The sequence below is a fragment of the Flagellimonas marina genome (assembly GCF_042651185.1).
Classification (GTDB): Bacteria; Bacteroidota; Bacteroidia; order Flavobacteriales; family Flavobacteriaceae; genus Flagellimonas; species Flagellimonas marina.
On sequence record NZ_JBHSCL010000007.1, the window covers coordinates 287985 to 345655 of the forward strand.

Genomic DNA, 57671 nt, shown 5'->3' on the forward strand with positions numbered 1-57671 from the left:
AATAGCTTCTGGGGTTTTTGGCCTAGAGGTTATTCTGTGGGACTTGAAAAACTCAATGGGCAGGAAGGGGATTTCTGAAGAATGGGTCACATGGGATGGCGATTTTTTCAAATGGTCGCAATAGCTTTTGTAAACCCTATTGTTGTGGTATTGAAACCTGAAAACTTCTAAGGTTACTGTCTCAAATTCCTGCGTATTTGAAATGGAGAAAATCTGTTGAATATCCATGTTGCCCATTGGGGCATAAAAGTACCCAAAAATAAAAGCCCTTCTGCAGAAGGGCTTTTAAAACAGCATGGTTATTATTTAACGACCAGTTTTCGGGTCATGGTTTTCTTTTTCTCGGTTACTTGGAGCACATAAACCCCAGGTACCAATCGAGATATATCCAACGTATTGGTGGCAATCCTGTCAGTTAGAACAATTTCTCCAAAGACATCAAAAATTTTAATCTCTTTATTGCCATTGGTTTCTGTAGTGATATAGATTTCCTCGCCATAGGCGGGGTTAGGGTACATTTTAAAACCCTTTAGCTCTTGTACTGGCTCAGTGTTGACACTGACCAACTCTTGACCGTAGGAAATTATAGGTAAAGCCATAATAAGAATAAAGTAGATTTTCTTCATACAAGCTGATTTGGGATCATGTGCAATGTAAAAATAGGTGAACCTGAGCTCTACTGCCATAAATTGTTGTGAAACAGAAAAATATGTAGGTAAAAGTGTAAAATGTGTGGTTTAGCGCAGGGAAGAAAGTCCTAAAAAGGGCAAACTACTTGACAATAAGCTTTCTAGTGGCCATTTTGTTGCCCTCAAATACCCGCAGGATATACACCCCTTTATTGAGTTTTGAAAGATTGAGTTCTTTCCCTAGAATTGTGGTTTGAAGGACTTGGGTGCCCAATACATCAAAAATTAGGATTTGCTTAGGGGCATTTTCCGAGGTTTCGATAAATACCTTGCCTTGCGTAACGGGATTGGGATACAGCTTAAACCCGTCAATATCTGAACTCGAGGTACTTTCTTGTGAAAAACCAAGGGCACAGACAAAAAAGAAAATGACAAGGTAAAAGTGCTTCATAGAGTATTGATTACAAAGGCTATGCCACAAAGATATAAAAATATAAAAGTGGTGGTGTGCAGTTTGACGAAAAGGTAGTTTGAATTGATGAATAACAAAAAAAGCCCCCAATAATTTGGGGGCTTTTGTTATTTCAAGGGTAGTATCAAGATATTATTCGATACCAACGGTCCAATCTGCGGCCCAATCTGGTTGCGCAGCACCGGCACCGGCACCATCATTATCCCCAACTGTGAAGAAGTCCAAATTGGCTCCAGCATAGTTGGTATTCAAGAAGCCCATTGCAGTGGCATCGAACTGAATTGGGTTGATGGACAAGGCATCAGCTTCGATACGAGCGGCAGCTTCAGCATCTGTGCCAGTTACGTTGATACCTAAATCAACACCGCTTGTATAGAAGTTTGTGATCGTAAAGTTACCACCTCCCTCTTTGAAGAAAAGAGCACCTTCAGTAACAGGACCTACTACAGTGATGTTGCTCAAGGTAGTGGTGGTCACAGGAGTGGCATCTCCATCATCTCCGTTGTTTGAACCTTCAATACCAGCTTTAGCTCCACCAGCAATATACCAGAAGCTTCCATTACCGGCCCATCCATCAGCAAAGTCGATGGAATCATCACCACTTCCAATGGATACTAGGTAATTTCCATTTACGGTTCCTCCGAAGAACTCAATACCGTCATCACCTCCGTTGTAAGACTGAACATACTCGAAAGTGGTTCCGGAACCAACACCGAACAAGGAAACCCCGTTGAATTCTTTGTCGTTGGAGAAGGTAGCACCTGTGTACTCAACACGTAGGTAAGTGATGGAACCAGAATCATCATCGGCTGTGTTTCCACCGTAGGTAAGCTCACCTACTTCTGTGGTCACATCAACACCTTTATTGGTTGGCGCATCACCAGCGATTACCAATCCGCCCCAGTCACCTTGAGCAGGAGTTTCACTAGAAGAAGTCATAACAACCGGAGCAGCGGCTGTACCGTTGATAAAGATTTGAGCACCTCTTTCAACACCGATAAAAGCAGCCGTTCCACCAGAAGCTTTTATAGTTGTACCGGCAGGGATGGTCAAGGAACCTCCTTCTCTAACAATGAAAGCACCGGTAAGGAAATATTCTACGGAAGCATCCAATTCAACATCACCAGTTACTTCACCAGCCAAGTTTTCTTGGGTAGAACCACTATTATCAAGACCTATGGTCCAGCCAGAGGCCCAATCAGGAGAAGCGGCACCGTTTCCAGCACCAGTGGCAACACCTTCAGTATAGAAAGATTGGTTTGCACCTGTGTAACTTGTGGCAAGGAATCCTTCTGGAGTATCAGCAAATTGAATATTTGTAATGGCTAAATCACCTGCCTCTATACGAGTTGCAGCTTGTGCATCAGTTTCGGTCATGTTGATGCCTACTACGGCATTGCTAACGTAAAAGTTGTCAATGGTAAAGTTACCTCCTCCTTCTTTGAAGAAAAGAGCACCTTCATCACTGGTTGGGCCTACCACAGTAATATTGCTCAAAGTAGTGGTGGTCACAGGAGTGGCATCACCGTTGTCTCCATTGTTGGAACCTTCAATACCAGCTTTTGCACCATTGGCAATATACCAGTTGCTACCAGAACCAGTCCACCCATCGGCAAAGTCTATGGAGTCATCACCACTTCCAATGGATACCAAGTAGTTACCATCTACAGTACCACCGAAAAATTCGATACCGTCATCACCTCCGTTGTAAGACTGAACATACTCGAAGGTAGTTCCAGAACCAACACCGAACAAGGAAACCCCGTTGAATTCTTTGTCGTTAGAGAAGGTAGCACCAGTATACTCAACACGAAGGTAAGTGATAGAACCAGAATTGTCATCGGCTGTGCTACCACCGTAGGTAAGCTCACCTACTTCTGTGGTTACATCAACACCCTTGTTGGTTGGTGCATCACCTGCGATGACCAAACCACCCCAGTCACCTTGGGCAGGAGAAGCAGCATCTGAAGTCATAACAACAGGCGCAGCAGCTGTACCATTAATAAAGATTTGTGCACCTCTTTCAACACCGATAAACGCAGCGGTTCCACCGGAAGCTTTGATAACGGTTCCAGCAGGAATGGTCAAAGAAGCACCAGCTCTAACAATGTAGGCACCTGTTAGGGTATAATCGTTTGAAGCATCCAACTCCGTGTCTTCGGTAACGTCACCAGAAAGTTCAACAGGAGGTTCAGGACATGCGTTGCAAGATCCACCACAATCCACACCGGTTTCATCACCGTTTTGGATGTTATCGGAACATGTAGCTACTGGGTCATCATCATCTGGCGTAGGGCCATTATCGTCGCTTGTACAGGAGACTATAAAAGCCATTGCAGCAAAGCTCAGTAAAAATTTGAAAAGTGATTTTTTCATAATTATAGTTTTAGATTTAAAAGATTCAGATTAATATTCACTTTGATTAGTAGTATTCGTTATTAAAATTTGTAGGTCAATGACAAACTAAAGTCAACTCCCTTTTTTAAAGAGAGGGCCGTGACGGGTCCGTCTTCCAAAAATCCAGGAATAGCAGGGTTTTCTGTATCCAAATCGCCTTCAGCATTCTCGTTCACACGCTCTATAGTTGGGTTTAGAAGGTTTCTCATGTTCAGTCCTATACCAAAATGGTCTCCAAGTTCTACTGCGGTAATCCAATCAAGGGTGACAAAACCTTTATCAACCAAATGGCCCCTACCGGTGCTTCCCAAGGCGTAGATACGGTCTGAAAAGTAATTTGCGGCAAGGGTTGTCCTTAGGTTTTTATTCTCAGAAAATTCCGTGTAATAGCTCGCATCAGCATTGAAAATAAAGTCAGATGCTCCTTGCAATGGTGCTTTTGTATTGGTGAAAGCAGCGGCGAAGATAGTTTCATCCGAAACCTTTTGGAAATCCAAATCTTGACTGGTGTTCAAGTAGGAAACATTACCACCTATGGACAGTCTGTCGACAAGAAAACTTTCAGCGGTTTCCCTTTCATTTTCAATAACGTCCAATTTCACTTCCAACTCGGCACCAAAAGCTCTGGCGTTGTCACCTGTGTTCGCATAGCTTAAGTTGTTCGCTGCTGATACAACCAAAAATGAGTTGATAGGATTTTCAATAAACTTCCCAAACACGGCCAAGGATACCAACTCGCTGGATGTTGGGAACAGTTCCCATCTTAGGTCAAAATTGTAGTTGGTAGAATTTTGTAAAGCTGGGTTACCCTGGGTATCTTGGTTGATTTCCTCTTGAAAAAGAAAGGGGGCTCTTTCCTTAAATTGAGGTAAAGTATATGTTTTACTGGCCGCAAACCGTAGATTTTGCTTTTCGTTCAACTCGTATTTTAGAGCTAGCGAAGGTAAAAACTCAAAGGTATCCAACTCATTACTGTCATCCCCTTGAATTACAGTACTCCATTCTATAGTTTGATTGATTTGCTCCCCTCTAGCTCCTGCGAACAGGGTAAACTTGGGAGTAAACTTGTATTCCAAGGTGATGTACCCAGCGTTAATTTGCTGTTCACCACCATAGGTTTGTGGATCTAAAGAACCTTCGGTTGATGCTGTTCCCCTAAAGGTACGTATCTGCCAAAGGCCAGAATCTGGGCCATTTTCTTCAAAATAAGCATCAATATTATAGGGGTCAACAAAAGGCTGATTGGCAACATTCAAAATTTGATAGTTGAACTGTGTTGCTTCAAAATCAACGTTTTTAAAACGTCCGTTGTAACCAATGGTAAATTTTCCATCAAAACCATCATCTTCATTCTTCTTGAACTTGAATGCAGTGGACAAATTCGCCGAAATCTCTTCTTCTTCCAATTCTTGGAAAAACCTATGGTTTGCTGAAGCAGCTGAAACCAGCCTAAATGATTTTGGCCCTTCTGGTTCATTATTGGTGAAGGGAAGCAACGTATTTTGACGACGGTCTGGTATTAAGTTTTGAACAAAGTTGTAGCCCAGACCCCAGTTTACCTCAAATTTGTCGGTAACATCATGACTCCCCAAAAGTTGGTGGACAATCAGTAAGGTCTTGTCAAAAGTATGGCGCTGTATAAAACCACCTCCATTGGGAGCATCATCTTCCCTGTCCAAGATACCATTGAATTCTTCATGCTTTTGTTCACTGTTGTTGAGCAACAAAAAGTTGTACTTGAAGTCATTTGCGTTACCCAATCGTAATCCAACATTACCCATTAAGGTTGTGGCGGTTTGATAGCTGTATTTCTGATAATCAAAATCTGAGTTGGGCAATCCGGTTCCCAAGTTGGGAGCACCTCTGTTGACCCCTTCTCTGTATGAATTTCCATTGTTGAATGAACCCACTGCAAAGAAGTTCAACCTTGAGTTTTCACCCAAGTTAAATGAGTCTCCTCCTTTAAGAGATATATTGGAATTTATGGGAGTGCTTCGGGTTTCGCGGTCCCAGCTTGTATCAAAACTGTTATTGAAAGCTCCATTTGGAATGGATTTGTCGTAAAAACCGGAAAAATTCGGTCCATCAAATAGATAAAATTGGTCAACACCAATAGCTTCCGTATTCACTCCAGAACCCACACCAAGCTCCAAAAAACCTGAACCAGTGTAGTTACGGGACACAATGTTGATGTTGGCACCACCAAAATCACCGTAGTTTTGTGCATTATACGTTTTGTCTATTCCAATGGATTCAATAATACTTGTTCCGAATAGGCTTAGATCAATATTCTTTTTGGCCGTATTGTTGGAGGGTAATGGAAGTCCGTTCAGGGTGGTAATGTTGAAACGGTCACCCAAACCACGCACATATACGTTGTTGGAACCTTCTTCACGAGAAATCCCCGTGACTTTGGTTACAGCGGCTGCGGCGTCACTTGCACCTTTTCTTGCCAATTCTTGTGCACCAATTGAAGTTTCTAGGGTAATGGCTTTCTTTTGGTCCAAAAGCAAAGCAATTTCGGAGTCTTTTCTGGAAACAGTAGTCACTACCACTTCATCCAAAGCCAATCCAGATGATGCACTCATTGGTGCATTTACACTGGTTACTTTACCCGCTACCACTTCCACATTCGGAATTTCAACGGTTTCGTACCCTAAATAACTAAAGCTCAACGTGTACACTCCAGGTTCTACATTTGGAATTTCATACAACCCATCAAAATCTGAGGTTGTTCCTTTGGTTGTTCCTTTTATAAGAACATTTGCAAAGGCTAGAGGCTCATCATTAAGCTCTCTATCAGTCAGTTTTCCAACGATGCTTCCCGTGGAATCCTGCGCTACCGCTTGCATTGTTACTGCAAGGGTCATAATCACTAAAAAATATTTCATTATCAGGTAAGTATTTGGCGCAAAGAACGCCACAGGCTGTAAAAGCGATGTTAGCTGTGTGTTAAGTGTTTATTTGAGAACCGTTACAATAATGTTATGAGATTAAATGAATGTTAAGCATTTATCCCGTTATAGTATTATCTTTACATTTGGGCGTTTAACTTAGAAATACCATCCCATGAAAACCAAGGACATTAAGATTTTACTTGTTGACGATGAACCTGATATTCTGGAGATTGTAAGCTATAATCTGTCTGCAGAAGGGTATGAGGTCTTTACCGCCAAAAATGGCGCCGAAGGCGTGGCAAAGGCCAAGAAAAAAACACCTCACTTGATCATCCTTGATGTAATGATGCCCGAAATGGATGGTATTGAAGCCTGTGAGCAGATTCGCAACACCCCAGGACTTGAAAATACCATCATTACCTTTTTAACGGCTCGTGGGGAGGATTATTCGCAAGTTGCAGGGTTTGATGCTGGTGCAGATGACTACATCACCAAACCCATTAAACCCAAGGTTTTGGTCAGTAAAGTGAAGGCTTTGTTGAGAAGGTTAAAGGAAGAAAAGAAGGAAGTTGAGGATATCGTCAAAGTGGGCAACATTGTGATCAACAGGGAAGAATATAAGATTATTAACGACGGGGAAGAAATTGTACTGCCCCGAAAAGAATTTGAACTCTTGTCGCTTCTTACCTCAAAACCCAGTAAAGTGTTCAAGAGAGAAGTGATTTTGGACAAAGTTTGGGGAAATGAAGTTGTGGTCGGTGGCCGTACCATTGATGTGCATATCAGAAAACTACGCGAAAAAATCGGAGATCATCACTTTAAAACCGTTAAGGGCGTAGGGTATAAGTTTGTTCTGTAATGGCCATTAAGCTAAGGAAATCCTACAAATTTGCCTTAAGGTCCTCCCTTCTCATCACTACGTGTTTAACCGGATTGTTTGTTGCTTTTCTTTTGAACAATGGACCAATGGATTGGCCCTATACCATCTTGTTTTCATTGTTGTGCTTTGTCATTTGCTTTACTATCCTTCAGATTCGGGTAGAGCGGTTTATCTATAGGCGAATCAAAAAAATATATGATGACGTCTCTCTTTTGGAATCATCCACGTTTTCATCCAAACCGGTAACCACCGATATGAAAACCCTTACCGAAGAAATTGAAAAATTTGCTGAGGGAAAGAAAATTGAGATTGATACACTCAAAATCAGGGAAGAATACCGAAAGGACTTTTTGGGAAACGTGTCTCACGAACTCAAGACCCCACTTTTTACCGTACAGGGCTACATTCTAACGCTCTTGGATGGCGCCATGAAAGACAAAAAGCTTAGGGAAAAATATCTGGAGCGTGCCAGTAAAGGTGTGGAACGGTTGATTTATATTGTAAAGGACCTAGATTTAATCACCAAACTTGAAGTAGGGGGGCTTAAACTGGAGCGTACGGATTTTGATGTTATTGAGCTCATTAAAAATGTGTTCGACCTCCTTGAAATGAAGGCCGCGGAGAAGGATATCGCACTAACGTTTGATATGGAATACAACCAGCCCATTTACGTGAACGCAGACCGGGAAAAAATCCAACAGGTGATCAGTAATCTCCTTGTAAACTCCATCAAGTATGGATATCCAAACGGCACCACCGAGGTGAGCGTGGAGAATTTAATCAAAAATAAGGTCATAGTTCGGGTAACCGACAATGGTGAGGGTATCCCAAAACAACACATCCCCCGACTTTTTGAGCGTTTTTACCGCGTAGATCAGAGTGGAAGTCGAAATGAAGGAGGCTCAGGTCTAGGATTGGCCATTGTAAAGCACATTATTGAAGTGCATGGTGAAAAAATCTATGTGGAAAGCGAGGAAGATGTGGGCTCTGAATTTTCATTCACCTTGGAAAAAGCCGTAAACAAATCGGCAAAGTCAACTTCCGAATCAAATTGAGCCAACCCCTTGTATGAATCTATCCGCGACAATTCCGCTAGGGTGAAATCATCCTGATCGCAGTAAGGCACTAGATTTTGCTTTTCCATACGTTTGGCCAAATATTCTTGCTCATATTGCCCTGGCGTTGGGATAAAAAAGGCCTTTTTTTCCAATTTGGCCAAATCCATCACCGTGGTATAACCCGACCGGCATAACACTTTGGCACTTTGGTTCAATGCCGTTTGCAGTTCGTGTGATTGCATAAAATTGATGTGCAATAAAGAACCTTTCTCAGTGGTGATTACCTCCTTGGTCTGGGATGCTTCAATTTTACCGCCCACAAAGAGAATGTTTCCCTGAAACTGTTGAAGCTCACCTAAAAGTTTTTCCTCCAATAAGGTGCGCTGTGGTTCAGGACCCGAGAGTAAAACCATAAGATCATAAATAATGGGGGCATTCATTTTTTCAAACCGGCTCAACGGCCCCAAATATTTTATGTTGAGTTTGGATTTCTTCAAGTGGCCCAACTTTCCTGTTAAATTGGGCTTTCCTTCTACATCGGGCACCCAACACGCGTTGAACTTTTTTATGATTTTTTGATGGGCCTGTGAACTCATCCAAGTAGTATTCCCGGAAAGCACATTAAGCTGGTGGGTGATAAAAACGCAAGGCACTTTTTTGTAATATACCCCAAGTCTGTTGTCCGAAATGATTCCGTCCAATTGATGTTCCTTCACCAACTTTTTTACCGCCTTTTTCTCCTTGGCCATGGCCTTGAGGACCTTGGGGGAATCCCAAATCATTTTAATTTTAAAATTCTTCCCTTTTTCGGCATAGGTGATTTTGTATGAGGGCAATTCAAAAGAAGGTAAATCCGGGAATTCTTTCTGCAAAAGGGCCAAAGCAACCCCATCCGAAGCAATAAAAGGCTGGTGACCGTGTTCCAAGAGCGCATTAATGATGGGAATGCAGCGCGTGGCATGCCCCAGACCCCAATTTAATGGAGCTACCAAAATACGTTTCGAATTTTGCATAACAGCAAAAAAACAAAATCGAAATTGCTTGTAGATTTCCTTAGTTTTGCCAAAACATTAAATTTTTGCGCAAAAACACAGGCGGTGGGAAGTAAGAACAAGCTAAAACGGTTTAAGGAAAACGAAACGTTTGCCAATGTGGTGCAACCCACACGAGAGGAAGTTCTGTCGGGCTTCAAATTGAAGAACAACTGGGCCTCTTTTTTTAAGAACAATAATCCCATTATTTTGGAACTGGGTTGTGGTAAAGGCGAATATACTGTTGGTTTGGCCCAACGCAACCCAGACAAAAATTATATTGGAGTCGATATAAAAGGAGCGCGGTTTTGGCGCGGGGCAAAATCGGCCTTGGAGCAAAATTTGGATAATGTGGGGTTTCTTCGTACCCAAATTGAACTGATTGACCATATATTTGGGGAAAACGAGGTGGATGAAATCTGGATTACCTTTCCCGACCCACAGATTAAATACAAGCGCACCAAACATAGAATGACGAACCCTGTATTTTTGGAGCGATACAAAAAAATTCTAAAGTCCAACGGGATTGTAAATTTAAAAACCGATAGCGAGTTCATGCATGGTTATACCTTAGGGCTTTTGCAGGGACTGGGGTATGAAATTCTATATGCTAATCATGATGTATACAAGAATGAAGGAAGCCCTCCAGAAGTTTTGGAAATTCAGACTTTCTATGAAAATCAGTATCTTGATGCTGGAAAACCAATTACCTACATCCGGTGTAGGATAAACTAACCAATGACCCATATCATCATCCTTTTTTTTGCCACATTTTCGGCAGCATTTATGGCTACCGTACCACCAGGTCTGCTCAATATGAACGCAGCAAAGACCAGCGTGGAAAAAGGCAAACTGAATGGGATTATTTTCAGTTTGGGAGTTTCCTCCATGATAATGGTGCAGGCCTATATTGCCGTTAATATCTCAAAATTTCTGTACCGTAACCCAGAGGTAATAGACCTGTTGCTAAAAATAGCCATTGTGGTTTTTGCCTTTTTTGCCATCTATTTTTTTGTTGTCGCCAAACGAAACCGAGTCAAGAATTTTAAGAAGGTTAATGTCAGCAAAAAAAACAGTTTTTTTAAGGGAGTTTTACTTGCTGCACTCAACCTTTTGACCATTCCATATTATAGTGGTTTAAATGCCATGTGGAACGAGGCTGGGTGGATAAAATTTGAGGCCAAGGATATCATTACTTTTGTGGTAGCCGCCGGCGCTGGAACTTTTTCTGTGCTCTACTTGTATACTTTTTATTTCGATAAATTAGAGACCAAAACCAATCGATTCTCGAAGAATTCCAACTACATTTTGAGTGCCCTGATGCTGGTGCTCTTGGTAATCACCCTTTTCCGAATCTTTTATCGATAACATGGAGGAAGCTAGTTTTTTTGATAAAGTATATGTAGTAGCCAGACAGATTCCTTATGGTAGAGTCACTTCTTACGGAGCCATTGCCAAATATTTAGGCGCCGCCCGAAGCGCAAGAATGATAGGTTGGGCCATGAACAATTCCTCGGCTAAAGATGTGCCAGCCCACCGGGTGGTAAATCGTGTTGGGGTGCTTACAGGAAAGCACCATTTTAGTGGAACCAATTTAATGCAGCAGCTACTTGAAAACGAAGGTGTAAAAGTTGAGGACAACCAAATTGTTGATTTCCAAAAGCATTTTTGGGACCCGGCCAAAGAACTTTAAAACCCAGGTGGATGCAATTCATCAAATGTTGTTTTCTCCTGAAAGGCCTTGGCCAATAGCAAAATACTGGCTTCATCATATAAATTGCCTACAAAGGTCATGCTCGTCGGGTGGTTTTTCTTATTCAATCCCGTAGGGATGGCAATAACAGGATGCCCCGTTAAATTGGTGGCCAAGAGCTGGTCGTTACCAAAACTTGGGGAAATAAGCACATCATAATCCTCCATTAAGTTCTGCATTTTTTCAATCAGCACTTGCCGATGGCGATTGGCCTGTAAGTATTCCACCGCGGGGATGAACCGACTTTGCCTTAACGAATTGGCCCTGGAACGCTGGTCTTGCTCCACCATTAAATCCACTTCCCCAGAGCGTACCAATCTATCAAAAAAGGCACCTGCTTCGGCCCTTAAAATAATATCGAACCCACGGTATGGAATGCCGTCTGGCATTTCTACAGGAGTGGGCTGTATTCCCATTCCTTCCAATGTTTTTATAGCGGTCCGAAGATTATCTCCACTTTCGGTAGTATCTTTTTCAATGTCCTTTTTTAGATAAGCCACCCTAAGTTCTGAAATGTCCTTGTCCCAATTCACGCCAAAAGGTAAATCCACTGTGGTCAGGTCTTTTTTGTCTTTTCCTTGGATTACGCTAAAAACAATGGCGCAATCTTCGGCATTTCTTCCCATGGGGCCAACTTTGTCCATGGACCAGCTCAAACTCATGACCCCATGTCGGCTTACACGCCCGTAGGTAGGTCGAAGTCCCGTAATTCCATTTCGGGTGCTGGGCGAAGTAATGGAGCCCAAGGTTTCAGTGCCCAATGCAAATGGGACCAATCCTGCCGCGGTGGCGGAACCTGACCCCGCCGATGAACCGCTGGCACCCTGTTTTAAATCCCAAGGGTTTTTGGTCTTTCCTCCAAACCATACATCACCCCGGGCCAAAGCTCCGGAAACCAGTTTAGCAACCAAAACGGCTCCGGCCTCTTTCAATTTTTTCACCACTGTAGCTGTTTCATTGAGCATTTGATTTTGATAAGGTGCCGCGCCCCACGTAGTGGGATATCCGGGAACAGCCATTAAATCTTTAGTACCATATGGGATACCATGCAATATGCCACGGTAAGTGCCATTTTGTATCTCATCATCGGCACGTTTGGCCTGAGCCAAAGCCAGACTATCTGTAATGCTGATGGTACATTGCAATTCTGGTTGGTATTTTTTTAATCGGTCCAGAAAGAATTGGGTCAACGCTGTTGAGGTGATTTTTTGATGCTTGATCAAGGAGGCCAATTGCGGAATTGTATAAAAAGCCAGTGCATCGTAAGGTTCTGGAATTTCTACATTATCTGGAATTTCCCAAGCTTGATTTTCCGTTTGTTGGGGCATCTCAAAACCAAAAGGAACGGGGTCAAAACGGATTGCAGGGAAAACGTCATTGTCCAATGGGTATTTTCGGAGGGAATCGAAGCCTTCGCGGTTTCGTTTTAAATAGGGATAAAGTGTATCCCTCCCCTGTTTTGCAAAGTGAATACCGATAAGACGTTCCGATTTTTTGACATCCCTCTTGGTAAATTCCTGTTTTGAGGCACAGGAAAAGAGAAATAGTAAACCAAATAAGGAAAAAAAAGAGTGGATTGTAGACTTGAGAGGCATTTACGGTTGATTATTGGTCCATACGATGGTCTAAGCTACATTTTTTTCAAAAAATAGGGGTGCATTGAATTTTATTTCTATCAGCTTGCATTCAATATTTTTAAGCGGATTGAGACGAGACAAGACCTAATTACAGGGTAAAATGGGATGAAACTTCACATTATAGAGGCAAGTTGTTCTACCATATTGAATTTCAATGGACCAACTTCTTAATCTAAGACCTACGCCGTATCTTTGTAATTAAGAATCAGTACAAACGACTGCATATAAAATTAGGATTACATGAAGCTGAAAAAAGCAGACATTCTAAAGGCATTGGAAAAAATTTCCGCACCAGGTGATGGACAAAATATAGTAGAGAGCGGCGCAATTACCAATATTCAGGTTTTTGGGGATGAAGTAGAGGTGGATGTAACCATAAAGAACCCAAGTCTTCAAGCCAAAAAGAAGACTGAGGTGGAAATTTTAAAGTGCATCCATAGAGAAGTACATGAAAAGGCAAAGATCAAGGTCAACCTAAAGGTTGATGCTCCTGCCAAACCCCAGGTCAATCAAATAAAAGGCAACCCAATTCCAGGAATTCAGAATATCATCGCCGTTGCTTCCGGTAAGGGGGGTGTGGGTAAATCTACCGTCACGGCAAATATTGCGGTCACCTTGGCCAAAATGGGCTTTAAAGTGGGACTTTTGGATACCGACATCTACGGACCTTCCATGCCCATTATGTTTGATGTGGCTATGGAAAAGCCATTATCCATCAACGTGGATGGAAAAGCCAAAATGAAACCCATTGAAAATTACGGGGTGAAACTGTTGTCCATAGGATTTTTTACCCAACCCAACCAAGCGGTGATTTGGCGTGGACCTATGGCCGCAAAGGCACTCAATCAAATGATTTTTGATGCCCATTGGGGAGAATTGGACTTTTTATTATTGGATTTACCACCGGGAACAGGTGATATTCACTTGAGCATAATGCAATCCCTGCCCGTAACCGGAGCGGTGGTGGTGAGCACTCCGCAAGAAATTGCATTGGCAGATGCCCGAAAAGGGGTGGCCATGTTCCAACAAGAGTCCATAAACGTACCTGTACTGGGCATAGTGGAAAACATGGCCTATTTTACGCCCGAAGAGCTGCCTAACAACAAATACCATATCTTTGGAGAAAATGGTGCCAAAAACTTGGCGGAAGATTTAGATGTGCCATTCTTAGGAGAAATTCCTTTGGTGCAAAGTATTCGCGAAGCCGGCGATGTAGGAAGACCAGCCGCATTGCAAACGGCTACACCTTCGGAGGAGGCCTTTGAGGAGTTGACGAAGAATGTGGTAAGTGAGTTGGTAAAACGGAATACCGATTTGCCACCCACTGAAGCAATAAAAATTACAACAATGGCTGGTTGTGCCGCCGTTAAAAAGAAATGAGCATGACAACAATGACATCAGAAGAAATAAGGAGCAATGTAGAGAAAGCATTGGAAGAAATCAGGCCTTTCCTTCAAAGCGATGGAGGTGATATCACATTGATTTCAATAGATAACGATAATTCAGTGAAAGTTCGGTTGGAGGGTAACTGCATCGGCTGTAGCGTCAATCAAATGACCTTAAAAAGTGGTGTGGAAATGACCATAAAAAAATACGCCCCTCAAATAGAGGAAGTCATCAATGTGAGCTAACTGATAAAAATCATGAATCCTTCCTGGAGCAACAAATATGTTGCATTTCCAAAAACTATTGTTACATGATTCAGACCGACATACTCATTATTGGAGCGGGACCTACGGGTCTCTTTGCTGTTTTTGAAGCAGGCCTATTGCAGCTTAAATGCCATTTAATCGATGCCTTGCCCCAACCCGGAGGTCAATGTGCCGAAATATATCCCAAAAAACCGATTTACGATATTCCCGGTTATCCAGAAGTGTTGGCAGGTGAATTGGTGGATAATTTGATGGAGCAAATCAAGCCGTTTCAGCCCGGATTTACCTTAGGCGAACGTGCACAGACCATTGAAAAATTGGAAGATGGCTCTTTTGTGGTCACCACGAACAAAGGCACAAAGCATCAAGCGCCCGTGATAGCCATTGCAGGGGGGTTGGGCAGTTTTGAGCCCAGAAAACCTTTGTTGGACAACCTTTCGGATTATGAGGAGAATGGTGTGGCCTATATGATCAAGGAACCGGAAATCTATCGTGGTAAAAAAGTGTTGATTGCCGGTGGAGGGGATTCTGCTTTGGATTGGTCCATTTTCTTGGCCGATGTGGCCGATGGGGTAACGTTGGTGCACCGCCGTAATGAATTTAGAGGTGCGTTGGACTCCGTTGAAAAAGTACAGCAACTTAAAAATGAAGGGAAAATCAGTTTGATCACACCAGCCGAAGTCGTGGCACTCCATGGGGAAGGAAAATTGGACAAAGTAACGGTCAAGAAAACAGACGAATCAGAAGAATTGCAGATTAGTGTTGACCATTTTATCCCGCTTTTTGGACTTTCCCCAAAGTTGGGCCCCATTGCCGATTGGGGGTTGGAAATCGAAAAAAATGCGATAAAAGTCGATAATTCGCTGGACTATCAAACCAATATTCCCGGTATTTATGCCATTGGTGATGTGAATACCTATCCTGGAAAATTAAAGTTGATTCTGTGCGGGTTTCATGAAGCGACCTTGATGTGCCAAAGCGCCTATCAACGTATTCATCCCGATAAGAAATATGTCATGAAATATACCACTGTTGGTGGCGTAACCGGATTTGACGGAAGCAAAAAAGAAGCGCCAAAAGCAGTAGTCAAAGCAATAAATTAATACATGAAAAGTGTCCCCTTGAGGGGACTTTAGGGGTGTCCCCAGAAAGATTATGAGTGATATCAAACTTAAAATAACCGACCGAGAGGGTGTTTCACACGAAGTGGATGCCCCAACCGATATGAACATGAACTTGATGGAAGTGGTACGCTCCTACGAATTGGCTCCAGAAGGGACCATTGGAATTTGTGGAGGAATGGCCATGTGTGCTTCATGTCAGTGTTACGTTCAATCTGATCACCAATTACCGGAAAAATCAGATGACGAAGAAGCGATGCTGGCGGAAGCTTTCTTTGTAAAGGATAATAGCCGCTTGGGCTGCCAAATCCATATCACTGAAGATTTGGATGGCCTAGAGGTGGAATTGGCCCCAGAGGAAGGCTAATCCGAAACACGTATTCCATCAATCCTTAAAAGGATAGCAGCAAAATCTTATATTTAGTCTTTCTTGTCATCAGAAAATGAGAAAGGCTCTTTTTGCTTGTTTTTTAGTTTTGGTATCAGCAGTTTGCTGGTCGCAGGATCAGTATCCGCAATTTACAGAGATTGTTACGGATAATGCAGAGATTTTCTCCCATGCCCAACTAGAGGATTTACGTGCCAAACTCACCCAATTTGAAACCGAGACCACCAATCAGGTAGTGGTACTTACCATACATGAATTGGGCTCTGAGACCATTGAGCAATATGCCAACGGCGCGTTCAATCAAAATAAATTGGGACAGGAGGGAAAAGACAACGGGATTCTGATTCTTTTCTCAAAATTGGATAGGGAAGTGCGTATTGAAGTCGGATACGGACTGGAACCCTATATCACCGATGCCGTGGCTTCGCGTATCATCAGAAACACCATGATTCCAAAATTTAAGGAGGAGGATTACTATGGAGGCATCGACCTGGCCACTGATCAAATCATTGAGTTCTTAAAAAACCCTGAAGCATTGGAAGAGTTCAATCGGCAGATTGAGGCGGAAGGGGAATTTCCCTGGTGGGCCCTGATATTGATGACACTTTTTCTTTCCGTGTTCATAGCCGCGGGAAGTTTTGTTTTTTATAAAGGATATTCCAATCTCGTTGAAATGTTCAGAGGAATATTCATTGGGAAACTTGGACTTCTTCCGGGACTATTTATGCTTATCCCAACCCTGATGATGGTAGTCTTTGGGCTTGTTTTTGTTTTGATGCCCTTATTTTTTCTGGCCATGGTCTTTGGATTCGATTTTGATTTAGATAATGTTAGCCTGAACACTGCTTTGTTCTATGTGGTACCCATTGGGTTCTTTGCGGTCACCATAACCTTGGCGGTCATAAAGATTTTGATCAAAGGGAAGGAAGATTTCAAACTTTCATGGGTAAAGTCGGACAGCACCTATATGAGCAAAACCTTTTCCTCTGGGGGTAGTCATTCGTTTGGCTCAAGTTCTGGAGGCAGCAGTTCCAGTAGTTTTTCCGGGGGTGGTGGAAGCTCAGGGGGTGGCGGTGCCAGCGGAAGTTGGTAATTGTTTTTGATTTACCGTATTTTCACAACACTAACTAAACAGACCCTTGAGATGAGAATTGCAATCCTAGCTATCCTATCCGTATGTATTTCCTGTGCCGACAAGCCCCAAACTGAAGTTGAAAAATGGGAAGCACAAGCTGAGAACGTCACTATCATTCGAGATGATTTTGGCGTGCCCCACATCTATGGCAAGACCGATGCTGATGCGGTATTCGGATTGTTGTATGCTCAATGTGAGGACGATTTTAACCGCGTGGAACAAAACTATATCTGGGCCACAGGCCGATTGGCTGAGATTGAGGGCGAGGAAGCCATCTATAGCGATTTGCGTGCAAAACTGTTCATGACAGAAGAAGAGGCCATTGCCAAGTATGAGAGCAGCCCAGAGTGGTTGAAAAAACTGTGCGATGCCTTTGCAGATGGCATCAATTATTACCTCCATACCCATCCAGAAGTACAACCCAAATTATTGACCCGTTTTGAACCTTGGATGCCCATGTATTTTAGTGAAGGTTCTATTGGAGGGGATATTGAGCGGATTTCCACGGAAAAAATCAAGGCGTTTTATGAAAGTGGCATGGAGCTACCAAAAATGGAAGCGCTTCAGCTCAAAAAAGAAGAGGAAATGGCCGAACCTCAAGGCTCCAACGGAATTGCCATATCGGGAAAGTTGACACAATCGGGCAATGCCATGCTCTTGATCAATCCCCACACCTCATTTTATTTTAGGGGCGAGGTGCATGTGGTAAGTGAAGAAGGATTGAACGCCTACGGAGCGGTAACTTGGGGGCAATTTTTTGTATACCAAGGCTTCAATGAAAAAACAGGATGGATGCACACATCAACCTATACCGATGTAATGGATGAATTTAAAGAGACCCTGATCAAAAACGATGGGAATTTGTTCTATCAATATGGAGAGGAACTACGGCCTGTGGATTCATTGGAGGTCACTTTAAAATATAAGGATGGGGATGCTTTAAAAGAAAGGACCTTCCCCATGTACCGTACCCATCATGGTCCCATCACGCATAGGGTCGATGGCCAGTGGACCGCTTCGGCAATGATGTGGGAACCTGTGAAGGCTTTGGAACAATCCTATATCAGAACAAAACAGGAGGGCTATCAAGGTTTTAGGGAAATGATGGATATCCGAACCAATTCCTCAAACAATACGGTGTATGCCGATGCGGAGGGCAATATTGCCTATTTTCATGGCAACTTTGTACCAAAACGCGATACTATTTTTGATTACACCCAACCTGTGGACGGAAGTAATCCACAAACCGATTGGCAAGGGCTGCATACGGTTGATGAGAATATTTTGGTGTTGAACCCAGAAAACGGGTGGATCCAAAACTGTAATTCCACCCCCTATACCTCGGCGTTGGAATTCAGTCCTAAACGTGAAGATTACCCCAATTATATGTCGCGCGACCAAGAAAATTTTAGGGGTATCCATGCCATTGATTTATTGACCGGGCGTAGCGGCTATACCTTGGACAGCCTTATTGTGTTGGCGCACGACCCGTATTTGCCTGCTTTTGAAGCTTTGATTCCGGGATTGATTAAAGCGTATGACGCAAATCCAATTCCCGAATTAAGCGAACCGATTCAAGTACTTCGGGATTGGGATTTTACCACATCCGAAGAATCCGTGGCCATGACTTTGGGCCATTATTATGGCACACATTGCTATGCAAAAGCGGAACGGCCAGAAGGGATGTATTCCATGGAGTGGGTGAATTATTGGGGGAGCGATTGGCCCAATACCAGAAAATTGGAACTGTTTCAAGAAGCCATTGCCCAATTGCAGAATGATTTTGGCACGTGGAAAATGCCTTGGGGAGAGGTAAATCGGTATCAACGTTTAAATGGGAACATCCGCCAACCTTTTGATGATGCCAAGCCAAGTATTCCCATTGGTTTTGCCAGCGGAACTTGGGGCGCTTTGGCAGCCTATGGCGCCCGGTACGACAATGGGACCAAAAAAATATATGGCACCCGTGGCAACAGTTTTGTGGCCGTTGTGGAATTCGGCGATAAGGTAAAAGCGAAGACGATATTGGCCGGAGGGCAGAGTGGCGACCCAGATTCACCTCATTTTGATGACCAGGCACAACGTTATGCAGACATGGAATTTAAGGATGCAGCCTATTACAAGGAAGACGTGTTGAAAAGAGCGAAGCGGACATATAAGCCGGGAGAGTGATTACTCTTCTTCTTTAACAATAATCAAGCTGGCTTTGGAGCCTGTGGAAAGATTCCAGCGATTGTTATGGATTACTTGACCTTTTTCATCCGCAACAACGACTTGGGCTGTGTTGGGTCCGGATGAACCTTGGTTCAAAGCTTCAAATTCAATGCGGTTAAACCCTGGTGCTAAATCCAAGTTAACCCCTCTAAAAGCACCTGAAAGCAGCAAGTTGTATTCCACCACTTCACCGTTGAGGTATATTTTTATTCGGTCACCGTCTACGTACTCGTGGTCACGGCATACAATCCCCACAAATTTGGACGTCGTCTTTAAATCACCCAGATATTGATCACCAAAATGTTCGTTGGAACTTTTTTTCTCCTTTTCGCCCACCTTAGGGTCAATTACCAAATCATGCCCGGCCTGGAGCAGTTCCCTATCCGGTAACATTTTAACGCCAGGTTTCTCATTTTCGGAGGTCAGATCTTCATCAATAATGGAAGGCATACGCAATAAAGTACCTTGATTACTGGCCTTTACATCCAAGTTGTTATTGTCGCCAATTTTTAGGGGGCGGGTTGTAGGTATATCAGATTGCGCTATCAGGGAGCTGATTCCCATTGCAAAACCCGTAAGAAACAAAACAAGCTTTTTCATAGCAACTTGGTCCATAGATAAATATAAAGTTAACAAATACCTTGCCATGAAGATGATAAAGTGGCGTTAAATCGATAAAAAACGGATACGAGTTAAAGTCATCACAAATAGGATTTGTTGGGAAACTCAGGTATGAAGCTTGATACTTTTTTGGTTTAACCTCAAGTATTTTTGGTTTTGGAGAAATCTTGTCTTAAATATCGGGGAATCTATACAATTTCGATTTTGAGACGGCTTTTGGCTTTTTCAATCCAAACAATGGGTGTAATAGTGGAATCCGAAGAATGATCAAATCGTAGATCAACCAACTGATTCCAAAAGTACCCACCACCAAAATGATGGCTTTTGGGATAAAGCCCCAATCCAAATTCATAAGATAGTACCCAATGGCAATGGTAACAGTCTGGTGTAGGATATAAAATGGATACACTGCACGGTTGGCGTAGGCCAATGTCTTACTGGGACGATTTAAATATTGTGAGGCATAAGCAAACAGAACTAGTATCCAACTCCATAGATTGACCACCTTTAACAAGGCTTCGGTGAAGTGTCTGGTGTAGCCATCCTCAAATTGCCAGCAAATCATGAGCCCCACAAAACAAACCGATCCAATGATCAAGGCTTTTCTCTTTATTTTTTCAACACTTTCCCAAAAAGTGTCTCCCAGTGAGATTAATACAAAGCCATAAAAGAAAAGCGTACTGTAGTTGATGATGGCAAACCAATCGCGGATGAGGTCATGGGTAATGTCAAAAAAAGGTTCTACCAAAGACTCCCAGAGATAAAGTGGCAGAATAAACCAGTACAGTCCCAGTGGTTTTGCAACAAACCGTTTTATCCATTGCACAAATTTCCCAGGGTTTTTTCGGATTCGAAGGAAAATAGGGGACAGAACCCAGGAAAAAATGAGTAGGTAAGGCAAAAACCATAGGTGGTGCCAAGAGAAATTTCCTTCTGGATAAATGCCATCACGTGCCACGGTAGTAAAAAATCCCCAATACGACCCAATAAATTGGTCATTGGCCAATCGTTCAAAGTAAATCTGCGGAGGTACGATGAACAATATGCCAAAAATGAGCGGAATGCCCAAGCGTTTGAAACGTTCCCAATTAAACTGGCGAACCGTTCGTTTTCCAAAGGCGTAATAGGTGCCCATACCTGAAATGACAAAAAGAATAGGCAAACGCCACTGGTTCAAAAAAAGCATGGGCCATTGCAGCCAGGAATAAATTGTATTGTTTTTAATGTGCCACTCCCATGGTACAAAGAACATTCCCACATGATAAAAAATAAGGAGTCCAAAAACTATGACCCGTAGCCAATCTAAATCGTAACGTCTAATTTTTGTTTGCATGATTGATGAATTTCAACAAAGATGCGGTTCCATTCCAAAGCGTTGCAGTTTTTGGAGCTTCAAGACGTCCAGAATTACAATTTAGGAGGAATTAGGGGTGTTTTTACCCTTTATTTTGTTTCATAAAGCTCGAGGGAGAGCTTCCAACGTGTTTTTTGAAGGCATTGTAAAAGGCAGATTTGGACCTGAAACCCACGGTGTGCCCAATGGCCTCAACGGTATAATGGGCAAATTCTTCATTCAACAACCGAATTTTGGCAAGTTGTATCCTTTTTTGGTTGATGAAGTCGTTGAAATTCATCCCAGTCTTGGAGTTGATCAATTTAGAAACGGTATTGGTATTGGTATTGAGATTTTCAGCCAAATCCTTTAGTGAAATATCTTGATGACAATAATAAGCACCTTGATTCAAAAAATCTTCCACTGCCCCAAACTCAAGTGAGTTGGAAGAGAGGGTCTCGTATTTGTCCGCAATCCAGGTTTTTTCAAAAAAGCGTGACTCAGAAAGAATAAAAAAAGAAGTCGCGAAGATGGTCATCGTTCCAAAAATGCCAATGTAATGATCACCCCGGTCATCATCATAATTAATGAATATTAAAAAAATGAATAGCAATAATGCCAAAAAGAAGAATACAGTGTTTCTTGAGAAAGTGTACTTGTCCACTTTAATATTCTTTGCCGACATTTCTTTTGTACGCCATGTTGATACCACCAATCGCGCGGATAAAATAAGGTAGAATGCAAAGCCGAACAATAATATCCACCGGAACTGATCTTTGATGATATGATAGGAATAATTAACGGAATTTGGCACGTCCACAAAGCCTAAATTACGATGATAAGCCCCAATGTAGGCATTGAGTTTGACCTCTATTGGACTTAAGGAATAATTAATTTGAGACAACCCATAAGCTACTGGAAGAACAAAATGATACCAATGTTTTTTTAGCGTAAAAGGTTCGCGTTTCAGCAAGGAATGGAGGAAAAAATAAAGCGTGGGTGCTATGAGCAGGACAAAAACTTCGGTGGAATCGTTTAGGAACAGTACCTTTTTCATGAGTCCTGTATAGCAAAGGTAGATGTCTATAAACACCAAACATTGCACCAATAAAGCCCATCCAAATAATCGAATAGCAGAATTTCTTTTGGTTCGAAGAAAAATGACCAAGACCAAAAACAAGCCTTGAACAATACCGAGAAGCATTATATGTGATGCTAGATTGTACCGAATGGGAATTTTATCCAATAAGACCGTAATATCTTCCATGCTAACAACTTAAATCGTATCTTGATACTCCGTCAAAAGTGGAAATTACCATTCTTTTTTTAATCAACTGTTGACCAAAAATGAAAAAAAGACAATTCTTACGGTATGTGGGCAGTGCGGCCATGGCCGCACCCTTTTTCCCTATCACAGCAAGTGCTCAAGATTCCAGTGCAATAGTGCCATATCCAGATAAGAATAGTGAAGCTTTTTGGGAGCGTATCAGAATGGATTATAGACTTAAACCGGAGTACATTAACTTGGAAAATGGGTACTACAATTTTGTCCCGACTCCCATTTTGAACAAATATATCGAACATGTGAGAGAGGTGAATTATCAAGGCTCCTACTACATGCGAACGGTGCAATGGGAGAATAAAAACAAGGCTGCCGCTCGTGTGGCCCAATTGGTAAACTGCTCAGAAAAAGAACTGATCATCACCCGAAACACCACCGAATCGTTGGATTTGATCATAGGGGGATTTCCTTGGAAAAAGGGAGATGAAGCCATTTTTGCGGTACAGGACTATGGTGCCATGCAGATTCATTTTGAACAGATGCAAAAGCGGTATGGCATGGTTTGTAAAAAGGTGTCATTGCCAAACCATCCCAAATCTGATGAAGAGATTATGGAATTGTATGCATCCCAGATTACTCCAAAGACCAAGTTATTGATGGTTTGCCATATGGTCAATGTAACAGGACAGATTTTACCTATTCGGAAAATTTGCGATATGGCCCATGCACATGGTGTTGAGGTCATGGTGGATGGCGCCCACTGTGTGGGCCACATAAAAGTTGATTTGGCGGAACTGGACTGCGATTATTATGGGTCAAGCCTCCACAAATGGTTGAGTACGCCGCTTGGCGCTGGTATGTTGTATGTAGCCGAAAGACATATCCCCAAAATTTGGCCTTTGTTGGCTGAACATGAGGATGATGAGACTAAAATCCGGCGGTTAAACCATACTGGGACCCACCCGGTGCATACGGACCTTACCATTAACGATTGTGTGGATTATATGGAGTTGATCGGTATGGAGCGAAAAGAGGAACGTTTGCGAGAATTACAACGGTATTGGAGCAATCAACTACGAAATGTGGACAATGTGGTGATCAATACCCCCATTGAACCCCATAGAAGTTGTGGTATTGCCAATGTCGGTTTAAAGAATATGAAACCCCATGATTTGGCAAAAACCCTTTTGAATGAATTTAATGTTTGGACTGTTGCCATAGATTTAGAAAATGTTCATGGATGCCGAATCACACCCAATGTCTATACTACCTTTGATGAATTGGATCGATTTGTGTCTGCCATTAAAACCATAGCAAAGCGCATTTAGGTGTCTAAATAATCCAATAGTTTTTCTGGGCCTTCCAGTAACAGCCTTACTATTTGCAGGGTGCCGTCCGCTTTTGTGGCAATATGCCATTTGATGAGTGAAATCTTTCCTTTTTCAATTTCAAGGCCAGTAATGCTTCTGGGGTGTACACAGCTTCCATCATTAAAAAAAGGAATTTGTCCGGGTTCGGGAAATCGGGGTCTGTGCGTGTGTCCGGCAATCGTAATCTTTAAATTTTTCTTTAAAATCCAACGCTTTATGCGTTTTTCTATCCGAATGAGTTCCTTGTAATTTTTAGCTGGACTGGTGGGGTCCGCTATACCCACCACTTGAAGGGGTTTCCATAATACACGAACCAGAAATCGGCCAATGCGCCAGCAGACATAGTTCCACCAATCCGCCTGGTGCCCGTGGGTGCAAAAAAGTTCTTGCCCCGTTTTTGAATGCTTTAAAATGATGGCTTCATGGTAGGTAATTCCTTCAAAAAGTTCCTTGTCCGAACCATCAATCGGCTCAAAATAGCTGGAGAGGTGCTTATCTACATAATTTTGATCTTTGTACACCATATCGTGATTGCCCCAGACCATGTGCAAGCGTTTTTCCAAATGAAACTGTCGCAATAATTGGTAGACATTTTTGTGCGCTTCAAAAATTTCCTCAAAGCTTATGTTTTCCCAGAGTTCATCCCCATCACCAAGTTCACAATAGTGGAATCCTTGACGATAGTAATGATTGAGGGCATGAAAATAAATGTTTCGGTTGTTGGCAAAATCATCGGCAAAACTGTTGTCCCCCCTGTGACAATCACTAAAGAAGATGAATTTGGAATCATCATCAAAAGGAATAATCTTGGCATTGTTGTAGGCCCGATCTAACCTATACGTGGAGGACATAGTGTAAATTTTACTAAATATCTTCAAAAATGGGAATTAATCTATTAAGATTACCATTATAAGAAGAGCATCCTTTCTTTTTGTAACTTTACCAATCAATCTACGACCAACATCCGTATGGAGCAGAATTGCAATACTGATAGCCCGATGATGCAGTTGGTGAGTTTCAACAAACTGTTGGAACACTACGACCAGCAAGCCAAAAGCAAGGATAAATTCTTTGCTGACTGGGCAAGATATGTCTTGGATGCCCAGGCGCCTTATCCTGAGTTAAGGGACGGGTTTACCAATCTTAGCTTATTGGAAAAGCACAAGGACGTCATCAGTATTATTTTGAAGGAGAGTTTTGCGCCTGCTTTGACCAACAACGAAATAAAAACAGCTTCAACAGCTTTTGAAAGTTCGGTGTTCAATTCATCGGAACGCTTTCAAAAAATATTGAAAGAAGCCGGTGAGGACTTTGAACTTGAAATCCAGAACATACCCACAGAGCTCAGTTATATCATGAAATGTACCGTGATACTGAACTTCTACTATGGGTTCCATTTAGATTTTAAACGACCCATCTTCTACAATATTCCTGATGCCAATGGAGTAATGCGTCATTATCGCATTTTGTACAATGCGGACTTTATGGAAATTCTTCCTACGGAAAAATCCAAGAAACTGACCCAAGAGGATGTTGATGAACTATTGGACAATTTTGACAATCTAGACCTTTGGAAAGAAAAAATACCGCCCAATAGTTTTATTGCAAAGGGCTTTGTTATTTCCAACATGTTCGATGTTACCACGGAGCATTCCATCTCTGAAATAAAATCAACACTTATTGGAAAAAAGAAGAGCGAGAACGAAAACTATATGGAAAGTTTTCAGGATACTTTCAGGTCGCTCTTCAAACTCAAGAAAATCAATGTAGGTTTTGCGGGGTATGATTCCAGTGCAAATAGTTTCTTTAAGATCTATGGTAGGGGAATGGAGAGCTATATTCTCAATGGAAAGGAAACGGAATCGTGCGATTTAATGCTTTGCGAACACTCCCAGGGAAAACTTTTTAGGGAGAACAAGTATTTTGCCATCTCCAATGTAGAAAAATATCATAGGCAAGAGGAGCAGGCCCAGCCCTACAAAAGTCTTTATGAACAGGGGATACGAAGCGCCATCCTGGCCCCTATTTCGAGCAAGGGGGAGCTTTTGGGAGTTTTGGAACTGGTATCGGATACTGTAAACGAATTGAACAGTGTCAATGCCAATAAGCTGGATGATGTAATGCCGTACATCATATCATCGGTGCTGCGGTCCATTGAGGAGGAAGAAAACCTGGTGGATGCCATTATTCAACATGAATGTACTACGGTACACCCATCTGTGTATTGGAAATTTCAAGAGGAGGCCAAGCGATTTATGACGGATGAATTGTCTGGAAATCAACCGGTATTCAAAGAAATTGTTTTTAAGGACGTACATCCCCTCTATGGGCAAATCGATATAAAAGATTCTTCCAAGGAACGTAACCTTTCCATACAACGTGATTTAATGATTCAACTTTCTGAAATAAATGATGTTTTGGAAGTAGCCATTGCAAAGTACGGACTGCCTATTTATGAGGAGTTGATGTTTCGTGTAAACACTTACCTCAATGAGGTAAAGGAAGCACTTTACACCCATACAGAACAGGCGGTCTTTGATTTTGTGAAAGAAGAAATTAATCCGGTTTTCAAGCATTTGAAAAAGGAGGATGATGAACTCAAGGCACTGATAAAGGCCTATGAAGCCAAAATTGACCCAAATACAGAGTCTTATTACGATCATCGACGTAATTATGACGAGAGCGTTATGGAAGCCAATATGCAATTGGCTGCACTTTTGGACAAAAAGCAATTGGCCGCGCAAGAAATGTTTCCGCATTATTTTGAGCGTTATAAAACCGATGGAGTGGAACATAACATGTACATTGGGAGTTCCATTGCCCGAGACAGAGAGTTCAACGAACTTTATCTGAGCAACCTAAGGTTGTGGCAGCTTCAGGTAATGTGCGATATGGAGAACAAATACTATTCCCTAAAACCACATTTACCCGTACAATTGGATGTTGCCTCTCTCGTATTGGTATACAGTACCTCTTTGTCTATCCGTTTCCGTATGGATGAAAAACGCTTCGATGTGGATGGCACCTACAATGCTCGATATGAAGTCATTAAAAAACGAATTGACAAATCCTTTATCAAAGGAACCAACGAAAGGTTGACCCAAAAAGGGAAGTTGTCTATTGTCTATTCCCAACGAAAAGATGAGCGGGAATATATGCGCTACATTCGGTTCTTAAAAAATAAGGGCTACTTTACAGACAATATTGAAATTGTGGAGTTGGAAGGACTCCAAGGAGTAACCGGATTAAAAGCGATCAGGGCAGAGATTCTGTACAAAAAAGACAAACAGTCTGAGCAGACCTACACTTATGATGATTTAATGGAGGAGTTAAAATCTTAGCCTAAAAAATCAATCGGTCAGGACCGAAAAACCGGAAAGCAATTCCAAAAGCCAACACCGAAATCACCATTCCGATCATAAAAATATTGTAGGTAATACGAAGTATTCGGTACTTCTTGTTCAATACCAATCCAAGATAGTAGAGATCCTTGGTCAGGGAGGAATACACATAATCTTTATCCTTGACCAATTCCTTTAGGGCCCATTCATATTCGTTTAAATCCATTTGATGAAAGTTCCCAAAAAACAGAAGATTTACACGTTTTTCTTCTACATCTTCCTTGGTAAACTTTCCAGTGGTGACATTGGGTCTTGTTGCCAAAACGGACAAAATCATTGAAATCACACTAAAAAGAATAAGAATAAACGTAGGGTAGATAAGGTAAGTGTTGCTAGGGTTGTCCAGTTTGGTGAGCAAATTGGCCAACACCAAAGAAATTATAATGGCATTTACAGACAACAGGATGTTGGCTTTGGTGTCTGCAATATCACTGAGTTTTAAGTGATTTTTAAGGGTTACCCGATACAGGGTCTGTACACTCCGATCTGGGCTTTCCTCTTTGTATTTGGCCTTTAACGCTTCCTTTTTAGCAATGTTTTTTTCTATTTTCTTGTCTTTTAGCAATTGCTTTAAGTTACGCTGCTTGCCTTCTTCCCAATTTTCTTTGGCGTACTCGGTATAGAACTTTTGTCCATTTTTGAACATCTGAATGTTTTTTTCGCGCCATTCTTTTGAGGAATAATTGGCAATGCCCAATTCCTTTAGCTCCTTCTTTAAAAAATCAGTCGTTTCCCAATAGCTTTTTTTGGCAAAGTGGGACATATCGGCATCCCGGATGATTTCTTCCAGTAAATTTTGGGGCTCATGCTGTTTTTTGGTGGCAAGGATTAAATCGCAGACTTCCTTTGCATCCGCAGGATTATATCCATTATCGAGTAAAAAATCAGTAGCAATTTTACAGCTGGCCTCTTCATGGTTTTCGGGACTCTCCAGATAGCCCGTATCATGCAGCCAAGCGGTTAGCAGAAGCTTTTCATTTTCCTCTTCTTTTAGGTCATAGAAGTTGAGCAATTCTTTAGTACTTTTAACTACACGCTGGGTATGTCGCAAGTTGTGGTATAAAAACCTCGGATCGAGCTTTTTATCAAAAAGGTCACAGACAAAGTGTTCAGTTTTTTCAACAATATCCGACATAACTGCTTGTTTGAATAATCCAAAGTACAAAATTTTGGAGTCAACCTCATCTGCTTATGAAGAAACATTACATGTTCATCCTCTTGTTGGCAATGGTCTACGGATGTGCAACCTATGAGGCAAAATATGCAGATTCCCCAAGCACTCCCAATACTTTTGACACCAAGGAAGTTGAGCACACTTTCTATTTAATTGGGGACGCCGGTTTGTCCCCAGCGGGGGAATTAAACCCTGCTTTAAAAAAGTTTAAATCAGTTTTAGCCAAGGCTGATGCCAACAGTACTGCCATTTTTTTGGGAGACAATATCTACCCTGCCGGTTTTCCGGATGAAGATGATGATCCTGAAGGACATGAATTATCAAAACACTATTTAAACGCCCAATTAAGTACGGTGGAATCCTTTCAAGGAAGAACGGTATTTCTGCCGGGAAACCATGATTGGTACAGTGATGGTTTGAAAGGACTGGAACGGGAAGAAAAATACATCCAAGACGCACTGGACAGTAAAGATGTTTTCCTTCCCGATAATGGTTGTCCTATCGAAGACATTGAAATCAGTGACAGCATTTTGCTGCTCACCATTGACACGGAGTGGTACCTCACTGATTGGGACAAGCATCCTACCATGAATGATAAATGTGAGATTAAAGATCGCGGACGCTTTTTTGAGGAGTTGGAAAGCGAAATCAAGAAGAATCTGGACAAGACCATCATCATTGCTTTGCACCACCCCATGTTCACTTATGGTTCGCACGGAGGGCAATTCTCTTTTAAGCAACACATTTATCCTAGTGGTGGTGGAGTTCCACTTCCGGTTTTGGGTACTGTGGCCAATTTGCTAAGAAGGACAGCTGGGGTTACCATTGAAGATTTATCCAACAAAAAATACAATGAACTCAGAAAGCGAATTTTAACCCTCTCGCAATATTCAGATAAGGTCATTTTTGCTTCAGGGCATGAGCATACCCTTCAATATATTGTGGAATCCGGAAAACCACAGATTGTAAGTGGAGCCGGGGCCAAAACAGGTGCTACCCGATTATTGAATGGCAGCAAGTTCTCCACGGGACAAATGGGTTTTGCAGTGTTGAAAGTGTTCAAGGATGGGTCGTCCAGCGTCAGTTTTTATGGGGCGGATGCATCTGACGACACTCCACTTTATACCTCTGAGGTCCTTCCACCCGATAGGTCTACACTAAAGACGTCGCTACCGGATGATTTCCCGCCGTTCAAGGATGCTTCCGTCTACACTGAGGAGGAAATTGATAAAAGTGGATTTCATAAATGGTTATGGGGGGAGCGCTATAGAAAATATTATGCCACCAAGGTAAAGGCGCCTACAGTTCGTTTGGATACGCTCTTTGGTGGACTTACCGTGGTGCGAAAGGGAGGAGGAAACCAATCCAATTCCTTGCGATTGGCAGATAGTGAGGGTAGGGAATATGTAATGCGCGGTCTACGCAAAAGTGCTGAGCGATACCTTCAGGCTATCGCTTTTCAAGACCAGTACATTATTGGTCAGTTTGAAGATACTTACACTGAAAACCTGTTGTTGGACCTCTACACCGGTGCTCACCCGTACGCCCCGTTCACCATTGCCAAATTATCCGATGCCGTTGATATTTACCATACCAACCCAAAGTTGTATTACATACCCAAACAATCTGTTTTAGGGGATTTCAATACCGATTTCGGCGATGGTCTTTATATGATTGAGGAACATGTATCCGAAGGTCATGATGATCTTGAAAGCTTTGGAAAGACCAAGAAAATTGAAAGCACCTATGACCTTATCAATAAGTTAAGGAAAGATGAGGAATTTAAAATCGACCAGCGAGAATATGTAAAGGCCCGTTTGTTCGATATTCTTTTGGGCGATTGGGACCGCCATGTAGATCAATGGCGATGGGCTGAGTTTAAAAGCGAGGATGGCACTAAAATTTACAAACCTATTCCAAGAGACAGAGACCAAGTGTTTTCCCGTTGGGGTGATGGGTTGATTATGCAATTCGGTTCAAGGTCAGTGCCCTCCCTTCGGATTTTTGAAGGTTTTCATGATGAGATTCGTAGCGTAAAAGGATTTTCATCTTCACCAAGAACCTTTGCATTGGATATGGCCCTTCTCTCTGAAACTGATATGCAAATTTGGGTGGACCAGGCCAAGTTCATTCAACAACACATTAATGAGACTGCCATCGATGATGCTTTCACTGCTTTCCCAGAAGAAGTGCGGGATAAAACGGTTGACGACATCAAAAATATCTTGTTGGCCAGAAAAGAAAATTTGGTGGAAACCGCTCGGGAATATTTCGCTGTTCTTAACAAGTACAGCGTGATCACTGGAACGGACAAAGATGATTATTTTAGCATTAATTCGCTTACCGATGGTGGCCTTGAGGTAACGGGATACCGAATCAAAGGAGGCGAAAAGGCTGATATTTTCTTTCAGAAAGTCTATGACCCCAAATACACCAAAGAAATTTGGGTGTATGGTCTGGATGACGACGATGTTTTTGAGGTTCACGCCCAGACATCCAAGATAAAAATCAGGATTGTGGGTGGCCAGAACAATGATGTCTACAAGATTGGTGAGGAATCCAAGAAAACTTTTGTTTATGATTTTAAGACCAAAAAGAATACGTATGATGAGGCCTTTGGAGGAAAAATCCATCGGTTGAACGACTATGAGACCAACACCTATGAGTTTTTAAAGATCAAGGCGAGCAACAACCAATTGCTGCCAACCATTGGTTTCAATCCAGATGACGGTTTTAGAATCGGGTTGACCGATACTTACACCTACAATGCTTTCCGGCAAAATCCTTTTACCCAGCAGCACACTTTTAACGCGGCATATTACTTTGCCACAGCGGGATTTGATTTCGGGTACAAAGGTGAATTTGCCAATGTGACCAATAAGGTAAATCTTGAGATTCAAGCTCGGTTTACGAGTCCAAATTTCACCCTAAACTTTTTTGGTTTTGGCAATGAAACTGAAAACAATGACGATGACGAGCCCTTAGGACTCGATTATAATAGAGTAAAGTTACGAACATTGCAATTTGCTCCCTCGTTGGTTTGGCGTGGTTACTTGGGTTCCAAGGTTCGGGTTGGGGTTTCATATGAGGATATTGAGGTTGAAGCTACTGAGGATAGGTTCATCAATGACTTCTTTTTGGCAAATGGAGAAGAACAACACCTAAACTTCTTTGGTGTGGATGCGGAGTACAGCTATTCAAATACAGATAATGAAGCTTTTCCCACTTTGGGAATGAGTTTTGGATTGCTCGGGGGGTATAAAACCAATCTTACGGAATCTGGCAGATCGTTTGGGTATATGATACCCAGCCTTTCCGTGAATCATAGATTGTGTTCCAATGGTAGGTTGGTCTTGGCGACCAAAGTAAAGGGGCACATTAATATTGGAGATGATTTTGAGTTCTATCAAGCCGCTAGTATTGGAGGAAATAATGGGTTAAGAGGTTTTCGTTTTCAACGTTTTACCGGGAAAACTGCATTTTACCAAAGCTCGGACCTACGCTATAGTTTTAGGCGAACACAAACGGGATTGTTGCCTGTAACCCCAGGGATTTATGGCGGTTTTGACTATGGTCGCGTGTGGTTTCCGGGCGAGGATTCCAATCAATGGCACAATTCATATGGAGGCGGGTTTTTTGTGAACGGAGTTGACATACTTACAGCCAATTTCGGACTCTTCAATAGTGTCGATGGCCTTCGGTTTGCTTTTGGGGTAGGATTTGGATTTTAATCGATGGAATAAGAGTAAAGCTTACCCCCTCCAGTTGTTTTATTTTTTTCGTCGGCAATCAAGAGTGTTTTTTCATTCAAAAAGCCAATGGACTCCGTCTGTGTGTTGCTATCAAAATCAATGATTTGGATAGAAGCAGAATCAAAATTTGGCAATTCAAAGTCGGTCACCAAAAAAATAAAGCCATATCCCAGAAGGGCGATGGTTTTTCCATCAGCTGAAATATCTGCGCCTGTCACCGAACAATGGTCTTGACTTTTACAAAGCGTTATGGATCCTAACAATTCTGCATCGTATTCGCCTTCTTCATCTGGAACCCGATAAATTAAAGTTTCTCCACTATAAGGCCGTGTGCGATTCTTCGTGAAAATGTACAAGTGGTCTTTCCAATGGAAAAAACCCTCGGTATCAAAGAGCAAACTATCTTTTTGGGGCGGAAAATCTTTCTGTTCAGGGTAACGGAACTCAATTTTTTCAGCGTTGGGTTCTTTTTTCTTCAACTGTGCCCTTGAAACCCTATAAATGGTCAGATTTTTTCTACGGTTAGCATTGTTGCCAAAATCACCGATGTAGAGATTGCCTTCTATGTCCATGGCCAAATCTTCCCAATCCTCATTTTTGGCGTGGTCAATCTTAAGGCTTTTGGTGATACTCCCCTTTTGGTCAATTTTATAGATTTTGTCTTTATTGCCACTATCCTCAACAACCCAAATATCACCACTATGAATGGCCATTCCCGATACTTCTTTAAGCTTTGAAGGGAAGTCCCCCAAATGACTCAATTTACCATAATGGGTTTTTTGGGCACATGCTTGGGCAACTACTAAAATCAAGAAGAGGAAAAACCGATTCATTTCTATTCTTTTATCGGCATGTACACTTCAGTTGTCCATTCCATTTCATTGCCTCCCATGTTAGGGTTGTTGAAGAAGACTTCAATAGGTTTCTTTTCTATTGGAATATTGTTTTCTTCAGCATAGTTTACAAGGGCATACCAAGCCCTGTCCGAAGTTACATAGTTGCCATTGTAGATGGCCTTAAGTGCCGGTTTATTGAAAATCCTTTTATATTTTATGCTTGGATTCATCGGTAATTTTTCTGAACGGACAATAGGAAAGCAGAAATTATAGGATAATGAATTGGATTTTAAATCCCATTCCTCCACTTCTAAAAAAGGTGGGCCATTGGGTTCAACGCCATTTTCAAAAATCGTGGAACTTAGATACGTATAATTGGCCATAATTCCTCCAGCTTTTTCACCGGGTTCGTTGGTCAAAGGGACACAAGCGCAAAATGTGGAGAAAAGCTCTTCTTCTCCCACAATGGAGACTTTGAACTTTTCAAGGTGTTCCTTCAAGAACTGGTTGAAATCCAAGAGTGTTTTTCTTGATCCCTTCTCAAAATCGGTATCCGAAAATGGTATTTTGATTTTATTCATCAGGGAATGATCCTTGTCCTTGATATTTACGTCAACCTGACTCAACGAATCGTGCACTTTGGTGATGTTCCATTGATAGGTGTGCAGAGAATCACCTGTAACGATGGTTTGCGAAAAGTCTTCCAAGGTTTCAAATTGCACCGGAACTACACTGTCCAGAGTCTTATTCCATGCCTTAACGGTTTCAAATACGGTACCAGGAAGAGCTTTTGCCTTAAAACTTACCTGATAATCTTGTGGTTTTAGAAAAAGATACCAAAAGATGGCGATCACTACCAATGTTAAGACCAGTATAGATATTTTTCTCATAGCAGATGGCAAAAATAGGTAATTACCCTTTAGTCGTCATATCAAGTTTATTCACAATATATTCTCCTAAATCCCGACCTTGCTTTACACCTACCTCTATGGCCGCTCGATAATGGATACCACCATACATTCTGCTTATGGCCGCTTCATCCGCAGCTTGCTTAAAGGATGTGAAGGAGCGAACCGGCAAACCGTAGGGTACTTCTGTATCATCATCAAAGGAAAAGTTATCACCAAAAATATCGGTGAGGGCGGTGGAGGCCGCACCTGATACAACACTATGACCACTGGTATATTCCGGGAAGGGAGGGGTTTGCAATACGGGTTCCCAACTATCATCAATATACTCGTTGATCAAGGTCTCTGGGCGGATGAGATTACTTCTGTATTTTTCGTCCCAGCAGCTAATAAATGCATCGGCAATCGCAATTGAAGTTTTGGTATAGGCATAGACCGTTCTGGCAAAATCCGCATTGTCTTTTCTACTTGCTATTTTGGTAATGCCAATCCAATGCGCCCCCGGGGTGATTTTTTTTGTGGCGAACATCAGATGTCCCCTGGTCACGGATACATAGGGGTTACAATCCCAGAATTGGGCAATGGCAATTTCTTCGGATTTATCACCTTTGCCGACCATACTTTTTCTTACCTCATACACTTCCATCAATTCTTTGTAGAAGGGCGAATCTTCTTCCATGGAAAATTCGGGTGGGGGTATAGGTTTGAACTGTTCGGAAGAATCAATGGCAAAAGGGCGTATTTCGCTCCAATGGGGTTCAAGACCACTCATGTATGCGGGAGGAGTGGGTTGCCAGCGCGAAGGGTCTTCTGTATTTACAGTAAACTTTGGCATGGTGCGCGTCTGCTTGTAATTGTCTTTATCCATCCAAGCGGCTATAAAATCGGCAACCTCGAGGCCGTATTCCTTGGACGCGTTGAAAACAGGCTCATTTTTATCGGCCCATAGCGTGTATAAGCTGTCACGGAAGGCTTTTACCCTGTCTTCAGAGAAAATCAGCTTTCGGCTCAAATCCATATGCGCCACCAGAGCGGCCATTTCATAATTGATGTTTTCATCCGTTTTGGGATTTGGAATTTCCCCTAATTCATGAATTTGCCCCGCCAACGATTTGTACCCGTCATCTTTTTTAGCGATGATTTCATACGCTGCAATATTGGGATAGGCAAAAATTCGACTTGCTACAGGAGGTGAAAAGATATCATGGATCATGACCTCGATTACTTTGTCCACCGATTTATGATAATCTTCGGGCGATATGGTTATGGGCTCCTGCTTTTTTTGACAGGAAATAAAAACCAACAGTACTGTTACCAGTAAACTAATTCTTTCTTTCATGATCTTACTTATTTATGCTATAGACTTGTACTTTATCGTTATTAAAAATGGCAAGGATATACGTTTTGCCCTTAAAGGTTAATGTGCTTAAATGCCTTACTGACTTCTTGGTGAAATCAAGGCCTAGCGTATTTCCCAAAAGTATTTCATTTTCATTTTTCAGAAGGGCCCCGGGAAAGGAGTCCAATCGTCCATGGTACGGTTTTACTCCAAAAAAATTACCGCCCATCAGTACTTCTTGGGTGCCGTCTCCATCAAAATCATCAACCAAAAATTCCAATATGGGCGAAACTTGGAGTTCGCTCTTGAACGGAACAAAGGTGAACTTGCCATCATCATTTTTTAAATACCCAGATTCAAGGGTATTTACTTCCAAAAGTGTTGACTTATCCAAGACTTCCTTTCCAAACAGTTCTTCCATGGTTTTTCCGGCAAAGGACCTGTAGGTTGTAAATTCCTTTCTTAAATATACTAACTGTGATGAAAGCCCATCCAATGATTCCAGCGGATAGTATTCGCCATTTTTTTCAAGGGCGGTTATGGTCTCAGTTTGACCGTTGTTGTCAAAGTCATTAAAAAACAACTTCATCGGATACTCTTTGGATGCCCTAAACTTTGAGTTGGTTCCCCAATTTCCCAAAAGATAATCCTTGTCACCATCTCCGTCTATATCAAAAGTAGCGATACTTTGCCATAGGCCGTTTAATCCCAAAGAATGGGCTTCACTGAACACCCCATTTTTATATTGAAGGAATTTGGGTGACATCCATTCTCCCACCAAAACCAAATCTGTAACACCATCACCGTTAAAATCATCCCAGATAGCGTCTGTCACCATTCCTTCTGAGAAGGGTTCAAATCCTTTAAAAACAGAGAAATTCCCATTGTTGTTCTCCAATACGTAGGATGTGGCCGGAGCACCAAACTTGGCAGTTATGGTATGACCTCCCACAAATAGATCCAAATCCCCATCGTTGTCAAAATCGTGGGTTTTCACGACAGAAGCATTCTGAAAAAATTGGGGCAATGCCACGGTTGAAAAGCCAGAATCTTGCTGAACGTAGTAGCTTTCCAAAAGGGCATTTGATTCACCAAAGAAATCGCCTCCGCCAGTAGCTACGAACAAATCATTTTTCGTGTCGTTGTTAAAATCAGCAATAGCCGCAGAAATATCTTCTTTAATGGAATCTTTGGCAATGCCGTCAAAACGTTGACCGACAAAAACAGTGTCTTGCTGGAGGTAAATTTTAGAAGGGATGAATTTTGATCCGCCTATGAAAATATCCTCTTTTCCATCGCTGTTGAGGTCGCCCAAAGCCAGCGCAGGCCCTCTATCGGAAACTTGGTATGGAATCAGCTTTTCCCGATTAAAATCAGTGTAATTGTCCTCCACATGGGTGAAGTCGATACCCAGATTGTTCGGGACCGCTTCAAAAAGATTTTTACGATTCTTGTGTAATAAGTTGTAATCGAATGGCTTTACATTTTCAGGTGAAATTGTAAGGGTTTGGTTGGTAGTTACATCTTTTAAGATTTGATAGGTCCTATCTGGCCAAACAATTTTGAGGGAATCCACTTTTTGAAGGGAGCCGAATCCAAAATGAATCATGGGTTCGGAGGAAGCCTGGAAACCTCGCGTTGGGAACAATTCTTTAAATTGAAGTCCGCCATTTTGATACGAATACACTTTGGTTCCAATTCCAAATGTATTTTTTTGGGAGAATTTAAACTTCAATTTTAGGTAGTTCCCTCTTTTTGAAGCTTTATTGATGTACAACGAAGCGGGTTGGTTGATGTTGTTGGTGACCAAATCCAGGTCACCATCATTGTCCAAATCAGCCATGGCCGTAGCCCCGGAAATCAACGTGTCTCTAGTGATCCAGTCATCGGATTTATCCTTGAATTTTAGATCTTTGCTCCCTTGGAAAACATAGTTGTGTACATTTCCAGAAGGCATTAGGTTGATCGCCTCTTCATCAACAAGTTTGGTGTTGTCTATCTTTTTCCGGATTTCATCACTGGAGACAAACTTTATGAAATCGAGGTCATTAGGCCGTTTTGGAATTCCATTTGAAATAAAAAGGTCTTGTGTGCCATCCAGGTCATAGTCTCCAAACAAGGCGCTCCAACTCCAATCCGTTGCTGCAATACCGCTCATTAGGGCGGTTTCCATGAAATTACCATCGGGTTGGTTCACAAAGAGCATGTTTCGGGTAAACTGATAGTGATATCCAAAACGGTCTACCCGGAGCTTTTGCGTTTGTATATTGTCATCACCTTCAGAAGATTTCAGGGCCACTTCATCTTCGGGCAGCATATCCAAAGAAATAAGGTCTGGACGGCCATCGTTGTTGATGTCGGTGACATCATTACCCATGGAAAACCGGGTGGTGTGCCCAAAATATTTTTTCAAACTCTCGGTGAATGTACCATCGCCGTTATTTAAATAGTAGTAATCATCTTCGTGAAAGTCATTGCCCACATAGATATCTGGGTATCCATCTTGATTAAAATCTGCAATGGCCAAACCAAGGCCGTATCCATTTATACCACCATAAATGCCCGCTTCCTCGCTTACGTCCACAAATCTACCACCATCATTACGAAGTAATTTGTCACCTGTTTCATATCTGCGTTCAAACCGCAGGTCAAATCGTCCAAACGAGTTTTGGGTGTGTACGGCATGGTTCAGGAGGTATAGATCCAAGTCTCCGTCCAGATCATAATCAAAAAAAGCAGCGTTGGAGCTATAGGAATCAAAATCGAGTCCATATTGGGCCGCACTTTCGGTAAAGGTGTTGTTTCCGTTGTTGATATAGAGTTCGTTGAACCCATTGAACCCATTAATGCCCACCACGGCACAAACGTAGATATCCAAAAGACCGTCGCCGTTTACATCAGCCATCGTTGTTCCGGTGTTCCAGCTACTATTGCCCTCAATTCCTGCGGAAGTGGAAATATCTTCAAATTTTAGGCCGCCTTTGTTGAGATACAGCTTGTTTTTCACCTGATTTCCAGTAAAGAAAACATCTGGGAGTCCATCATTGTTGATGTCGCCAAGCGAAACCCCACCACCATTGTAAAAATAGAGATAGTCCAAAATGCTTAGATCTTCTGTTGAAGTCAAGGTATTGGTGAAGTCCACCCCGGTCTTTTCGGCTGAAGGGTTTTCAAAAAGGCTGCCTTCTTTCTTGCAACCCGCAAGGAAGAGTACAGCCAAAATTACTATGTAGAACTTATTCATCAATGGCAAAAATCTTTGGTTTGCTGTTATTGATGGCCACAATTACAAAGGTTTTTCCACTTTTGTCCTTAAACTGTTCCATGTGTTTTACCTCATCCTTCACCTTAAAACCACTTACATCATACTCTTGCCAAGTGAACCCAAGATTTCCATCGCCCAACAAAAGATTGCCGTAACTGGCATCTAGTCTCGAAAACTGTGGTTTGAATTCAAAATTATTGCCGGCCATGATCAAATCCAAGTTGCCGTCCTTGTTCACGTCGGTACAGGTTATATCGCATACGCAGGAAAGTTGAACCCTGGGAGGAAGGTTTTTGATAGTGAATTTGCCACCACCTTCATTAATGGCGATTACCGAGGCCGAAGTCTCCACCTTTTTTACAATGGCATTATTCACCAATTCTTCCGAAAACAATTCGTGGATGGTTCTTTGTGCATAGTCGGAAGCTTTGAGATTTTGCTTTTTTAGACCGGGCAATTGTTCGGTAAGTTCCCTTTTTTGATGGATGGGATAATCCCTACCATCTTGCCCCAATGTGGCAATCTGTTCAATGGTTCCGTTATTATCGTAATCATTTATCCACAGTTTCATGGGGTTTTCTTTAGTGGGTTTGTAATGGAGGTTCAAACCCTGATTGCCCAAAATCAAATCCATATCCCCATCGTTATCCAAATCGGCAGTTTCCACAGTGTTCCACCATCCGTAGAGACTGTCCAAGGACGAGGACATTTTTGCAAGTCTTCTGCCTGTATTTTTATAGATTTTTGGGGTATCCCACTCCGACGTGACGATAAGATCCTTCTTTGAATCCCCATCAATGTCCACCCATTTGGAATCAGTTACCATCCCAGCATCTTTTAGGTCATACCCCAATCGCTCTGTCACATCATTAAAAGTGCCATCACCCATATTTTCCAAGAAAAGATGATCTGGAGATATGCCATACACCCCAACAACACTTCGGGAGCCGATAAAGACATCCATATCGCCATCATTGTCAAAATCATAAGGGGCTATGGTAGAAATATTTTTGAAGGTTGATGGCAGCTGACTTTGCGATTTATTGAAATTTCCTGTTCCATCATTGAGGTACAAGCGTGGAATGTAATTTCGTTGCTCGCTAACGTTGTTACCACCGGAGCCTACCATTAAATCCAGATTACCATCACCATCAGCATCAAAAAATGCGGCCGCTACATCCTCAAAAGCTCTATCCTCTTCAAAAGCGGATGATGTTTTTTGGGAGATTCTTCCATTTCCGTTGTGCAGATAGATGGTTCCCGGCTGATTTCGGGCTCCCCCTATAAAAAAGTCCTCATGTCCATCGCCATTAATGTCTGCCACCGCAAGGGAAGGGCCTTCTTGGGAGAGCTTTTGATAGATAAGGCCTTCGTAATCAAAATCATTGTAATTGTCCTCTTCGTGAGACACTACCGTTCCAGTATTCACTTCGGACAGGTATGATTTTTGACTTTGTTTTTTGACAGGGACATATTTTTCCGATGCTTCATCATAGTTTACCGTAATGCGCTGGTTGGCTTGTACATTTTCAAGCTTTTGGGTTTGGTCATCGGGCCAGATCACACGGATGGAATCCAATGTTTTCGATGCTCCGAGACCAATGGTCATCCCGTATTCCATGGAGGACTGGAAGCCTCTGGACGGAATCATTTCTTGGTTGATGATGTTGTCATCAAAGTAAAACTGAACCAATGCACCTACACCAAATGGATTGGTTTTTGGCCCTTTGAAATTCAATTGAATATAGTTGTTGTTCAATTGGGTATCGGCGTTGTTTTTATAGATAAAAGTCTCTGTATTTACATTGTTGATGACCAAATCCAGGTCTCCATCATTGTCCAAATCGCCGTAAGCTGCCCCATTGGAACGTGTGGGCAGTTCAAAACCCCATTCCTTGTTGGCATTTTTAAAGGAAATATCCCCATTGTTTTTATAAGCATAATTAGGCTGTGGCTTTACCGGCATTTTATTGATGATGGAATCAATGGATTCCTTTTTACCCGTAAGGGCCATTTTTTGAACAATTTCATTGGCAAAAAAGTCCACAAAATCCAAATCGGTAAGGTCATGGTTAATGCCATTGGTAATGAAAATATCCTTTAGGCCATCGTTGTCCATATCAAATAGTAACCCCGCCCAACTCCAGTCTGTGGCATCCACTCCGCTATAATAAGCCACTTCCGAAAATGTGCCATTTCCATTGTTGAGCTGCAAGGTGTTCTGAATGTACTGCTGGCCGAAATCTTTACTTTGCTTGAGATTGAAAACAGTATACCCCTCAAATTCCATGACAGATTTTACCCGACGCTCTTCTTCTGGAAGCATATCGGTGATGAAAATATCGTTATGCCCATCGTTGTTAATGTCAGCAATATCTATTCCCATCGCAGAAAGGCTCAGGTGTGAGGTCCATTTCTTAATTTCCTCTTTAAAGGTTCCATCTTTTTGGTTGATGTACAGATAATCCCGCTCATAAAAATCATTGGAAACGTAGATATCTGGATACAAATCGCCATTAAAATCGGTGACCATGACGCCCAAGCCAAACCCGATCAAACTTCCATAAATACCAGCATCTTCACTTACATCGACGAATTTGCCGTTATCATTGCGCAAGAGCATGTCACCAACCCCTTTAAAAATATCGGGAACACCTTCCCAGTCTTGTGCACGAACTTCACGTTGTTCGGCATACCCAAGACTGCTCACCGGAATGTTGCTATTATTTAGGATGTAAGCATCCAAATCGCCGTCTTTGTCATAATCGAAGAATGAGGCGTGGGTAGTGAACCCTGTTTTGGCCAAATTAAACTCTTCGGCCCTTTCGGTAAAAGTTAGGTCGCCATTGTTAATGTAGAGGTCGTTGTCATGGTTATTCCCTTCCATATTTCCAGCATTGCAAACGTAGATGTCCAACAACCCATCTTGGTTGATATCCACCATAACCACGCCGGTAGACCATGGTTTGTTTCCTGTTACACCAGCACTTTCGGAAATATCCTCAAATTTAAAATCACCTTTGTTCAAATACAGACGGTTTTCCACCATGTTCCCGGTTAGATAAATGTCCGAAAGACCATCGTTGTTGATATCGCCGATAGCAACACCACCACCATTGTAAAAGTTCCGGTACTTGAAAATATTGAAGTTCTTTTGATTCTCAACCGCATTAACAAATTCAACTCCCGTTTCTTCAGGTGTTAGCAAGGTGAAGAGTGTTTCAACATTTTCTTCCGTTGATTCTTTGGATTCCTTATCGGTACAACCCCAGTGAATCAAAATAAGGCATAGGATTACAGCTCTTAATCTCATTTGGTGTTCTGTTTTTTGATTAGAAAAACGGGAGAATCATTGTTCAGTGTGATGATGAGTTCTTCGTTCCCATTTCGTTTTATTTTTTCAATACTACGGGCGGCCCCGGAAATGTTCAAGTTTTCTTTCCAATAAATGGCGCCGTGTTCATCACTTTGTAATACTAACCCATGCGAAGCGTCTAATCTACCAAGTTGGGTGCTTATCTCAAAATTATTCCCGACCATTAATATTTCATTAATCTTTTTTTCGTCATTATTATCGATGTAGATATCGTTCACGGTGGAGGACTGCGCCATCAGTGGGAGTTCTCTACTGGAGAAATTGCCATCACCATCATTTTCAAAATAGGAAGTCTCCAGCCTATACACTTTTCTTTTGACAGCGTTCTCCAAATTTTCCTTGCCAAAAAGTTCTTCCAAAGAGGCCTTGGCGAAATCTTTGTAAAAGAGGAATTTTTTATTGAGGAAGGGCATTTGTTTGGCGAGTTCATCCTTGGATGAAAATGCTGTTTCTTTATCGCCATGGAAATAGGTAACCACGGTCTCAATGGAACCGTTACCATCAAAATCATTGATGTATACAGTTATAGGTTTGTCTTGGGAAGCCCTAAATTTTGTATTCAATCCCCAATTTCCAGCCAGAATATCCAGGTCACCGTCATGGTCTAAATCGGCCATTTTTATACAATTCCACCAGCCATTTGTATTTTCAAGACCGTTTTTGGCTTGTTTTACCAATTTTTTGCCATTGTTGAGGAAAATGGTGATGGGGGTCCAGTGTCCTGCAACCACTAAATCTTTAAGTCCATTACCATCTAAATCTGTCCAAATAAAATCTCGAATGTTTCCGATGGTCTCAAATTCTGGGCCCCAAGAAGCGGTAATATTGGTGAATTTGAAGTTTCCATCATTCCTTAGGACATATTGCCTTGGAACTTCACCAAATTTGGTGGGGGCAGCATTGGAAGCAATACAAATATCCAGGTCACCATCATTGTCAATGTCAACAGTGTCTACTTTTGAGGCATTTACCTCAATCTGTGTAAATAGTCCTTCTTTTTTGGTAAAGGTGCCATTCTGATTCATATAAAGCCTAGGTTGCAAAGGCATGCCTCCGGTAAATTCGTTGCCACCGCTGACCACAATTAAGTCCATATCACCATCATTGTCCGCATCAAAAAAGGCATGGTCAATATCTTCGGCGATAGCGTCTTTAGCAAACAATTCTGTTTGATGCTCGGAATAGGAACCATTGGCATCACCAACAAATAATTGGGAGGGTTGCATTTTTGCCCCTCCAATAAAAATATCACCCACTCCATCGTTATTGACATCCCCAACAGATGCCGAAGGTCCTTCATTGGAATAGGCGAAAGGAACCAAGGGATTTCTATCAAAATCCAGAGAGGGCCGCTCGTTATGGGCAAAATTCAAAATGTTTGAAACGGTAGAAAATTGAGATTGATTTTTGGTAGGAAGATCCGCATAATAATTGCCCGATGCATTTTTGGCCGATACTACCAAAGTCTCATTGGCTGGGACGTGCCTCAAGGTCTCAAACCTTCCATTAGGCCAAACAACTTGAATGGAATCTACTATGCTGTCTTTGCCAATACCAAAATTTAATGGGTTTTCCTTGGCAGACAGGAAACCTCTTGTGGTTATATTTTCTTGAACGGCTTTGTAGTTCTTTTGGTAGAGAATGGTTTTTGCACCAATACCAAATCTGTTTTTTGGTGTTCCCTGTAATACTATTTTGACAAAATTTCCTTCGGATAGGGTGTTTTCAAGCACAAATGCCTCATCGTTTACGTTATTCACCACCAAATCCAAATCGCCATCATTGTCGAGGTCGGCATAGGTGCAGCCATTGCTGTAAGAGGGGGTTTTATTACTCCAAGTATGCGTTACATCAGAAAAAGTGACACCTCCGTTATTTTTGTAAAAGTAATTGGGGACTTTTTTGCTGGGCAAGCGATCAATTAGCTCCATGTCCTTGTCGGACAGGCCGGAAGCAATGTTTTTTTGAATTTCGTCATTGGAAATGTAATTGATGAAGTCCATGTCATTGGTAACTCCTTGAATTCCATTGGAAATAAAGAGATCTTTGAACCCGTCATTGTCAAAATCCGCGAAAAGTGCTCCCCAAGACCACTCTGTAGCATTGATGCCACTTAGGTTGGCAACTTCCCCAAAATTTTCACCGTCCAAGTTCAGGTGCAAGGCATTTTGCATGTATTGTGGGGCAAATCCATTTTTAAGGTATTGTCGATATACGGGGTAAGCGTATTCCAACCCGGAGGTTTTGTAGGTTTCCAAATCTTCTGGGAGCATATCTAGAGATAGAATATCGGCCAAACCATCATTGTTGACATCAGCGATGTCATTTCCCATGGAGAAATGTGTGGTGTGCCCCATTTTTGAGCCATCTTGGGAAATAACTTCTGTAAATGTCCCATCTTTTTGATTGATATAGAGATAGTCATTTTCAAAAAAGTCGTTACCCACGTAGATGTCTGGGTAACCGTCATTGTTGATGTCACTGATGGCCAGCCCAAGGCCATAGCCTATGGAGCCTTGAAAAATACCAGCTTCTTTGGAGGCATTTACAAAATAGCCATCATCATTCCTAAAAAGAATGTCGCCAGACATGGAATCTATCATTTTTCGTTTTGCACCTTTTCCGTAGGAGCGGTTAGGATTTACAGAGTGATTTAGGAGGTACATATCAAGATCTCCATCCAAATCATAATCAAAAAAGGCGGCTTGTGTGGAATATCCAATGAAATCAAGTCCATATGTTTTGGCCTGCTCTTCAAATCTGGGGACACCATTTTTATCACTGCCTTTATTGATATAGAGTAGATTATGACCTCGTATAGGGCCGTGGTCCCCCACTTTGCAGACATAAATATCAAGAAGCCCATCATTGTTGATGTCAACATGGGTTACACCAGTGGTCCATCCAGAATCATTATTAATATGAGCAGCTTGACTGACATCTTGAAACTTAAAGTTCCCCTTGTTAAGATATAACCTATCCGCTTCTTGATTGGATGTAAAGTATAGATCTACCAGACCATCACCATTGAAATCGGCGGAGGCGACTCCAGCACCGTTATAGAAATAAAGATAATTTAGAATGTTGAGCTGGGGAGTCTGCGTTAGATTGTTGGCAAACGTAATTCCAGTTTGGGATGACTTCTTTTGAACAAAAAGGGTTTTAGGTTCGTTTTTAGAACAGCCGTAAATCAGTAAAATTCCCCCAAAAATCAACAAACGTAATCCTCTCATTTCATGTATCAAAAGCGGTTTCAAAATAGGCATTTCCGTAACAAAATCAGAAGTGAAAATGATTAATGTTTGATTAATGATAGGTTAAAGGTCAGCTAATAAATGGAAAACTTAGGTTTTGTGATATACCATGGTATAGTATAAGAAAAGACCGCCCTTGGGCGGTCTTTCATTATGTATAAACAACCTAAACTTTGTTTTGCTTAGTATCCTGGGTTTTGTACCAAGTTGGGATTGGAAAGCAAAGCGTTGTTTGGAATTGGGTACAATAGTTTTGTGTCATCTCCAACAGAAGATGGGTCTTTAAACTCCCAATCTCTGGTAAATTGCCCAAAACGAATCATGTCACCTCGTCTTACAAACTCAACATATAGCTCTCTTCCTCTTTCTGCCAAAAGATCAGCTTCTGAAACAGTACCGAGTGGAGTGGCACCCCTAAGTGTTCTAAGCTCATTGACCATTGCGGTAGGATCTCCACCGCTACGCATCATTGCTTCAGCCTTCATTAGATGGGCATCGGCATATCGAAAAATGATTTCATGGCCACGGAACTCTCCATATCTAGCACCGTATTTTTGTACACGGATACCTGTTCTCTCGTTGTTGCCCACCAATCCAGGGAAATCTTTTGTAAACGCAAGATTGTTCCCAGGTCTGTCCTTTAAAGGAGCACCATTAATGGCATATTGTTGACCAATGAGGAATCCAAAACCAACGTTGGAACCATCTTCAAAACCATCGTCATTGTCATCTTTGGTATCTTCAACATCTGTGAAAGGAGTACCTCCTGAAGGAACCCAACCACGACGCTCTTCTTGACCGTCCAATGGTGTGCCGTCCAATTCACCTCTGTTGCTGTTGGGATCTCCCTCGAACATGTCGTAGAACTCTGCGAGTGTACTGAAACCGTTCCAGCCACCGCCACCCAATTCGGTAGAATTGTAGTGTAGTCCGTTGAAAATTCGGTTACCAACTGAAGTTTCCAACCACCAAATGGTTTCGGTATCAGAAGCTTCCCGGAAAATATCAAAATAACCTGCTTGCAATTCGTAGCCTTCCGCAGCAATTTCGTCCACTAAGGAAATTACACGGGCCATATCAGCGGATTCTGGAGAACCAGAGCCATTGTAGATGTGCTTGTTCAAAAGAACACGGGCCAGTAAGAATCGAGCAGCGGCTTTGGTGGCTCGCTTGTTAGCATCCCCACTTGGTGCGGCAGCAGAGGGTAAACCTGTAATGGCTGCTTCCAAATCGGTGATTACGAAATCCAAAGCTTCGGATCTAGTCAGAACTCTTGGATTGATTTCCGGTCCTTCATCCACTTCCCTAAAGGGAACTTGTCCATAAAGATCCATGATGACCCACATGCTCAAAGCTCTAATAAATTGAGCTTCGGCTTGAACTATAGCGGGTGAATTACTTCTGGAGTCAATAACTTCTGACGCCCTGAACACATTTTGGTTAAAATTGTTCCAGGTATTCAGGATGTATTGGTGTGATGCATCCCAGGTGTGCTGGTGCAAGGTTCTCCAAATACCGTTATCACCCCAGTCCGTACCCCTTGTAGGAACCAATTGTTCATCAGTAGAAACCTCAGTAAGGGCAAAATAATTGGCTTGATCTCCAAAATGTCCGTTAAGGTCATTGTAAAGACCATCTACCTGACTGGCAGGATCACCAACCCCTGAGAATCCCTCTCCGGTATCCTCGGGGAAGTTTGAGTCTGTCTCCTCAATTTCCAAGTTTGTACAGGAAATTGCGAGCACTATGCTTAACGCAGTAAGCGCAAATAGTTTAAATCGATTTCTTTTCATTGTCTTCAATTTTTTTTCTTAGAAAGTAGCGTTTAGGCCAAAGGTTATGGTTCTAGGTCTGGGGAATGCTGTGTAATCAATTCCAGCTGTTGGGATACCATTTAGCAAATCATTAACTCCGTTGTTTGAAGTACCGGGCTGTACACTGACCTCCGGGTCCAAACCACTATAATCTGTAATCAAGAACAGGTTCTGACCTGTAACTGACAATCTAAGGCTTTTAAGGGCTCCGTCACCACTTAGAGGCACAGTATAGCCAATGGATGCGTTCTGCATTCTAATAAAGTCTCCTTTTTCCAAGAATCTTGTGGAAACTGGGGCAGAAGCTAAATTACTTTCACCACTGGTTAAAACATCTGGTGTAACGTTTCTGGCATTACCAATAGAACCTGCGGTAAAGAATGCGTTCCTGGTATTGTTGTATACGGAGAAACCAAATTGACCTGCGAAATATGCTGAAGCATCCCAATTCTTGTAACCAAAGTTTAAGGATAAACCAGCATTCACATCAGGAAGTGCGTCTTCTCCTACAAAGCTTTGAACGTCGCCAATGGGCAATCCATTTTCATCAAATCCACCAAACTCCCTAAGGAAGTAGGAGAACAACGGGCGGTCTCCAGCCAAAATCTGTGCAAATGCCAGCGAAAGGCCTTGCCCTCGAATGGTACCAGAAGGAATCTGGCCGTCAAAATCCTGTAGTTCGTTTTCGTTGTAAGCTACGTTAAAGGAAGTGCTAAAGTTTACATCCTCTGTTGCTACCCAATCCACATTCATTTCAAATTCAACCCCTTGGTTGATCAAAGTTGCATCCAAGTTTTGGAAGAAACGTGGTTGAGGAGATGGTTGAGCTGCTTCAATGTTCAACAATAGGTCTGTAGTTTGCTTGCGATAAACGTTGATACTACCAGATACTTTGTCAGCATTGAAACCGAAGTCGACACCTACGTTGAAATCCAATGTTTCCTCCCATTTCAAATCTGGGTTTGCAAAGGTAACAGGGGAAATTCCCGGTGGAACAAATTCTCCGTTATCATTGATGGACGGTGATCCAAATCGCTCTCTTCTGATGAACTGTCCATAACCAAGCCCTTCTTGGTTACCAGTAATACCAGCACCCAATCTCAATTTAAGGGTAGAGAACGTGTCGCCCATAAAGTCTTCTTCATTGATTTTCCAAGCAAAGGCTGCAGATGGGAAATATCCATATTGGTTGTTTCCACCGAAACGGGATGAACCATCAGCTCTAACTGTCGCGGTAAACAAGTACTTGTCCATTAATGTATAGTTAACCCTAGCAAAGAACGATTGCAACTCATCTGTGTTGTCAAAAGTATCTGCGGCAATTGCTCTGACAGAACGTGTAGACTGGCCGCTAGGAACTGGATCGGCGGCAACTACTTGTGGTAGAAGCCTGTTTACTATAATGTTGCTGGATCTTTCGTCGTAACCAAATTGTTGGAACGGTCCATCTATTTGAGCTTGAGTAGTGTTAACGGATGCTTTTAAGTCAGTCTCCATGACACTGAAATCAGAGGAGGAGAATCCAAAACCTTCAACATTTCGTCCACTGGTACCAAAATCTTGGAAGGAATAACCAACTATAGCGTCGATATAAGAATTATCAAATTCTTTTCTATAGTTCAAGGTTGCTTCTACAAGTCGGTTTTCCAAGTCCAAAGTATTGAAGTTGCCACGTCCATTACCTTGAACGTTTCTTCCCGCGTTGATAGCATCTCTTGTGGTAAGCCCTAAGGTTTCACCATCTGATTTATCATAACCCAAGTTGATTTTACCAGTTAATTCTGGAGTGAACTTGTATTCAATAGAACCATTCAATAACAAACGGTTCACATTACTTGTTGTACTTACCTCTTCCAATAAGGTGGCAGGGCTTAAAAGTCCACCAGCTGCAGAGAAATCTGCATTAGTTGGCCAAGTTGGGTTGGCTGAATATGCCGCACCCAATAAATCTCCATTAAACCCAGCACTACCACTTAATGGTGCTCTTTGTTCATTTACCCTAGAGATGGTACCTTGAAAGTTTAGGGTCAAGTTGTCATCCAAAAATCGGTGTGTAGCGTTGATACGCCCGGTGATCCTTTCCAAATCAGAGTTCTCAATAACACCAAACTGTTTTCCATATCCAAAAGTGGCTCTAACGTTTCCTTTTCCATAATTATGGGAATAGGAAAGGTTTTGATTTTGGGAAGCAACTGTGCGGGTGACATAATCTTGCCAGTCTGTGTTATTTCCAAAATCTTGTGCATCTCTATCACCACCAAACTGTTCTACAGCATCCAAGAATTCCTCTCTGCCCAACAAATCATATTCATTGGCTGGAGTTGAAATACTTAGGTTGGAGGAAAATTCAAAAACACCACCTTGACTTCCCCTTCCGGTTTTGGTAGTAATGATTACAACACCATTAGCACCACGAGAACCGTAAATGGCAGTTGCAGAGGCATCTTTAAGTACACTGATACTTTCTATGTCATTAGGGTTCAAGAAGTTCAAAGGATTTGAAGAAGTGGATGTACCAAGACCCGTGTTACCACTTGAGGGAGATGTATCTGCGCCTGAAAGCGGAACTCCATCCACCACAAAAAGTGGATTGTTGTTCGATCGCACGGAATTTGTACCCCTAATTCTAATAGCAACTCCATCTCCAGGTGCACCACTGGCCTGCGTGATCTGTACACCAGCGGTCTTACCTTGAATCAATTGTTCTGGCGAAGCAATGACACCTCCGTTAAAATCTTCAGAGGTAACTGCGGCTACGGCACCCGTTGCATCCTTAATGGTGGTTTGGCCATAACCAATAATTACTACTTCATCCAATGCTTGAGCATCTTCCTCCAAGGTAATGTTAATGGTAGATCTGTCATTAACGGCAACCTCAACGGTTTTGTATCCAATGTAACTGAACACAAGGGTGGCTGAGTCACCAACACCATCCAATGTGTAATTACCATCAAAATCGGTTTGCGTACCATTGGTTGTTCCTTTAACCAATACGCTTGCCCCCGGAAGAGGTCCGGTTGCATCCGAAACAGTACCAGATACTGTTTGAGCTTTCACCAAACCAAAGCATAAAAATGCTCCCAGCAGCAAAAAGCTTCTAAGTAGCGTAATCTTCATAAATAGTTAATTTTAAGTTTAGTTAATTTCAATTCAAGTGTTAAACATATATAAAAAAAATGTTAATCTAAATTTAAGCATATCGCAACATAGAGCGAAAACGGTTTCGTGTTAATAACTTTGTATCTGTAGAAGGTTGACAAAATTAATGTGTGTATAACACTTATATCATAAAATAAAAGCAAATAAATGAGAAAAGTGCAATTTTACCACTAATATAGTATTTTTATTCTTTAGTACCTATTAACGTTTTAATAAGAGTTTTTTCGAACTTCAGTATTGATTTTGTTAAAAAGCATATTTTGGCCTACCCCCTTTTCTTTATTATGTAAATTCCTAACTCATTTTTTGAACCAAATTAGCACCAACACAAAGTGAAGATTACATTAAAAGATATAGCAAGAGAGCTTGAGGTATCCATTTCCACTGTCTCAAAAGCATTAAAAAACAGTGAGGAAATTAGTAGGGATACCAAGGAAAAAGTCCAGGCTTTTGCAAAACTCTATAATTACAAGCCCAACAATATTGCTATTAGCCTCAAAAACAAAAGGACCAAGAATATTGGGGTGGTCATTCCCGATATTGTTCATCATTTCTTTACCACTGTCATTCGGGGGATCGAGAAATACGCAAATGCCAGAGGATATAATGTAATTGTATGTCTTTCAGAAGAATCCTTTGACAAGGAGGTAATCAATATGGAGATGTTGGCTAACGGAAGTATCGATGGATTTATCATGTCTTTATCCTCAGAAACCCAGCAAAAAGGTGACTATAACCATTTAAAGGAGGTTACGGAACAAGGTATTCCTGTGGTGCTTTTTGATCGAATTACCAATGAGATAGAGTGTGACAAAGTAGTCATTGATGATGAACTCGGGGCATATAGGGCCACACAAAAACTCATAGAACAAGGCAGAAAAAAAATAGCCTTGATCACTACCGATGACTACTTAAGTGTGAGCAAAGCCCGTACCATGGGATATAAAAAAGCGTTGACAGATAGTGGTTTGGGCGTTGACGAATCTAGAATACTGAAACTTCCCACCATGGAAATGGATGAAAAAGGGATTAAGGATTTTTTCGAGGGCCACCAAGATGTAGATGCCGTTCTATGTGTCAATGAGATTTTTGCTGTCTACAGTATGCGTTTGGCCCAAGAGAAGGGTCTTAAGATACCAGAAGATATCTCATTTATAGGCTTTACAGATGGGTTTTTATCGAAATATGCCTATCCCAGCTTAACAGTAGTGGCCCAACATGGGGAAAAAATGGGAGAAATATCCGCACAAATGTTGATAGACAAGGTAGAGGGAGAAAAAGAAGAAGAGGAAACCTTCCAGACCAAGATTTTGGAACCTACCTTGGTAGTAAGGGACTCCATATTTCATTAAGTTTATACTATCCTTATCATAAAGGTAACTACATTTGCCCCACAATTTTGGTAAGCAATGAATCAGGATTATATAAAAGCACACCCTTGGTCAATTATAGAGGAGGGGTTTGATAGTGAGCAGGTTGAGTCGTCCGAAAGCCTTTTCAGTTTGGGCAACGGGGCCATGGGCCAGCGTGCCAATTTTGAAGAACACTATTCCGGAGAAACGTTTCAGGGCAGTTATATTGCAGGGGTCTACTACCCGGACAAGACCCGTGTGGGATGGTGGAAGAACGGCTACCCCGAATATTTTGCCAAAGTCCTCAATGCCCCCAATTGGATTGGAATCGATATCCTAGTCAATGATGTTTCCTTGGATTTGAACACTTGCAAAAAAGTGGAGCATTTCCGTAGAGAACTCAACATGAAGGAGGGTTGGTACAAACGCAGTTTTGTGGCCACCCTGCCCAATGATTGGGAAGTTGCAGTGGACGTAACCCGTTTTCTCAGCTTGGATCTTGATGAAACCGGAGCCATTCAATATAACCTTCAGGTACTCAATTCAGACGCAGAGGTGATTATGGTCCCTTATTTGGATGGCGGAATCAAGAACAAGGACACCAATTGGGACGATAAGTTCTGGAACATCACCAATGTTACATCGAAGGGGAAAAGGGCTTTTGTTGAATCGCATACCATGAAGACCAACTTTTCGGTCTGCACTTTTATGCAAAGCGAGCTGTATATTGATGGAGCAAAATCAGACGCAGAGCCAACCACGAAAAAAGACGATACCTCCGTTGGCCATTCCTATATAATCGAGCTTAGCAAAGATGAAACCCTCACCCTAATAAAATTTGGCGGTTATACCGTGGACAGGAACCATCCAAAGGATAGGTTGCTACAAGCGGCCAACACCGTATTGGATGAAGCCATACAATTGGGTTTTGATGCACTGCTTCAGAAACAGAAAGATGCCTGGGCCAAGATCTGGGAGATGAGCGACATCACCATTGAAGGCGATGTAGAGGCGCAACAAGGCATCCGGTTCAATATTTTCCAGCTCAACCAGACCTATTTGGGTAAAGATTCCCGATTGAACATCGGCCCCAAGGGATTCACAGGGGAAAAATACGGAGGAAGCACGTATTGGGACACCGAAGCCTATTGTTTGCCCTTTTACATGGCTACCAAAAATCAGGAAGTAGCCTGGAATCTTTTAAAATATCGGTACAATCATCTGGAAAAAGCCATAGAGAATGCCGAAAAACTTGGGTTTTCCAATGGAGCAGCACTCTATCCCATGGTGACCATGAACGGGGAGGAATGCCATAACGAATGGGAGATCACCTTTGAGGAAATCCATAGAAACGGAGCTATTGCCTTCGCCATTTATAATTACCATCGGTTTACAGGCGATTACAGCTACATCCCAAAAATGGGGTTGGAAGTTTTGATCGGGATAGCCCGGTTCTGGCACCAACGCGTCAATTTTTCCGAAGAGAAACAGCAATATGTGATGTTGGGCGTTACCGGACCCAATGAGTATGAAAACAACGTCAACAACAACTGGTACACCAACTATTTGGCAAAATGGTGCATTGAATATGCCTTGGAACAGCTCAAAGTTGTCCAAGAGTCCTATCCGGAAGATTACAAAAGAATTATCCAGAAAACCGACTTGGCCCAACTCGAGACCGAGGATTGGGCAAAGGTGGCCGGGAACATGTACTTTCCCTATTCGGAAAAGCATGATGTCTTCTTGCAGCAAGACGGATTTTTGGACAAAAAAATGGTGAAAGTCCAAGATCTAGATAAGTCCGAACGGCCCATCAACCAAAAATGGAGCTGGGACCGGATTTTGCGGTCCCCCTATATAAAACAGGCCGATGTGCTCCAAGGATTTTATTTCTTCGAGGACCACTTCAGCCAAGAGGAACTGGAGCGCCATTTCGATTTCTACGAACCTTTCACCGTTCATGAATCATCACTGTCGCCCTGCGTGCACAGCATCCAAGCCGCCAAGTTGGGACGGATGGAGCAGGCATACACCTTCTACCTCAGGACCTCCAGACTGGACTTGGACGATTACAACAAAGAGGTAAAGGAAGGACTGCACATTACCTCCATGGCCGGCACCTGGATGAGCATTGTGGAAGGCTTTGGCGGTATGCGGGTGTTGGATGGCCAGTTGTACTTTGCGCCCAAGATTCCAGACCAATGGCAATCTTATTCCTTTAAAATCAATTTTAGGAACCAAATTATCACTGTGCACATTTCCGCCGATGGAAATTCTTTTGAAATCACTGGAAATGAACCATTGACCATTCAAGTAAATGAGAAACCGGTAAAACTGATTCCGGGAGAAACCGTCAAAGCATGAAAACTAGTCGTCCCATTGCTTTCTTGATTGCTTTGGGGGTGTTATATTCATGCAAAGAGAGAAGCAACCAAATACCCATTGAACCACCAATGAAGAAAAAAGAGGTAGTCTATCAGGTTTTTACACGACTTTTTGGAAATACCAATACTACCAACAAACCTTGGGGCACAATTGAGGAAAATGGTGTTGGCAAGTTTGCCGATTTCACTGATAAGGCATTGGAAGAAATCAAAGACTTGGGGGTAACACACATTTGGTATACCGGAATCCCCCATCATGCCTTGATCAACGATTATACCTCGTATGGAATTTCCAATGATGACCCCGATGTGGTCAAGGGACGTGCCGGTTCCCCTTATGCAGTAAAGGACTATTACAATGTAAACCCTGATTTGGCCCTAGATCCTGCAAAACGGTTGGAAGAATTCAAGGCACTCGTTGACCGAACCCACAAAGCCGATATGAAGGTCATCATCGATATTGTACCCAACCATGTGGCCAGAAAGTATGAAGGAAGGACAAATCCACAGGGGGTTGAAGATTTTGGGGCCAGTGATGATACCAGTAAGGCATACGATGTCAATAACAACTTCTACTATATTCCCGGTGAAGCCTTTAAAGTGCCCAAGTGGGAAAATGGTTATTTGCCCCTTGGAGGTGAGGAAAATGCTTTGTCTGATTCCAAATTTGAGGAAATTCCGGCCAAATGGACCGGCAATGGTTCGCGATTGGCCCAGCCCCATTTCAACGATTGGTATGAAACCGTAAAGGTCAACTATGGTATTCGCCCAGATGGTAGTAAGGATTTCGACGAACTGCCCGAGGATTTCTGGACAAAGGACTACAAGGCCCATTATGAATTTTGGAAGGACAAAACCTTGCCTGATTCTTGGAACAAGTTCAAGGACATTGCTATATATTGGTTGGATTTTGGTGTGGATGGTTTCCGGTTTGATATGGCTGAAATGGTACCGGTGGAATTTTGGAGCTACCTGAATTCCAATATCAAAATGAAAAATCCCGATGCTTTTTTACTGGCTGAGGTCTATAATCCGGATTTGTACCGGGCATATATCCATCTGGGGAAAATGGACTATCTCTATGACAAGGTCGACCTCTACGATAGCATAAAACATATTATGAAGGGCTACGGTTGGACAGACCACATTCCCGTGGTTCAGCAAAAAGTGGCCGATATAGAGCATCATATGCTCCATTTTTTGGAAAATCATGATGAACAGCGCATCGCCAGCCCAGATTTTGTAGGTGATGCAAAGTTGGCTAAGCCGGCGATGGTAGTTTCAGCCACGATAAGCACTTCACCCACCATGATTTATTTCGGACAGGAAGTTGGGGAACCCGGTGCGGAGGATGCGGGCTTTGGGAAACCGACCCGGACTTCCATTTTCGATTATATCGGCGTACCACACCACCAACGCTGGATGAACGATAAAAAATTTGATGGCGGTCAGCTTTCAGAAGAGGAAAAGCAGTTGCGGGATTTCTATCAGCGATTGTTAAATTTCACTATTGAAAGTGATGCTTTAATGGGAGACTATCAGGAAATCCATTACTATAACAAAGACAACACTGAAGGATATGATCATAGGGTGTTTTCCTTTGTGCGATGGTCTTCTGAAGAAAAACTGATTATTGTCTCCAATTTTGATGCCCACAAGAGTTACGATATCAATCTAAAAATACCCGAAGATATCATTGCCAAATGGCAATTGAACCAAAACACATACCAACTTCAGGATAAATTGTACGGAAAGGTCCACAAAAGACTTTTGATGAAAGAGGGAAGGGGAGAAGTACAGTTGGCGTTGGAACCTTTGCAATCCTTTATTTTTAGTTTGGAGCAATAAAAAAGCGGATTGCAACGCAATCCGCCCAAGTTCAAGGTGGTTAGTGATTTTATTCCTTTGTGGCTGTTTTTTGATAGACCAATGAGATTACGGCTCCAATAATACCAAAGAAAACAATATCAATTATGGCTTCTACAATATGGCCGGTCATATCCATAAAGTTGGCGGTTGCATAATTTAGCAAGCCCATGCCAAGTCCTATAAAAATACCGATCCAAACCCCAAATTGAAATCCTTGCCCCGCTGAATGGTGGCCTCTTGCCCATTTGCTATAAAGGGTGCTCAATGCAAACACGGCAATCAAGTTTGCCAATGCAATGAGGCCCATGTTGGGAACCTCTTTCATAACATTGACAACGGTGTGCTGTTCAAAAAAATCTACAGTGGCAATACCCCAAATAAGGTATCCCAAGAAAAACATGACAATAGCGCCGACCAAGGTGGCCAACAAATTAGATTTTGAAAACATATTGGTTTATTTAATTGGTTGTTAATGTGATAAATATATTAAATAAAAATTATCAATATCATAAAATATAAACCATAAAGTAATGAATATCATTTTTTTAGTTGGATAGACCTGTCAAATCCTAATTCAAGCAAAGGGTTCATTGTTTCGTTTTCAAATTGTATTTTTAGCGTTCTCAAACACGAACAACATGAAAAAAAGGTTATTCTTGGCTGTACTGGCCGTTTTAATTTTAAACAGTTGTGGTATGAAAGATTCAAAACCCTTGGTCATTGGCCATCGAGGAGCCATGGGTCATGAGACTGAAAATACATTGGTGTCCATAAAAAAGGCGATGGACTTAGGAGTGGATATGATTGAAATTGATGTGTTTCGAATTGATAGTGGTGAAATTGCGGTTTTTCATGATAGTACTGTGGATAGACTTACCAATGGCAGTGGTATGATTGAGGATTACAATATGTTCGCCATGCGGCAACTGGTTGTTGAAGGCGGGCATAGAATCCCAATTCTTCAAGATGTTTTAAAGTTGATCAATAACCAAGTAGCGCTGAACATTGAATTGAAGGGATACAAAACGGCAGAGAAGGTCAACCAAGTTATAAACTACTATATTTCTAATAGAGGTTGGTCTGCTGATAACATCATTATTTCCAGTTTTATTTGGGATGAATTAAGGGAAATGCGGAAAATCAATCCAGATATTAAGATCGCCGTTCTCACCGAAGAAGACCCATTACAGGCCATTGAAGTGGCCAAAGAGCTCAATGCAGTTGCCATTAACCCAAATTACACAACATTGACCGCTGAGAACACGGCTAAGATTCAGGATGAAGGCCTTAAAGTGTACACCTGGACCGTGAACGAACCTCAAGACATTCAAAAAATGAAGGACTTTGGGGTAGATGGTATCATCACCAATTATCCTGAGCGGGCCCATTAATGTTCGATGTAATCATTGTTGGTGGTGGTGCAGCCGGATTCTATGCCGCGATTCATATTGCGGGACAGGCGCCGCAACTTAAAGTGGCCATTTTTGAACGCGGTAAAACCGTACTTTCCAAAGTAAAGGTGTCAGGTGGTGGAAGATGCAATGTTACCCACGGCGAATTTGACCCCAGAGAGCTGATTACCAATTACCCACGGGGCGAAAAAGAACTTTTGGGGCCGTTCCACGCCCATGCCCCTATGGATGTCATGGCTTTTTTTGAAGAACGGGGGGTCCCACTAAAAATTGAGGAAGATGGCCGTGTTTTTCCAAAGAGCGACTCTTCCCAAAGCATTATTGATTGTTTTGAGGGCGAAGCCAAGAAATTGGGCATAAAAGTTTTAAAGAACAGCTCCGTAAAAAAGTTTCAAAAACAGGATGATGGCTGGCAGGTTACTACCATGAACAAGCATTACCAAGCTGAAAAATTGCTGCTCGCCACGGGTAGCAATGGCAAAATATGGAGTCAATTGGATGCAATG

General features: G+C 42.1%; 40 protein-coding genes (2 of these 40 cut by a window edge). 19 read left to right on the top strand and 21 right to left on the bottom strand.

Going from position 1 to position 57671, the window contains the following annotated elements:
• The 5 genes from ACFOWS_RS12550 to ACFOWS_RS12570 all read right to left on the bottom strand — a co-directional run.
• Nucleotides 1-228, bottom strand: the 5' end (the start) of a protein-coding gene (locus ACFOWS_RS12550) for a LuxE/PaaK family acyltransferase (protein ID WP_379765031.1). The gene continues 750 nt to the left of window position 1, outside the view; the window shows 228 of its 978 coding nt (coding positions 1-228); it begins with the start codon at nt 226-228; the stop codon falls past the left edge of the window.
• A 74-nt stretch (nt 229-302) separates the two neighbouring features.
• A complete protein-coding gene (locus ACFOWS_RS12555) occupies nt 303-626 on the bottom strand; it encodes a T9SS type A sorting domain-containing protein (RefSeq protein WP_366585317.1) in 324 nt (107 codons plus the stop codon).
• 145 nt (nt 627-771) lie between these two features.
• Nucleotides 772-1080: a T9SS type A sorting domain-containing protein gene (locus ACFOWS_RS12560; protein WP_366585315.1), complete on the bottom strand. Its 309-nt coding sequence runs from the start codon at nt 1078-1080 to the stop codon at nt 772-774.
• Nucleotides 1081-1233: 153 nt separating this feature from the next.
• On the bottom strand, nt 1234-3477 hold the full coding sequence (locus ACFOWS_RS12565) for a beta strand repeat-containing protein (protein WP_379765034.1): 2244 nt from the start codon (nt 3475-3477) through the stop codon (nt 1234-1236).
• A gap of 62 nt (nt 3478-3539) precedes the next feature.
• Nucleotides 3540-6389, bottom strand: coding sequence for a TonB-dependent receptor domain-containing protein (locus ACFOWS_RS12570; protein ID WP_379765036.1), 2850 nt, complete (start codon nt 6387-6389; stop codon nt 3540-3542).
• 178 nt (nt 6390-6567) lie between these two features.
• Between ACFOWS_RS12570 and ACFOWS_RS12575 the strand changes: the two genes are divergently transcribed.
• Both ACFOWS_RS12575 and ACFOWS_RS12580 read left to right on the top strand, forming a co-directional pair.
• Nucleotides 6568-7254, top strand: coding sequence for a response regulator transcription factor (locus ACFOWS_RS12575; protein WP_379765038.1), 687 nt, complete (start codon nt 6568-6570; stop codon nt 7252-7254).
• Nucleotides 7254-8330, top strand: coding sequence for a sensor histidine kinase (locus tag ACFOWS_RS12580; protein WP_379765040.1), 1077 nt, complete (start codon nt 7254-7256; stop codon nt 8328-8330). Before ACFOWS_RS12575 ends, ACFOWS_RS12580 begins: the two co-directional genes overlap by 1 nt.
• Here the strand turns inward: ACFOWS_RS12580 and ACFOWS_RS12585 are convergent.
• The gene (locus tag ACFOWS_RS12585; RefSeq protein WP_379765042.1) at nt 8234-9346 is read right to left on the bottom strand and encodes a glycosyltransferase; all 1113 of its coding nucleotides are present in this window, start codon (nt 9344-9346) and stop codon (nt 8234-8236) included. The genes ACFOWS_RS12580 and ACFOWS_RS12585 overlap by 97 nt on opposite strands.
• Before the next feature lie 84 nt (nt 9347-9430).
• Here ACFOWS_RS12585 and trmB point away from each other — a divergent pair, with 84 nt between their 5' ends.
• Genes trmB through ACFOWS_RS12600 form a run of 3 tightly spaced genes read left to right on the top strand, consistent with a single transcriptional unit; the run spans nt 9431 to nt 11057 of the window.
• Nucleotides 9431-10099 carry a tRNA (guanosine(46)-N7)-methyltransferase TrmB gene (gene trmB, locus ACFOWS_RS12590; protein ID WP_379765044.1) on the top strand — a complete coding sequence of 223 codons (669 nt, stop codon included), beginning with the start codon at nt 9431-9433 and terminating at the stop codon, nt 10097-10099.
• 3 nt (nt 10100-10102) lie between these two features.
• A complete protein-coding gene (locus tag ACFOWS_RS12595) occupies nt 10103-10732 on the top strand; it encodes a LysE family transporter (RefSeq protein ID WP_379765046.1) in 630 nt (209 codons plus the stop codon).
• Between the two features lies 1 nt (nt 10733).
• The gene (locus ACFOWS_RS12600) at nt 10734-11057 is read left to right on the top strand and encodes an MGMT family protein (RefSeq protein ID WP_379765048.1); all 324 of its coding nucleotides are present in this window, start codon (nt 10734-10736) and stop codon (nt 11055-11057) included.
• Here ACFOWS_RS12600 and ACFOWS_RS12605 read toward each other — a convergent pair.
• Nucleotides 11054-12712, bottom strand: coding sequence for an amidase (locus ACFOWS_RS12605; protein WP_379765050.1), 1659 nt, complete (start codon nt 12710-12712; stop codon nt 11054-11056). The genes ACFOWS_RS12600 and ACFOWS_RS12605 overlap by 4 nt on opposite strands.
• 282 nt (nt 12713-12994) lie before the next feature.
• Here ACFOWS_RS12605 and ACFOWS_RS12610 point away from each other — a divergent pair, with 282 nt between their 5' ends.
• The 6 genes from ACFOWS_RS12610 (at nt 12995) to ACFOWS_RS12635 (ending at nt 19222) form a co-directional block, all read left to right on the top strand.
• On the top strand, nt 12995-14134 hold the full coding sequence (locus ACFOWS_RS12610) for an Mrp/NBP35 family ATP-binding protein (RefSeq protein WP_379765052.1): 1140 nt from the start codon (nt 12995-12997) through the stop codon (nt 14132-14134).
• An 11-nt stretch (nt 14135-14145) separates the two neighbouring features.
• Complete coding sequence (locus ACFOWS_RS12615; protein ID WP_366587032.1) at nt 14146-14385, top strand: NifU family protein; 240 nt, start codon at nt 14146-14148, stop codon at nt 14383-14385.
• 65 nt (nt 14386-14450) lie between these two features.
• Complete coding sequence (locus ACFOWS_RS12620; RefSeq protein ID WP_379765054.1) at nt 14451-15509, top strand: NAD(P)/FAD-dependent oxidoreductase; 1059 nt, start codon at nt 14451-14453, stop codon at nt 15507-15509.
• Nucleotides 15510-15561: 52 nt separating this feature from the next.
• Nucleotides 15562-15894 (top strand): ferredoxin, encoded by a 333-nt coding sequence (locus tag ACFOWS_RS12625; protein ID WP_379765056.1) that lies wholly within the window; start codon nt 15562-15564, stop codon nt 15892-15894.
• Between the two features lie 76 nt (nt 15895-15970).
• The gene (locus ACFOWS_RS12630) at nt 15971-17008 is read left to right on the top strand and encodes a TPM domain-containing protein (protein ID WP_379765058.1); all 1038 of its coding nucleotides are present in this window, start codon (nt 15971-15973) and stop codon (nt 17006-17008) included.
• A 51-nt stretch (nt 17009-17059) separates the two neighbouring features.
• Nucleotides 17060-19222 (top strand): acylase, encoded by a 2163-nt coding sequence (locus ACFOWS_RS12635; RefSeq protein ID WP_379765060.1) that lies wholly within the window; start codon nt 17060-17062, stop codon nt 19220-19222.
• On the opposite strand, the gene ACFOWS_RS12640 is transcribed toward ACFOWS_RS12635, so the two are convergent.
• From ACFOWS_RS12640 to ACFOWS_RS12650, 3 genes are all read right to left on the bottom strand, one after another.
• On the bottom strand, nt 19223-19864 hold the full coding sequence (locus ACFOWS_RS12640; RefSeq protein ID WP_379765062.1) for a hypothetical protein: 642 nt from the start codon (nt 19862-19864) through the stop codon (nt 19223-19225).
• Between the two features lie 193 nt (nt 19865-20057).
• The gene (locus ACFOWS_RS12645; protein WP_379765064.1) at nt 20058-21218 is read right to left on the bottom strand and encodes an acyltransferase family protein; all 1161 of its coding nucleotides are present in this window, start codon (nt 21216-21218) and stop codon (nt 20058-20060) included.
• Nucleotides 21219-21321: 103 nt separating this feature from the next.
• The gene (locus ACFOWS_RS12650; RefSeq protein ID WP_379765066.1) at nt 21322-22485 is read right to left on the bottom strand and encodes a helix-turn-helix domain-containing protein; all 1164 of its coding nucleotides are present in this window, start codon (nt 22483-22485) and stop codon (nt 21322-21324) included.
• 80 nt (nt 22486-22565) lie between these two features.
• On the opposite strand from ACFOWS_RS12650, the gene ACFOWS_RS12655 reads away from it, so the two are divergent.
• The gene (locus ACFOWS_RS12655; RefSeq protein ID WP_379765068.1) at nt 22566-23828 is read left to right on the top strand and encodes an aminotransferase class V-fold PLP-dependent enzyme; all 1263 of its coding nucleotides are present in this window, start codon (nt 22566-22568) and stop codon (nt 23826-23828) included.
• Here the strand turns inward: ACFOWS_RS12655 and ACFOWS_RS12660 are convergent.
• Nucleotides 23825-24721 (bottom strand): metallophosphoesterase, encoded by an 897-nt coding sequence (locus ACFOWS_RS12660; RefSeq protein ID WP_379765070.1) that lies wholly within the window; start codon nt 24719-24721, stop codon nt 23825-23827. The two genes, ACFOWS_RS12655 and ACFOWS_RS12660, sit on opposite strands and share 4 nt — an antisense overlap.
• Before the next feature lie 117 nt (nt 24722-24838).
• Here ACFOWS_RS12660 and ACFOWS_RS12665 point away from each other — a divergent pair, with 117 nt between their 5' ends.
• A complete protein-coding gene (locus ACFOWS_RS12665; protein WP_379765072.1) occupies nt 24839-27211 on the top strand; it encodes a GAF domain-containing protein in 2373 nt (790 codons plus the stop codon).
• A gap of 1 nt (nt 27212) precedes the next feature.
• Here ACFOWS_RS12665 and ACFOWS_RS12670 read toward each other — a convergent pair whose 3' ends face one another.
• A complete protein-coding gene (locus tag ACFOWS_RS12670) occupies nt 27213-28406 on the bottom strand; it encodes a Pycsar system effector family protein (protein WP_379765074.1) in 1194 nt (397 codons plus the stop codon).
• A 56-nt stretch (nt 28407-28462) separates the two neighbouring features.
• Between ACFOWS_RS12670 and ACFOWS_RS12675 the strand changes: the two genes are divergently transcribed.
• A complete protein-coding gene (locus ACFOWS_RS12675) occupies nt 28463-32176 on the top strand; it encodes a metallophosphoesterase (protein WP_379765076.1) in 3714 nt (1237 codons plus the stop codon).
• Here the strand turns inward: ACFOWS_RS12675 and ACFOWS_RS12680 are convergent.
• The 8 genes from ACFOWS_RS12680 to ACFOWS_RS12715 all read right to left on the bottom strand — a co-directional run bounded on the left by ACFOWS_RS12680 (nt 32173) and on the right by ACFOWS_RS12715 (nt 50106).
• Nucleotides 32173-33030, bottom strand: coding sequence for a hypothetical protein (locus tag ACFOWS_RS12680; protein ID WP_379765078.1), 858 nt, complete (start codon nt 33028-33030; stop codon nt 32173-32175). The genes ACFOWS_RS12675 and ACFOWS_RS12680 overlap by 4 nt on opposite strands.
• A gap of 2 nt (nt 33031-33032) precedes the next feature.
• Nucleotides 33033-33923, bottom strand: coding sequence for a GyrI-like domain-containing protein (locus ACFOWS_RS12685; RefSeq protein ID WP_379765080.1), 891 nt, complete (start codon nt 33921-33923; stop codon nt 33033-33035).
• Nucleotides 33924-33945: 22 nt separating this feature from the next.
• Nucleotides 33946-35280 (bottom strand): vanadium-dependent haloperoxidase, encoded by a 1335-nt coding sequence (locus ACFOWS_RS12690; protein WP_379765082.1) that lies wholly within the window; start codon nt 35278-35280, stop codon nt 33946-33948.
• Nucleotides 35281-35284: 4 nt separating this feature from the next.
• On the bottom strand, nt 35285-38524 hold the full coding sequence (locus tag ACFOWS_RS12695) for a VCBS repeat-containing protein (protein ID WP_379765084.1): 3240 nt from the start codon (nt 38522-38524) through the stop codon (nt 35285-35287).
• The gene (locus ACFOWS_RS12700; protein ID WP_379765086.1) at nt 38517-41858 is read right to left on the bottom strand and encodes a VCBS repeat-containing protein; all 3342 of its coding nucleotides are present in this window, start codon (nt 41856-41858) and stop codon (nt 38517-38519) included. Before ACFOWS_RS12700 ends, ACFOWS_RS12695 begins: the two co-directional genes overlap by 8 nt.
• Nucleotides 41855-45154 carry a VCBS repeat-containing protein gene (locus ACFOWS_RS12705; protein ID WP_379765088.1) on the bottom strand — a complete coding sequence of 1100 codons (3300 nt, stop codon included), beginning with the start codon at nt 45152-45154 and terminating at the stop codon, nt 41855-41857. The genes ACFOWS_RS12700 and ACFOWS_RS12705 overlap by 4 nt, the downstream gene beginning before the upstream one ends.
• A gap of 203 nt (nt 45155-45357) precedes the next feature.
• The gene (locus ACFOWS_RS12710) at nt 45358-46968 is read right to left on the bottom strand and encodes a RagB/SusD family nutrient uptake outer membrane protein (protein WP_379765090.1); all 1611 of its coding nucleotides are present in this window, start codon (nt 46966-46968) and stop codon (nt 45358-45360) included.
• 18 nt (nt 46969-46986) lie between these two features.
• Complete coding sequence (locus ACFOWS_RS12715; protein WP_379765092.1) at nt 46987-50106, bottom strand: SusC/RagA family TonB-linked outer membrane protein; 3120 nt, start codon at nt 50104-50106, stop codon at nt 46987-46989.
• A gap of 374 nt (nt 50107-50480) precedes the next feature.
• On the opposite strand from ACFOWS_RS12715, the gene ACFOWS_RS12720 reads away from it, so the two are divergent.
• Genes ACFOWS_RS12720 through ACFOWS_RS12730 form a run of 3 tightly spaced genes read left to right on the top strand, consistent with a single transcriptional unit; the run spans nt 50481 to nt 55732 of the window.
• Nucleotides 50481-51500, top strand: a complete 1020-nt coding sequence (locus ACFOWS_RS12720; RefSeq protein ID WP_366585250.1) for a LacI family DNA-binding transcriptional regulator — start codon at nt 50481-50483, stop codon at nt 51498-51500.
• A 57-nt stretch (nt 51501-51557) separates the two neighbouring features.
• A complete protein-coding gene (locus ACFOWS_RS12725) occupies nt 51558-53864 on the top strand; it encodes a glycoside hydrolase family 65 protein (protein ID WP_379765094.1) in 2307 nt (768 codons plus the stop codon).
• Nucleotides 53861-55732: an alpha-amylase family protein gene (locus ACFOWS_RS12730; RefSeq protein ID WP_379765096.1), complete on the top strand. Its 1872-nt coding sequence runs from the start codon at nt 53861-53863 to the stop codon at nt 55730-55732. Before ACFOWS_RS12725 ends, ACFOWS_RS12730 begins: the two co-directional genes overlap by 4 nt.
• Before the next feature lie 49 nt (nt 55733-55781).
• On the opposite strand, the gene ACFOWS_RS12735 is transcribed toward ACFOWS_RS12730, so the two are convergent.
• Nucleotides 55782-56201: a hypothetical protein gene (locus ACFOWS_RS12735; RefSeq protein WP_379765098.1), complete on the bottom strand. Its 420-nt coding sequence runs from the start codon at nt 56199-56201 to the stop codon at nt 55782-55784.
• Between the two features lie 190 nt (nt 56202-56391).
• On the opposite strand from ACFOWS_RS12735, the gene ACFOWS_RS12740 reads away from it, so the two are divergent.
• Both ACFOWS_RS12740 and ACFOWS_RS12745 read left to right on the top strand, forming a co-directional pair.
• The gene (locus ACFOWS_RS12740) at nt 56392-57144 is read left to right on the top strand and encodes a glycerophosphodiester phosphodiesterase (protein WP_379765100.1); all 753 of its coding nucleotides are present in this window, start codon (nt 56392-56394) and stop codon (nt 57142-57144) included.
• A protein-coding gene (locus ACFOWS_RS12745) for a BaiN/RdsA family NAD(P)/FAD-dependent oxidoreductase (RefSeq protein WP_379765102.1) crosses the window boundary here: on the top strand, nt 57144-57671 show its beginning. Its footprint extends 744 nt past the window's final position; only the first 528 of its 1272 coding nucleotides appear in the window; the start codon lies at nt 57144-57146; its stop codon lies beyond the right edge, outside the window. Before ACFOWS_RS12740 ends, ACFOWS_RS12745 begins: the two co-directional genes overlap by 1 nt.

Coding starts and splice junctions, on each gene's coding strand:
- ACFOWS_RS12555 (WP_366585317.1), bottom strand. CDS start 626: ATGAAGAAAATCTACTTTATTCTTATTATGGCTTTACCTATAATTTCC.
- ACFOWS_RS12560 (WP_366585315.1), bottom strand. CDS start 1,080: ATGAAGCACTTTTACCTTGTCATTTTCTTTTTTGTCTGTGCCCTTGGT.
- ACFOWS_RS12565 (WP_379765034.1), bottom strand. CDS start 3,477: ATGAAAAAATCACTTTTCAAATTTTTACTGAGCTTTGCTGCAATGGCT.
- ACFOWS_RS12570 (WP_379765036.1), bottom strand. CDS start 6,389: ATGAAATATTTTTTAGTGATTATGACCCTTGCAGTAACAATGCAAGCG.
- ACFOWS_RS12575 (WP_379765038.1), top strand. CDS start 6,568: ATGAAAACCAAGGACATTAAGATTTTACTTGTTGACGATGAACCTGAT.
- ACFOWS_RS12580 (WP_379765040.1), top strand. CDS start 7,254: ATGGCCATTAAGCTAAGGAAATCCTACAAATTTGCCTTAAGGTCCTCC.
- ACFOWS_RS12585 (WP_379765042.1), bottom strand. CDS start 9,346: ATGCAAAATTCGAAACGTATTTTGGTAGCTCCATTAAATTGGGGTCTG.
- ACFOWS_RS12595 (WP_379765046.1), top strand. CDS start 10,103: ATGACCCATATCATCATCCTTTTTTTTGCCACATTTTCGGCAGCATTT.
- ACFOWS_RS12600 (WP_379765048.1), top strand. CDS start 10,734: ATGGAGGAAGCTAGTTTTTTTGATAAAGTATATGTAGTAGCCAGACAG.
- ACFOWS_RS12605 (WP_379765050.1), bottom strand. CDS start 12,712: ATGCCTCTCAAGTCTACAATCCACTCTTTTTTTTCCTTATTTGGTTTA.
- ACFOWS_RS12610 (WP_379765052.1), top strand. CDS start 12,995: ATGAAGCTGAAAAAAGCAGACATTCTAAAGGCATTGGAAAAAATTTCC.
- ACFOWS_RS12615 (WP_366587032.1), top strand. CDS start 14,146: ATGACATCAGAAGAAATAAGGAGCAATGTAGAGAAAGCATTGGAAGAA.
- ACFOWS_RS12620 (WP_379765054.1), top strand. CDS start 14,451: ATGATTCAGACCGACATACTCATTATTGGAGCGGGACCTACGGGTCTC.
- ACFOWS_RS12625 (WP_379765056.1), top strand. CDS start 15,562: ATGAGTGATATCAAACTTAAAATAACCGACCGAGAGGGTGTTTCACAC.
- ACFOWS_RS12630 (WP_379765058.1), top strand. CDS start 15,971: ATGAGAAAGGCTCTTTTTGCTTGTTTTTTAGTTTTGGTATCAGCAGTT.
- ACFOWS_RS12635 (WP_379765060.1), top strand. CDS start 17,060: ATGAGAATTGCAATCCTAGCTATCCTATCCGTATGTATTTCCTGTGCC.
- ACFOWS_RS12640 (WP_379765062.1), bottom strand. CDS start 19,864: ATGAAAAAGCTTGTTTTGTTTCTTACGGGTTTTGCAATGGGAATCAGC.
- ACFOWS_RS12645 (WP_379765064.1), bottom strand. CDS start 21,218: ATGCAAACAAAAATTAGACGTTACGATTTAGATTGGCTACGGGTCATA.
- ACFOWS_RS12650 (WP_379765066.1), bottom strand. CDS start 22,485: ATGGAAGATATTACGGTCTTATTGGATAAAATTCCCATTCGGTACAAT.
- ACFOWS_RS12655 (WP_379765068.1), top strand. CDS start 22,566: ATGAAAAAAAGACAATTCTTACGGTATGTGGGCAGTGCGGCCATGGCC.
- ACFOWS_RS12660 (WP_379765070.1), bottom strand. CDS start 24,721: ATGTCCTCCACGTATAGGTTAGATCGGGCCTACAACAATGCCAAGATT.
- ACFOWS_RS12665 (WP_379765072.1), top strand. CDS start 24,839: ATGGAGCAGAATTGCAATACTGATAGCCCGATGATGCAGTTGGTGAGT.
- ACFOWS_RS12670 (WP_379765074.1), bottom strand. CDS start 28,406: ATGTCGGATATTGTTGAAAAAACTGAACACTTTGTCTGTGACCTTTTT.
- ACFOWS_RS12675 (WP_379765076.1), top strand. CDS start 28,463: ATGAAGAAACATTACATGTTCATCCTCTTGTTGGCAATGGTCTACGGA.
- ACFOWS_RS12680 (WP_379765078.1), bottom strand. CDS start 33,030: ATGAATCGGTTTTTCCTCTTCTTGATTTTAGTAGTTGCCCAAGCATGT.
- ACFOWS_RS12685 (WP_379765080.1), bottom strand. CDS start 33,923: ATGAGAAAAATATCTATACTGGTCTTAACATTGGTAGTGATCGCCATC.
- ACFOWS_RS12690 (WP_379765082.1), bottom strand. CDS start 35,280: ATGAAAGAAAGAATTAGTTTACTGGTAACAGTACTGTTGGTTTTTATT.
- ACFOWS_RS12695 (WP_379765084.1), bottom strand. CDS start 38,524: ATGAATAAGTTCTACATAGTAATTTTGGCTGTACTCTTCCTTGCGGGT.
- ACFOWS_RS12700 (WP_379765086.1), bottom strand. CDS start 41,858: ATGAGATTAAGAGCTGTAATCCTATGCCTTATTTTGATTCACTGGGGT.
- ACFOWS_RS12705 (WP_379765088.1), bottom strand. CDS start 45,154: ATGAGAGGATTACGTTTGTTGATTTTTGGGGGAATTTTACTGATTTAC.
- ACFOWS_RS12710 (WP_379765090.1), bottom strand. CDS start 46,968: ATGAAAAGAAATCGATTTAAACTATTTGCGCTTACTGCGTTAAGCATA.
- ACFOWS_RS12715 (WP_379765092.1), bottom strand. CDS start 50,106: ATGAAGATTACGCTACTTAGAAGCTTTTTGCTGCTGGGAGCATTTTTA.
- ACFOWS_RS12725 (WP_379765094.1), top strand. CDS start 51,558: ATGAATCAGGATTATATAAAAGCACACCCTTGGTCAATTATAGAGGAG.
- ACFOWS_RS12730 (WP_379765096.1), top strand. CDS start 53,861: ATGAAAACTAGTCGTCCCATTGCTTTCTTGATTGCTTTGGGGGTGTTA.
- ACFOWS_RS12735 (WP_379765098.1), bottom strand. CDS start 56,201: ATGTTTTCAAAATCTAATTTGTTGGCCACCTTGGTCGGCGCTATTGTC.
- ACFOWS_RS12740 (WP_379765100.1), top strand. CDS start 56,392: ATGAAAAAAAGGTTATTCTTGGCTGTACTGGCCGTTTTAATTTTAAAC.